Below are 56,248 nucleotides of genomic sequence, written 5' to 3'. Positions count from 1 at the left end.
ATGTCCTCGGGCCGGTCCATCTTGGTCGCGCCGACCTTGTCACCGGCGAGGCGCGTGAAGACGCAGACCTCCTCGGCGGTCATGCCCTCGACGTGCGAGACGGCACCCTTGGCGGTCGCGGTGACCAGCGGGATCCACTCGCCACTGCCGTCGAACTCGCCGTCGGCCGGGAGCTTGCCCGTGCCGTCGATCTCGATGGCGGGGGAGTCACCGGTGAGCTTGGCGACGTACAGCGTGCCCTCGTCGAGCAGGCTCAGGTTGTGCTCCCGCACGGCCCTGCTGTGCCCCTGCTTCATCCGCTTGCCGCCGACGAACTTGTACATGTAGTCGAACCGCTCGTCGTCACCGGAGTACACGACCGGCCGCCCGTCGTGGGTGAGCCGCACGGTCGCACCCTCGTGCTTGAACCGGCCGAGCGCGGTGTGCTTGCGGGGGGTGGAGGTGGGGTCGTACGGGTCGAGCTCGACGACGTACCCGAAGCGGTGCACCTCGTTCGGCTCCTGGGCGACGTCGAACCGCTTGTCGAACCGCTCCCACTTGCGCTCGCTCGCCCCGGTACCGATCCCGTACCGCTTGTCGGTGGCACGGCCGGCGTTGGCGAAGTACTGGTTGAAGTTCTCCTCGCCGTGGAGGGTCGTACCCCAGGGGGTCGTGCCGCCCGCGCAGTTGTTGAGGGTGCCGAGGACCTTGCGCCCGGAAGGGTCGGCGGAGGTCTTCAGCAGCTCGGACCCGGCGGCGGGCCCGGTGAGCCGGAACTCGGTGGTGGCGGTGACGCGACGGTTGAGCGGATGCCGGGACACGGCGGTGAGCTTCCCGCTCTTCCGGTCCCCTTCCACCACGACGGCGGACAGCCCATGAGCGGCCCAGGCGATCTCGACCTGTTCACGGGTGGGGTTGGCGCTGTCGTACCCCCGGAACATGAGCACCTCATCGGTGTACTCGTGATTGGCGACGAGCAGCTGCCGATTCCGCTCCCCCGGAAGGGGCAGCAGGGCGAGGAAGTCGTTGTTGTACCCGAACTGACCGGCCTGGGCGGCGGCGGTCTGCTTGTCCGGGTCGAAGGCGGGCGCGCCGCGCAGGATGGGCTCGCCCCAGCGGATGACGACGTTCTGCTGGTACCCGTCCGGCACGGTCACGACATCGGCGGTGTTGGGCGCGACGGCGGCGAACCGCAGCCCACGGGCCCCCTTGGAGCTGCCCGGCTTGTACGTCGTCGTCCCGCTCCCGGCGCTGTTTTCGGCCGCGGCGACGGGCTGGGCCACGGCGGCACCGGCGGCGGTGGCCACGGTGACGACGGCGGCGGCCCGCATCATCGAACGGCGGCTGAGCGCGCCGGCGATGACGTCGCCGACGTACGTGTTGGCGGAGGTGTTGGGCGCCTCGTGGAAACAGGCGTCACCACACCGGAAACGGCAGGTCAGGGCGGATCGTCCGCCAGAATGCGGCTCGTTCGAGGTGCTGATCAACGGCAACTGCATGCGCACTTTTGCTCTCCCCATTTGCTTCCCCTTTAATCCGGCGTGACGGACGGTAGGGGTGCGTTTGTGCGGGAGCGGGGCGCGACGGTGAACTGAGAGTGAACCCGGGGTGGATGTAACCCAGTTGGCGGTCCTGCCAAGCTGTCGGCCGACGGCGTCCTGATGTAGGCCTTGACGTCAGGGGCGGTCGGTGCCCGCCCCTGCCCAAGATCGCCATCTGGGGCCGCTAACCTTACGTGTCCGTCCTGGCCAGCGATTGACGGGCTTCAACTCACGCGAAGGGTTGCGCACATGGGCATTCTCACTCTCTTGCGGAACGCATTCAGCCGGTCACGCAAGGTGACTGCGTCCGAGGCGGTTCCTTCGCAGGAGGCCGAGCGGACTGTTTCGCCGGAGGCGGAGCAGGTTGCCGCGCAGGAGGCGGAGCCGAAGGTCCCGTCCCCGTCGACGGAGCCCACCCCCGAGCCGAAGCCGACGGCACCGGCCACGGCACAGGTGCCCGAGCCCCGGACCTCCACCCTGTCCACGCAGGAGGAGCACGACCTGGTCGCGGCCGCCTTCGACAAGGTGACGGTCCCGTCCCCGACGAAGCCGACGGAGAAGGCGAAGGCGGCAAAGGCGGAGGAGGCAAAGGCGGAGGAGCCCGAGCCGACGCCGGAGCCGGCCGCGGAGGAACCGGCCGTCGAGGAACCGGCCGTCGAGGCGCCGGTAGAGAAGGAAGCGGTGGCCGAGGAGCCGCTGGAGGCTGCGGCGGCCGTTCCTGAGCCGGAGCCCAGCCCCGAGCCGGTGGCCGCCGAGGATGTGGAGCCGGAGCCGGAGCCGATCGCAGAGACCACGCCGGAACCCGAACCGGAGAAGAAGCCCGAGCCGATCGCAGAGACCACGCCGGAACCCGAACCGGAGGAGAAGCCCGAGCCGGTCGCAGAGACCACGCCGGAACCCGAACCGGAGGAGAAGCCCGAGCCGGTCGCAGAGGTCGTCGCCCCCGAGCCCGAGCCGGTCACCGAACCGGAACCGCAGCCGGAGCCGGAGCCGACCGCCGAGGTCACCCCCGAGCCGGCCCCCACCCCCGAACCGTCGGCCGCCGACGGCGAGGCCGCCCCACAGGGGCCACCCGCACCCGACGACGAAGGCAGCACGGGTGGTGCGGGTGGGAACGACAAGGCCGAAGGCGAAGCCGAGGCCGTAGACGACGCCCCGCAGCCGGGGCCCGCACCGACCCCCACCTCCGAACCGCTGGCCGCCGAAGGCGGGGCCGAAGGCGAAGCCGAGGCCGTCACCGGAAAGCCCGCCACCACCCCCACCCGCCTCAAGTCCCGCGCCCCCGGCCTGGTCACCGCCTACAAGGCCGCCGCCACCACCCTCAAGACCAAGAACCTCACCGGCACCCGAGCCAAGGTCTACCTCGTCCTCGACCGCTCCGCCTCCATGCGCTCGTACTACAAGGACGGCTCAGCCCAGGCCCTCGCCGAGCAGACCCTCGCCCTCGCCGCCCACCTGGACCCCGAGGCCACGGTCCACGTCACCTTCTTCTCCACGGAAGTGGACGGCACCGCCGACCTCACCCTCACCGACCACGAGAACAAGATCGACGACGTACACGCCACCCTCGGCCGCATGGGCCGTACCAGCTACCACGCGGCGGTGGAGGACGTCCTCACGCACCACACCAAGGCGGACCCCACCACCCCCGCCCTGGTCGTCTTCCAGACGGACGGCGCCCCCGACGCCAAGACCCCGGCCACCCAATCCCTCACGGACGCCGCCAAGAGCCACCCCTCCGTCTTCTTCTCCTTCGTCGCCTTCGGCGAGCCCGACAACAAGGCCTTCGACTACCTCCGCAAACTGAAGACCGACAACACGTCCTTCTTCCACGCGGGCCCGACCCCCCGCGAGCTCACGGACACCGAGCTGTACGAAGGCGTACTGGCCACCTGGCGCCCGTAACCGCCGCCCAATCGTCGGATGACCCGCCGCCCGCCTCCCACCCCGCAAAACGGGAGGCGGGCGGCCCACCCATGTCGGCTACGATTTCAAGGTTCGTACGCAAGCCTCGTAAAACCACCCGACCTGGGAGCAGCCCCCGATGGCTCGACACCTCATCACCAGCGCCCTTCCGTACATCAACGGGATCAAGCACCTGGGCAACATGGTGGGGTCCATGCTCCCGGCGGACGTGTACTCCCGGTACCTCCGCCAGCGCGGCCACGACGTCCTCTACATCTGCGCGACCGACGAGCACGGCACCCCGGCCGAGCTGGCCGCGAAGGAGCAGGGCATCCCGGTCGACGAGTTCTGCGCGCAGGCCCACGACGCCCAGAAGGCCGTATACGACGGCTTCGACCTGGCCTTCGACTACTTCGGCCGCAGCTCTTCCCCGCAGAACCGCGAGATCACGCAGGAGATCGCCCGCGAGCTGAAGGCGAACGGCTTCATCGAGGAGCGGGCGATCCGCCAGGTGTACTCCAACGCCGACGGCCGCTTCCTCCCCGACCGCTACATCATCGGCACCTGCCCCCACTGCGGCTACGACAAGGCCCGCGGCGACCAGTGCGAGAACTGCACCCGCGTCCTGGACCCCACCGACCTGATCGACGCCCGCTCGGCGATCAGCGGCAGCAGTGACCTGGAGGTCCGCGAGACCAAGCACCTGTTCCTGCTCCAGTCCGCCCTCGCCGGCGAGGTCGAGACCTGGGTCGACGAGCGCGCCGACAACTGGCCGGTCCTCGCCTCCTCCATCGCCCGCAAGTGGCTGACGGAGGGCCTGCACGACCGCGCGATCACCCGTGACCTGGACTGGGGTGTCCCGGTCCCGGCCGACACCTGGCCGGACCTGGCGGCGGAGGGCAAGGTCTTCTACGTCTGGTTCGACGCGCCGATCGAGTACATCGGCTCGACGAAGGAGTGGGCGGACCAGGACCCGACCGGCACCCGCGACTGGCGCTCCTGGTGGTGGGAGTCCGAGGCGGACGTCCACTACACGCAGTTCATGGGCAAGGACAACGTCCCCTTCCACAGCGTGATGTTCCCGGCGACCCTGCTGGGCACCCGCGCGCCGTGGAAGAAGGTCGACGTCATCAAGGCCTTCAACTGGCTGAACTACTACGGCGGCAAGTTCTCCACCTCGCAGCGGCGCGGCGTCTTCACACACGACGCGCTGGAGATCCTGCCCGCCGACTTCTGGCGCTACTTCATGATGGCGAACGCCCCCGAGTCGGACGACGCGTCGTTCACCTGGGAGCACTTCACAGCCACGGTGAACAAGGACCTCGCCGACACCCTCGGCAACTTCGTCAACCGCGTCCTGTCCTTCTCCCGCAAGCGCTTCGGCGACGACGTCCCCGCGGGCGGCGAGCCCGGCGAGGCGGAGGCCAAGCTGGGCGAGGAGATCGTCCGCCTGCTCGCGGAGTACGAGGAGCAGATGGAGGCCATCCAGTTCCGCAAGGCGGCCGCCGCCCTGCGCGCCCTGTGGTCGGCCGGCAACTCCTACCTGGAGGAGAAGGCCCCCTGGCTGGAGATCAAGACCAATCCCGAGGGCGCGGCCCTGACCCTCCGCACGGCGATGAACCTCATCCACCTCTACGCGGTGGTATCGGAGCCCTTCATCCCGGCCTCGGCGAAGGCCATGCGCTCGGCGTTCTCCCTGCCCGACGACACGGCCCAGTGGGTCACGGCCGACGAGGCCCGCACCCTGTCCTCCGTCCCGGCCGGCACGCCCTTCACGGTCCCCCCGGTCCTCTTCACCAAGATCACGGACGAGGACCTGGAGACGTACAAGGAGCGCTTCGGCGGCGCCACGGAGTGACCTGCCCTCTGCGGGCCGCGTCCTTGCCGTGCCTGGTGAGAGGGGCCCGGGACGTCAAGTCCCGAGCCCTTCCCCTGTCTTCAGGACGCGGTCAGGAGAGAACCCCGGCGCCCGTCGTGGTCACCAGCGCCGTCGGCAGGCTCTTCGCCGACTTCTCCAGGCCCGCCGTGAGCGTCGGCGTCCAGTTCACCGTCGTCTTCAGCTTCTTCGAGTTCGCGGCGTTGTACGCGGCGACGATGTCGGTGGCCGTGCCGTTGACGAGGTTGCCGCCGCCCGCGACCGACCCCGTGCCGTCGCCGCTGAGCAGCTTGGCGGCCTTCGCGCCGGAGGGCAGCTTCCAGGCGTTGTGCTCGGCCACGACCTGGGCCTTGGCCCGCGAGTCGAGGCTGTACTTGGCCGCGTAGCCGTTGAGCGTGGTCGTGTCGTAGAAGTTGTTGTAGAGGTGGATCTGGCCGATACGGGCCAGCGGCGCCCTCTGCACGATGCCCTTCCACACGTTGTGGTGGATGGAGACGCGCAGCTTGCCGGTGCTGTCGGTGTCGCTGCTGCCGATCAGCATCGTCTTGTCGTGATTGGTGAACTGGTTGCGCTCCACGGTCACCAGGTCGGAGCCGTTGGTGATGTCGAGGGCGCCGTCGTGGATCTGGTACTTGCGGCCGAAGTACGTCTTCTCCGCGCTGTCGAAGAAGGGGGCGTCGGTGAACGTGTTGTGGTCCGCCCACACATGGGTCGCCCCGCGCAGGGTGACGGAGTCGTAGTTGGAGTTCCACTCGCCCGCCGAACCGTCCGTCGGGTCCCACTGCGGGAAGCAGTCCTCGGTGGCGGCGAAGGTGAGGTTGCGGACGATGACGTTGTCCACGTTCTGCACCTGGAGGCTGCCGCCCTTGATCCCGGCGTTCGTACCGGGGACGCCCACGATGGTGGTGTTGGCGGGCACCCTGAAGACGATGTTCTTCTTCTGCTTGGCCTCGGCGGCCTCGCGGGCGTTCTCCTGCGTGCCGGACGGCGCCTTCTTGCCCCAGGTGGCGGGGTCGTAGGCCTTCAGGTACGAGGCCAGCGAATACCCGGTACCGGCGGCGTAGTCGGCGCAGCTCAGCTTCTTGCCCGAGTCGTCGGTGTTGGCGTCGATGGTGCCCTTGACCTTGATGATCCGCGGGGTGGTGTCGGAGACCGACCCCAGCGCCTTCACGAGCTGCGCGCGGGTGGACACGGTGTACGTGTGCGCGGAGTCGGCCTTGGCGCCACCGGTCGTACCGGACCCGGAGGCCGCCCAGCCGTCCTTGGCGGGCAGCGCCTGGTGGTACAGGTCGACGGCGTCGGCGTTCGCGTTCATCACGAATAAGCCGGCGCCGACACCTGCGGCCGCGACGGCGGCGGTCACGACGACGGTGCGCCGCTTGCGGAGAGACCGGCGGTGAGAGGCAGATGCCACAGGGAGTCCTTACATGATGGTGGAGCATGTGCGGGAGGTGAAGCTCCGGTGAACGGGGCTTACGGCTCCTCAGTGGCCGCCGGGCACTCAAGGGTTGCCGGGGTCGCGGAAATTGATCGCACCTCTATCCGCAGCCTCACCCAAGGCGCTATAAATTGCGAAGATCACGTGAAGCAAGTGACTTACTCGGACAAGTGGGGGGATCCACTCATGGCACTGTTCGGCAACGCGCACACCGTCGATCCGGGTCAGGCACAGCAGGACTACGCGCGGCTGCTGGGCGCCGGTGAGCAGGTGCAGGCGGCGTATCAGCTGGTCCGTGACGTCATCCTGTTCACCGACCGGCGCCTGATCCTGGTCGACAAGCAGGGCATCACCGGCAAGAAGGTGGAGTACCACTCCATCCCGTACCGCAGCATCACCCACTTCGCGGTGGAGACGGCCGGCACCTTCGACCTCGACGCCGAGCTGAAGATCTGGATCTCGGGCAACTCGGTGCCGGTGGAGAAGACGTTCACCAAGGGGGTCGACATCTACGAGGTGCAGGCGATCCTGACGCAGTTCGTGGCGCGGTAGCTCGCCGCCGGCATCTCCGTCACGCGGGACGCCCGGGACTTCAGCTCGACGTTGCCTGTCTCTGCGCACCGGGCCGGAGGATGCGGCGATGTTCGCCGTGGCGGCGGCGACCTGCCCGTCGGTGGGCTGGGACTTCACGCGAGTGGGGACGCCGGATGCGATGCTGATGGCGAACGTGCGGTGGCTGGCCGGCTACCGGCCTCCGCGGGTGCACCGCCCGGAGTTCGCTGCCCGCCTGGTGGAGGTGTTCGCCGACGGCTGCGGGCTGCTGGCCGGGGCCCGGAAGGTGGGTGATCAGATCGCATCTGGCCCGAAGCAGGCACTCCTGCGAGGCACCAGCCGCACGACCATCACGGCCATCACGGCCACAGCCAGACAGATCGAAGCCCTCCTGAATCCCCCAGTCAGCCTCTGACGATGCAGAAGGGGTGCCCAGCCGGATCGGTGAGAACCCGCGCCTTGGCCCCATGAGGCTGGTGATCCGGCTTGCCCGCGCCCAGCTCCAGCAGCCGGGCCTCGGCCTCCTCCAAGTCCTCCCCGACCTTGAAGCAGATGTGGAGCTGCTGGGGAACGGTCTGGTCAGGCCAGCGCGGAGCCCGGTAATCGTCGACCCGTTGGAAGCCGATAAGGAGTCCATCCTCACGGTTGAGACCGGCGAAGTCGGCATTCGACTTCGGGTGGGGTTCGAGGCCGGTGGCCTGCTGATAGAACCCCGCCAGAGCCAGCGGATCAGGGCAGTCGAGTGTTATCGCGCTCAACTTCATCTGCAGGGACATGGCGCCTCCGGGCCGACCAGTGGACTTCCGCGATGAACACCCCAGAGACGGCTGTTCCGAAACTCGCTCACGGCGTCGGCGTTCCATCCGTCGTGATCGAGCGGACTTGCACGGAGATGGACGGGGAATCATAGCGAGGTGCCGCATCCCCCTGTCCCCCCGCTCGCAGTCGATGATCGAGGCAACGCCTTGGTCTCCTTCGCACGCGGGGCCGAAGGCGCGCCACCGTCTGACGCGCCACTGCCGGCGGCATTGGTCGCCATCTGGCACGCCGACCGTGTCCTCATGGTCTTCGATCGGTTCCGCCAGGGCTGGGAACTGCCCGGTGGGCGGGTGGAGAAAGGCGAATCCCCTCGCCAGGCGGCCGCACGCGAGTTGCTGGAAGAGAGCGGTCAAGAGCCCGACGGACCGTTACGGTTCATCGGCTACGCGGGCTTCGTACTCGCGCCCGACCAGCGAGCTGAGTACGCGGCGTTGTTCGCAGGCCGTACCACCGATATTCGGGAGTTCCAGGCCAACGAGGAGATCGCGGCCATCCGCTGGTGGAACCTCCGGGAAGCCGTCCCGGGGCGTGTCCAACGCCTGGACTCCTATCTCGCCCGGCTCACGCGCGAGTCGGGCTCTGGTCTCTCCCACCATCCACGGCGAGGTTAGAAGGCGGTGTGGCACGGGTGCTCGTCACGGCGGCTGCACGCGACGTGCCAACTTGCGGCCCCATGTCTGGCTCGGCACCTCGATGTAGCGGTAGGTCAGCACGCACAGCGGCAGCAGCACGGCGAAGAACGCCACTTCGAGAACGAGATTGTCTTGCCGCCACCGGCCGACCGTGCCGTCGGTCACCGCCAGCAGCACCGGATGCACCAGGTAGACCGAGTAGCTGATGGTTCCCAGTCGAATCAGCGGGCGTGGTATGTGCCGGCGGCGCAGCGTCAGTCCGACACCGAAGGTGAGTACGGCCAGCAGGAATGCCACGATCCAGCCGCGCCGGGTGAAATGGGACCCGTCGCCGTACCGGTACGCACTCCCCACGGCGCAGGCAACCACGACGACGACTGTGAAGGCCGTGTACCGCCAGGTGTTCTGACCGTGCTCGGCCCGGTGGACGGCGGTGCCGAGGAACATCACGGCGAGGATCACCAGGCTCTCCCACAGGGGGACCGTGCCGTTGAGAGGAACCAGGACGAGCGCCAGCACCCCGCCCAACACGCCCCCGAACACCCGAAGCACGGGTGACCTGGCGCTCGCACAGCAGATGGCGGTCACCATGGCGATCGAGGCAAGCGCGACCAGCGGGCCGGTGCCGACCACGCCCGAGAGGGCGGAGGCCGGCAGCACGACCCCTGCCGCCGCGCTCACGGTGGCCAGCACGGCCAGGGTGATGGCCACCGCCGACGACCGCTGGTGCAGGCGGACCGTAAAGAGAGCGACGACCAGTAGGTAGAAGGCCATCTCGTACGAGAGCGTCCACAGGATGAGCAGGAGATTGGGGGTCCCCAGCAACTCCTGGAGCATGGTGACGTGCGCGGCAGCCACCGTGGCAGCGCTCTGCTGACCGAAGGCACGCATCTCCGCGATGCCTACGAGGTTGAGGGCAAGGACTACCGTGACGACGCTCGCCCACAGTGGGTACACACGGAAGATCCGTCCGATCCAGAACGTCCGGACACAGCCCCGGCGCTCCAGCGACGCTGGGATGATGTAGCCGCTCACCAGGAAGAACACCATGATGCCGTACCGGCTGGTGTTGAATTCGGGCATCAACTCCCCCCGGAACTCCGCCATGAAGGAGTACGACGAGTGGTCGAACACCACGACGAGTGCCGCGATGCCACGCAACGCGTCCAGCCAGCCCAACCGCGACAGGCCGACCGGCACGGCGGAGACGGGTGACCGTGATGTTACGGACGGTGACTTACGCGGCGAAGGAGGGACGAGGGGCGGGGGTTCCATACGTAGGCCGAGTCCTCTTTGGTCAGGCGTTCGTTGGCTGGTCATGGGGCGGTGCGGCCGTGTTCCGCACGGGGCCGGGGAGATCGCCGAGCGTTTGATCCGGCCGTCGAAGATGCGGCCGCAGGGTGGCGGCGGACAGGACACGCCTGATGAGGCGTTTTACGCCGCGATCACCCGTGTGATGTTCAGTGGCTGCGCCTGGTTCAAGCCGGGGCGAAAGAGGGGGCGAGCTGCTCGCCATGCCCGTCGCCCGCGCTGCGGGCTGACCGTGCGCCATGTGACTGTTCGGCCCGGTTTGTCTTGCGGCCCGCGGAGCCTCGGCTCCGCGGGCGTCGACGCGCTTCGGTCAATCCGTCGGCTGGTCGTCCGGCAGGGCGACCTTCATCGGAACGCAGGGCTCGGCCTCGCTCTTGGTCTTGTAGAACTCGACCGCGCGCGGCCGGGAGCCGCCCCTGGTGTTCTCGAAGGCCAGTACGTTGCCCTGGCGCAGGATGACGTCCCAGCCGGCCTGAAAGGGAATGACCGGTACCCGGTTGCCGTGTTCATCAACCGCCGCGACCGGGGAGGTGACTTTGCTGCGCTCGCATACGTAGCCGGGAGCGAGCACGTCAACGGTCACGTCAATGCCCCACGGGCGCACTCTCCTCGCGAGTTCGCGCTGGGCCTCGATGCCGATGTCCTGGTCCTTGACGGTGAGCGTCACCCTGCCGTCGCCGTGGCGCTCCACCGCGTATGCCGTCGAGTCGGCCGGCGAGCCGGGCACGACCACCGTGGCGAGCCAGGCCGCCGCGCAGGCCGCCGCAACGACGGCGATGCGGCGCGGGGCGAACAGACGGCGCACGGAAGCCTTCGGCTTGCCGTCGCCCGTTCCGACCTCAGCCGGGCCGGTCCGGCACACTCCGGCCTCGCGCAGCTCGATCTCCCTCTGCAGTTCATCCAGGAGCCGGTCCTCGAACGTCGTCCTTGTGCTCACGCTTCTCCCCCTGCGACGTTCAACAGCGATGCGTCCGGCGTCCCCGCTCCCGGGGAACTTGCCTGTACGGTCGCGGAATTCGTCGCCGCGGCCTTGGAATCCGCCTCCTCCCGCAGCGCCTTGCGTGCCCGGTGCAGCCGGACCCGGGCCGTGACCTGGCGGATGCCCAGCGCGGCCGCCGCCTCCGTGACCGTGAGCTGGTCCACCGCGATCAGCTCCATGACGGCCCGCTCGCCCTCGGGAAGCCTCGCCAGCGCGGCCAGGACGCGCCGCCCGGGGCTCTCCGCGTCGAGTCTGTCCTCGATGCGGAGAATGTCATCGGCCTCCAGCAACCGCCGCCCGGAGAAGCGCAGATCGCGTTCCGCCTCCCGGGCGACCCGGCGGCGCTCCGACGACACGACGTTGCGCGCGATGCCGTACAGCCAGGCCGTCTCGCTGCCGAGGCGGGGCCGGTAGGAGTGGGCCGAGTCGAGGACGGCGAGGAAGATCTCGGCCGTCAGGTCGGCTGCGGTGTGCGGGTCGTCGACACGCCGGGCCACGAAACGCATCACCGCGTCCACGTGGCGCCGATAGAACTCCTCGAAGAGCTGCGGATCACGTACCACCGCGGCGGGCCCACCCCGTAACCGTTCCGCGCCATCCACAGGCGTCTCCTTCTCGTCGGAGGCACCCCGGTCCTCATCCTCGGAGGTACACCGGAGTCTTCAAAGGCACTTCACTTGTTCTTGGACCGAGGCGCGAAAAGCGTTACAGAGCGAACCCGAGGACCCCGGCACACGACGGGCCCCTGGCCGGGCGGAAGCGTCCGGCACCAGGATTTCGCAACACGACATACGTCAACATCTGTCATCGCATCACCCTAAAGGCGTCAACTGGCCCCATTCTCGGGGGATTTGTCCCCTAGGATGTCGGCCCTGCACTGCGTCATGAGAGAGGGGTGGAGCGTGGATGCCGAACTGATGGCACTCGCCTCGACAGCCGGTACCGCGGTCGTGACCGCGCTCACCACCGATGCCTGGGAGCGAACCGAGCTTCTGGAGGTAAGGGAACTGCTCGAGGGCCCCGGTGCGGATGCCCTCGCGGAAGCAATGGCCGACGACTGGCGGGCCGACTTCCTCCACCTGCTCGCCGCACGCCCGGACGTCGCCCAGGACGTACGGCGCGTGCCGGACGAGGTGCTCCTCCCGTCCCTGCCCTCGCAGCCGCACCCCGCACCGGTCGTCTTCAACGCCGGCCCCGCCGAACGATGACCGAACGACCGACGGGGCATGCGTCGACCTTCACATCGACACCGTCCGACAAAGGCCGGGCGTACCAGGCGAGCGGCGACCAGACCTTCCACGAGTACTACTACCGCGGGTCGGCTCCGCCGGTTCCGCCGAGCACAGCCAAGCCCAACCGGCGGAAGCCCGCCCTGTACGCGCTGACCGGATCCTTGACGGCGATGGCTGCCGTCCTGGTTCTCCTTGCAGGAGCCGGCGGAACATGGCTGCTGCTGCGATCGGTCTCGTCCGAGGACGCCAAGGCCACGACCGACGCGCCGCGCCCGGACGCACCGGCCATGCGGACCGCGTCGGTCGCGTCGTCGTCGTCCGCCTCGCCCTCCGCCTCCCGCTCGACCACCTCGCGGCCGTCCGCCCCCGCCACGCCTGCGGCCCCGCCGGCCAAGGCCGTGGCACACCCCGAACCGTCACCGACACCAGCCACCCGGACCCCGAGTGCCTCCGTACGCTCCCCGTCCCGGGAGAACCCGGCGCCCGAGCACCAGTGCCGCCGATCCTGGAAGCCGACCATCGTGCCCAAGGTGGAGGCCCGCCCCTGCTGGAGGCGCGAGGGTGACCGGGTCTACATGATCGCGGAGTGGCGCGCCACTGAGGGCACCGCGCAGGTTGACGTCCACGTCTGGCTGAAGGACAGGGCTGGAGAGCACGCCGTCTACCCGACGAACAGGACCCTGGGATCCGACGACCAGGTCGCCCACCCGCGAGGCGCTCATGTGAAGCAGTGGGGGGAGTGGGAAGTCCCGGCCGCCGAGCTGGTACGGGGAACCGAGTATCAGGTCACCGTGAAGGTGGTGCCGAAGGACTCTGCCCAGCCCGATGTGAAGGATCCGCTGGACGAAAGCCCCATGGTCGCGTTCGTCTACTGACCTCGGAGGCGGTCGAGGAGGGCGGTGAGAGCGGTGGGGGTGACGGGGAGCATTCGGGTGGGGTCGTCGCTTTCGCGGAGCAGGTTGCCTTCGGCGGCGGCCAGTTCCACGCAGGACGACCCGTCCGAGCCGCTTGAGAAGGACGACTTCTGCCACTGGACCACGTCTACAACTCCTTCGCGAGGCGATGAATGAAGTCCCGCGACCGGGCGGGCGAGGTGGTGGAAGTCGGTCTGGAGGACACTCCGGCCAAGGAGAAATGGAGAAAGCTGATGAAGGGCTACACCACCCACTTCCCGGGCCACAGGACGCTGTTTGAGGAGACGTACCTGGAAGGCAGGGCTGAGGGCGAGGCCCGGGGTGAAGCCAACGCGCTCCTGCTCGTATTGGAAGGACGCGGTCTTCCGATCACCGACGACGTTCGCGAGCGCATCACCACATGCACCGACCTCGATCGCCTCAACGACTGGCTCGTACGAGTCGGCACGGTCTCACGCGCGGAGGACCTGTTCGTCGAGGCCCCGGAGGGTGTCTCGGACCAGGACTGACCCACGGCCCAGCTGAGCGTTGGGGCATCCACGGCCGTGCCCAAGCGCACCGGCATCCGCACCCCGCGATAATCGCCCCTATGAACACCCCCCGCACACGGGCGGCTACGTGAACGACACCGCCTCCAGCCGCCTCCTCCACGACCTCCTGACCATCGGCGCCGCCTACCCCCTCGTCCTGGCCGGCGACCACGCGGTCCGCGCGCACGGTCTGGTCGACCGGCGGGTGCAGGACCTGGAGCTGGCGACCGAATCCGCCGAGCCCATGGAGCGCATCGCGGCCACGGTCCTCACCGGCCTGGCGGAACGCGGCTGGCCCGTGCGCTCCCTGGAGACCGACCCGCTCTCCGCCCGCCTGCTCGTCACCGACCCCGACACGGGCGAGGAACAGACGGTCGACCTGCTGAAGGAGACCCTCTGGCACCCGCCGGTCGACACCGACCTCGGCCCCGCCCTCTCCCTCGAGGACGTCATCGGGACCAGGGTCCGCGCACTGGCCGACCGTGGCGCCGCCCGCGACCTCGTCGACGTCCACGCCGCCGCGGCCCACCGGAGTCCGACCGAACTGGAGGAACTGGGCCGTCGCCACGCCCACGACGCCTTCGACCTCACCGACCTCCAGTCCCGTCTGGAGGGCATCGAGTGGCTCGACGACCGCGACTTCACCGTCCACGGCCTCGACGAGCAGTCCGTCCAGGCCCTCCGTCAGTGGGCCCAGAGCTGGGCGAACGACATCGCGGAACGCCTCCTCGAGGAGGAGGCGTCGGAGCCGCCGGCCGACTAGGGCCTGTCCGGCCCTGGCCCTCGCGGGTCACGCGCGCTTCGCGCTCTCCCGCGCCACCGGCGCGGTCTCCGGCAGCGGAGCGGCGGCCGCCCTGGTCCGGCGGACGAAGGTGACCCCGACCACCGCGAGCAGCGACGCCGCGGACAGCGTGTACAGGCCGCCGTTCGTGCTGCCGGTCGTGTCCTTGAGGTAGCCGAAGAGGGTGGGGGAGACGAAGCCGCCCAGGTTTCCGATGGAGTTGACCAGGGCCAGGCCCGGCGCGGCGATCCTCAGGTCGAGGCCGGCCTGGGACATCGGCCAGAACATGCTGGCCGAGCACTTGCTGCCGACCGCGGCGAGCGTGATGGCCGCGAGGCCGAACCAGGGGGAGCCCAGCGTGGCGAGGAAGGTGCCCACGGCCGACACGACCAGGGCGATCGCCAGGTACGGGCGGCGGTCCGGGGCGCCGTCGGTGAAGTGGCTCAGCGTGTACATCGCGATCACGGCGCAGATCCACGGTACGGCGGTGAGCAGCCCGATCTGGAAGGACGACAGCCCGCCGATGTCGTCGACCAGGCTGGGCAGCCAGAAGGTGATGGCGTATCCGGTCAGGGTCATCGCGAAGAAGACGCCGGTCAGCAGGGCGACCTGGGGGTGGAACAGCAGCCGGAGCCGCGAGACCTCGGGCTCTCGGCTGCGGGCCTTCTTGTCGCGGGCGATCGCCGCGCCCAGCGCGTCCTTCTCCTCCCGCGTGAGCCAGCGGGCGTCGTCGATGCGGGAGACCAGGAAGAAGCCGGCGACGAATCCGACGAGGATCGAGATGGCGCCCTCCAGCCCGAACATCCAGCGCCAGCCGGCGATGCCGCCCATGCCGTGCAGTTCCAGCAGCGCGCCCGTGATCGGACCGGTCACGATGTACGCGGTCGCCGAGCCGCCGAGGAAGATCGCGCTGCCCCGGCCCCGCGCGGAGTCGGGCAGCCACTGGGTCAGGTAGAGCATCACGCCGGGGAAGAAGCCTGCCTCCGCGACGCCGAGAAGGAAACGAAGGCCGTAGAACATCCACACGTTGTGGATGAAGCACATCGCCACGACCACCAGGCCCCAGGTGATCATGATGCGGGTCAGCCACACCCGGGCGCCGAAGCGCTCCAGCATCATGTTGCTCGGGATCTCGAACAGGGCGTATCCGATGAAGAACAGGCCCGCCCCGAGCCCGTAGGCCGTGGCGCTGACGCCGACGTCGGCCCGCAGCTCGTCCTGGATGAAGCCGACGTTCGTCCGGTCCATCTGGTTGACCAGCAGCATCAGGACCAGCAGCGGCATCATGCGGCGCAGGAACTTGCCGACCGCGCGACGCTCGGCGTCGGGCATTTCGGCGTCGGGCATCACGGCCTCTGACATCGTTGTCTCCCCTCGATGGACACATACGTGAACAGCAATCACGTACGCGGGCACCAGGGCACGCTACGGAGGGGTTGCTTCCGGGTCAATGGGTTGAGCAGATGTCCATACATATGAACGGGGCGAGCGTGTACGCACACGCCCGCCCCACACAGCGACTACGTCCGTCAGCTCTCCTGGTAACAGCCCGCATACGGCGAATGGCTCGGAACCGACCTCGGTTCCGAGCCATTCACAGACGTACCAGGTGTGCCTTACTTCGGCTGCGGCTTGCGCACCGACAGGTGCAGCTCCCTCAGCCGCGCCTCCTCCAGCTCCGTCGGCGCGCCCATCATCAGGTCCTGGGCGTTGCCGTTGAGCGGGAAGGCGATGGTCTCGCGGATGTTCGGTTCGTCGGCCAGCAGCATCACGATGCGGTCGACGCCGGGCGCGATGCCACCGTGCGGCGGGGCACCGAAGCGGAAGGCGCGGAGCATGCCCGCGAACTGCTCCTCGACGGTCTCACGGTCGTAGCCCGCGATCTCGAAGGCCTTGAGCATGATGTCGGGCTCGTGGTTCCGGATCGCGCCGGAGGACAGCTCGACGCCGTTGCAGACGATGTCGTACTGCCAGCCGAGGATGTCCAGCGGGTCCTGGGTCTCCAGGGCCTCAAGGCCGCCCTGCGGCATGGAGAACGGGTTGTGCGAGAAGTCGATCGCGCCGGTCTCCTCGTCCTTCTCGTACATCGGGAAGTCGACGATCCAGCAGAAGCGGAAGACGTTCTCCTCGAAGTGCCCGGCACGCTTGGCGGCCTCGACCCGCACCGCGCCCATGATCTTCGATACCTCGTCGAACTCGCCCGCGCCGAAGAACACCGCGTGGCCGGCCGACAGGGACAGGCGCTTCGTCAGCTCCGCGACGTTCTCCTCGGTCAGGAACTTCGCGATCGGGCCCGTCAGCGAGCCGTCCTCGGTCACTCGCACCCAGGCCAGCCCCTTCGCGCCCTGCGAGACCGCGAAGTCACCGAGCTGATCGAAGAACTTCCGGGGCTGCGCGGACACGTCCGGTACCGGCAGGGCGCGTACGTGCTTGCCCGCGAAGGCCTTGAACTCCGAGCCCTCGAAGACATCCGTGATGTCGACGAGCTCCAGCTGGGCCCGCAGGTCCGGCTTGTCGGAGCCGTACTTCAGCATGGCCTCGCGGAACGGGATGCGCGGGAAGGGGGACGTGACGTGACGGCCGTTGCCGAACTCCTCGAACAGCTCCGTCATCAGCTTCTCGATCGGCTGGAAGACGTCCTCCTGCTCGACGAAGGACATCTCCACGTCGAGCTGGTAGAACTCGCCCGGCGAACGGTCCGCGCGGGCGTCCTCGTCACGGAAGCAGGGCGCGATCTGGAAGTACCGGTCGAAGCCCGAGATCATCAGCAGCTGCTTGAACTGCTGCGGGGCCTGGGGGAGGGCGTAGAACTTGCCCGGGTGCAGGCGGGACGGGACCACGAAGTCGCGCGCGCCCTCCGGGGAGGTGGCGCTGAGGATCGGCGTCGCCATCTCGTTGAAGCCCAGCGCCGTCATCTTGTGCCGGATGGCCGAGATGACGGCCGTACGCAGCATGATGTTGCGGTGCATGCGCTCGCGGCGCAGGTCCAGGAAGCGGTACTCCAGGCGCCGCTCCTCGTTGACCCCGTCCTCGGTGTTGATCGTGAAGGGCAGCGGCTGGGCGGCGCCGAGCAGCTCGACCTCGCCGACCTCGACCTCGACCTCGCCGGTGGGCAGGTCGGGGTTGACGTTCTCGGTGCCTCGGGAGACGACCTTGCCGTCGACGCGGACCGTGGACTCCTTGGTCAGCTTGTCGAGGGCCTCGTACGCCGGCGTGCCGGGGCGGGCCACGAGCTGCGTGATGCCGTAGTGGTCGCGCAGATCGATGAAGAGGATGCCGCCCAGGTCGCGCCGATTGTGCAGCCAGCCACTCAGCCGGACGTCGGTGCCGACGTCAGAGGCGCGGAGCTCGCCGCAGGTGTGGGACCTGTACCGATGCATCGTCGTTTCATCCAGTCTTCGCGGATCGGAGGGCTCGTTTCACGTGAAGGCTCGTTTCACGTGAAACTCCCCCAAGCGTACCGGGCACCCCAAGATCGGCTCCCCACCATTAAGGGCCGCGCCCGTGAGAGTCCAGGGAGGGTCCCAGGAGAGTGCCATCGCCATGAACAGTGGCACTCTCCGACCGCCTCTTCTTAAGGTGGGGCAATGCGCACTGGTGAGCCCCTGCCCGCCGTGGGGCAGGTTCTCGCCGCCCTCGCGACCGGCCTGTGGCGTTGGGACAACACCGCGGGCCTCGTCATGCTGGACGCCGAGGCCGCGCGGCTGGTCGGGCTGCCCGCCGAGCCGGTCACCCTCACGGAGGCCGGAATCCGCTCCCGCTTCCACCCCGTCGACTGGAACGAGATCGACGGCATCGTGCAGCTCGCCGCCGCCGAGGGCACCCTCGCCGAGGCCCGGCTGCGGATCATGGACGAGCAGGGCCACGTGACCCGTACGGTCCGCAGCCGCTCCAAGCCGGTCATCGACCCGGCCACCGGGGACTACGAGCTGATCGGCACCCTCCAGGAGGTCACCGAGCCCCCGCCGGGCGCGGCCGCACGCACCCCGGTCACCGGCGACTGGCGCCGCTCCCGCGAGGCGTTCCTGCTGGACGCGGGCCGCGCCCTGGCCGAGGCCCGCTCGACGGCCGAGGTCCTGAGGGTGGCGGCAGGCCTCGCCATGCCCGGCTTCTCCCCGGACGGCCTGACCGTCTTCGGTGTCGAGGGCGACCGCCTGACGATCATCGGCCACCAGGGACACCAGCCCGGCGACGAGAACCCCTTCTCCCACATGTCGCTGTCCACGGACTACCCGGCCGCCGAGGTCGTCCGCACCGGCCGCGCGGTCTACCTCTCCTCCCCCGAGGACTACAAGTCCCGCTACCCGGTCACCTGGCCGCTCGCCCAGCACTTCGGCCGCCAGTCCTGGGCGTTCCTGCCGCTGACGGTCGCCGGCCGCACGATGGGCGCCTGGATGGCGGCCTTCACCTACCCGGTGGCGTTCACGCCGGACGAGCGGTCCGTCCTGACGACGGTGGCGCGGATGCTCGCGCAGGCGCTGTCCCGGGCGGGGATCGCCGAGTCGGAGCGGGAACTGACGGACGGCCTGCAACGCAGCATGCTCCCCACGCTGGGCCCCCGGATTCCCGGCATGAGCGTGGCCGCCCGCTACGTCCCCACCGGCGGCGGCCTCCAGGTCGGCGGCGACTGGTACGACATGATCCCGCTGCCGAACGATCGCTTCGCCCTGGTCATGGGTGACGTGCAGGGCCACGACGTCAGGGCGGCGGGCCTGATGGGCCAGCTCCGCATCGCACTGCGCGCCTACGCCTCGGAGGGCCACCGCCCGGACGCGGTCCTCTCCCGGGCGTCCCGCTTCCTGCACGGGATGACGTACGGCGACGAGGACCCCTCGGATCTCCGCTTCGCGACCTGCCTGTACGTGGAGGTCGACCCCACGACCGGCATCCTGGACGTCGCCCGCGCCGGCCATCCGGACCCGGCGATCCGCATGGCGGACGGCACGATCCTGACCCGCCCCACGGCCGGCGGCCTGCCCCTCGGCATCGACCCGGACGCCGACTATCCCACCACCCGGATCACCCTGGAACCCGGCGAGACCCTGCTGCTGTGCACCGACGGCCTGATCGAGACCGGCGGCCACGACATGGAGAGCGGCTGGAAACGGATCCGCGCGATCCTCGAGGAACACGAGGGCGACCTGGAGGAACTCGCCGACGCCCTGGTCCAGGCGGTGCACGGCCCGTCCTCCCACCACACCACCGGCCCCCTGGCCGACCGCCGCGAGGACGACATAGCCGTCCTGCTGCTGTGCCGGGAGGGCGAGGGCTGCGGCTGCGGCGGCTCGATCGCCCTACGGCCCAGGATCCGCCGCACGATGCTGTCGGTGGCCCAGGCGGAACCGGAGCGGGTGGCGGTGGCCCGCCAGCATCTGAGGGAGCTGCTGCACGACTGGCCCTGCCAGGACCAGATCGACTCCGCGGTCCTGCTGCTCTCCGAAATGCTGACCAACGTCCTGGTCCACACGGACGCCGACGCACTGCTGCTGGCCGAGGTGAGGGGCGAGCCGGGCGCGCGCCGGATGCGCGTCGAGGTGACGGACACCAGCGACGACCTCCCGCACAAACGCAGGCCCGGCGAGCTGGCCTCGTCGGGCCGCGGGCTGATGCTGATCGAGTTGCTGGCGGAGGTGTGGGGGGTGGATCCGCGGGGCGAGGGGAAGAGCATCTGGTTCGAGCTCTATGAGTCGGCGGACGCGGAGTCGGCCGACGGGGTCGTAGGGGCGGCCTCCTCCGCTGCTCCGTAACGCATCCTCAGTTCGTGGACGACCCCGAAGGCGGCGGCGGTGAGCGGCACGGCGAGCAGCATCCCGAGAACGCCGGCGACGGAGGCCCCCGCCGTGATGGCCACCATGACGACGGCGGGATGCATCTGCACGGTGCGGCTCTGGATCATGGGCTGCAGCACATGCCCCTCCAGGACCTGAACCGCCAGGACCACCCCCAGCGCCCACAAGGCGATCACGAACCCCCGGTCGGCCAGCGCCACGAGCACGGCGACCGCACCCGAGATGAAGGCCCCGAGGTAGGGGATGTAAGCCCCCACGAAGACGAGCGCTCCCAACCCCACGGCCCCCGGAACATCGAGAACCAGCAGCCCGACCGTGATGCACAGGGCGTCGATGAGCGCGATGAGGGTCGTCCCGCGCATGAACCCCTCGACAGCCTGGTAGGCCCGCCTGGCGATGGCCTCCAGGAGGTCGCCGCTGTGGTGCGGCGTGAGGGCCCGCAAGGTGTCGGCGGCTTTGTCGGAGTCCCGCAGAAAGAAGAAGACGAGGAGCAGAGCGAGTACGGCCATGGCGATGGTCTCGCCGACGACGCTCACGCCGCTGATGACCCCGGAGGCGGCGGTCCCGCCGAACTTGGTCAGCAGCTCCTTGGCGTTGGAGGCGAGGTCGTCGAGCGAGGTCCCGGCGGCCCCGAAGTGGTCGCTGAGCCCCTGCGCCGCGTTCTTGAGCGAGGCGACGATCTCGTCCCCGGTGTCGATGAGGGCGGCGACGACGATGTACACGGCCCCACCGACGACGCCCATGACGGCGACACAGGTGACGCCGGCGGCGACGGACCGGTTGACCTTGGCCTTGACGAGCCGCCGGTGGAAGGGCCCGAGCAGAGCGGTCCCGAGGAGCGCGAGCAGCACGGGGACGACGGCGGTACGGAACTCCACGGCCAACCGGATCCCGACATAGACGACTCCGGCGACGAGCAGGGCTACGGCACACCAGGCGGCGAGGCGGCGGACGGGTTCCGGGAGTGGAGAAGGTTGCGGTGCCTGCACCTTCCCATCTGGCCATACGTCAGCTGGGGACGTCGCGCTGAGGGGGCCGAACGCCGTATGGGCGGTGAGGAACGGGGTTGCAGGGGAGTGCACGGCACGGCCGAGTGAGTTTGCACAAGGGCGTCTGTACAGCGCACACTTTGCGCAAACTTGCAGGTCACGGGCGCGGTAAGAGTGGAGCGACCGGGTTGTCGATCTCTCTGGAACCGTCCCCTGTACAACCCACCCCCACCGGCACCACCGCATACGTCATGCCCCACCAAGTCGCCGACGCCCTCAAACGCCCCACCGACCGCTCCCACTCCACCCCGAAGCTGACACCCCAAGAACTCCTCGCCACCTGGAAGGCGAAGAACCTCGTCGTCACCGAGGACGTCCACGCCGTGGCGGCCTACCTCGCCCCGGCCCTGCCGCACGGCGGCGCCCGTTACCGCGTCGAAGAGATCGCCAACCACACCGGACTCCCGCACGACCGCGTCCACGACTGCCTGCGCATGCTGCTCAAGCGCGGATGCGTACGGCAGGCCGGCTGCGCTCCGGACGGGGTGCCGGTCTACGTGCTGCCGTAGCCACGCCAAGAGACGAGACAGGCCCGAAGTCGCAAAGCGAAGTTGCGGCTTCGGGCCTCGTCGTACCGTGCCGGAGATCTACAGCTCACCGAGGGCGTTCCGCAGCATGTGCTGGTCCTCCTCCGGCAGCCACCCCGCCGCATGGACCATGTGCAACGCCGTGACCAGCCGCGTCCGGTCGTCCTCTGTTCCGAGATCGGTGAGGTAGGCCGGCCCCAGTGCCTTCAACCGGCATCACCAACGTCGTGAAACTGCCCTGGTCGGCCGAGCGGACCACCACCGGCTGCACCGGCGACGAGATCTCCAGCAGCACGTCGGGACCGACGCCGGCGTCCAGGGCCGGAACCAGCACCGCCGGGTCGAAGGCGACGCGCACCGGCGGCCCGGTGCAGATCGCGGCCAACCCGGACGTTCCCGAGCCATGGGACGTGAGTTCGAGCCGTTGCTCCTCGGCATGCAGCGTCACCGGGCCCTCGTACCCCGCATCGGCGATCACCGTACGAAGAGCCGCCCGGTCCGCGATGACCCGGTGCCGGGGCGTCGGCAGGTCATCCAGGATCATCCGGTACTCGGGGAACGTCCCGTCGACGGTCGGGAGATCGCGCGCGGCGCCGTCACCTCGAAGCCTCACCCCCTGCTCGTCCACTTCCATGTCGACGTTCGGGAGACGCATGGCCCAGGATGCGGCGTCCTTCAACTCGCGGACATCGACCAGGACGTGACACGGATCGGACCGAATCCCCTCGGTGGAGGTCGGCCGAAGCGCACGGACCGCCAAGCGGTAGCGGTCCGTGGCCACCAGGCGTACCTCCTCGCGATGGACCTCCAGGAGGACACAGCCGAGCACCGGGTAGTCCGCCTGCCCGGCACCGCTCACCACCGCCGGCGCGACCTGCCGTACGGCGCTGGCCAGCTCCGCCCCGCCCAGCCGCACCTTGGTCCCGGCCGCCCCGCCCGGCAGTTCGCGAAGGATCTGCTCGATCGCCACCCGCGCCGACTCCGCGGTCTCCCGCGCCCGGTGCGCGTGCTCCGCCAGCACGGCACGGGCCTCCTCGCGCGTGCCGTCGAGCACTGCCGAGGCGTCGGTCAGCGGCATGCCGGCTTCCCGCAGGCGCCGTACCAGAATCGCGCGGTTCTCCTGGTCCGGGGCGTAGTACCGGTAGCCGGTCGCCTCGTCCACGTGGGCAGGAGGCAGCACGCCGCAGTCGTCGTAGAACCGCAGAGCACTCGGCGCCAGTCCCACCTGGCGTGCGAAGGCGCCGATGCTCATCAATCCGTCGGTGTCGTCCATGCTGGCGAGTGTCGACTTTCAAGCGACTTGAAGGTCAAGTACGGACGTCAAGCCGGACGATCATCGCTCGAAGCACGGACCAGATTCCGCCCGCAGTCCGCCTACAGTCCGCCCTCGGACATCCCGTGCACCGCCGGGATCGTCCCCAGCCGCCCCTTCTGGAAGTCCTCGAACGCCTGCTGGAGCTCGTCCTTGGTGTTCATGACGAACGGGCCGTAGTGCGCCATCGGCTCACGGATCGGCTGTCCGCCCAGCAACACGACCTCCATGTCCGGCGTGTTCGCGTCCTGCTTCTCGTCCGCGCGGACCGTCAGCGAGGAGCCCGCGCCGAAGACCGCGGTCTGGCCCAGGTGGATCGGGCGGCGCTCCGCGCCGACCGCGCCCTTGCCCGCGAGGACGTACGCCAGGCCGTTGAAGTCCTCCCGCCACGGAAGAGTGAGCTCCGCGCCGGGCGCGAGGGTCGCGTGAACCATGGTGATCGGGGTGTGGGTGATGCCCGGCCCCGCGTGCCCGTCCAGCTCGCCGGCGATGACCCGCAGCAGCGCGCCGCCGTCGGGGGTGGTGAGGAGCTGTACGTGCCCGCCGCGGATGTCCTGGTAGCGCGGCGCCATCATCTTGTCCTTGGCCGGCAGGTTCACCCACAGCTGCAGGCCGTGGAAGAGACCGCCGGACATGACCAGCGACTCCGGCGGCGCCTCGATGTGGAGCAGGCCCGAGCCGGCCGTCATCCACTGGGTGTCGCCGTTGGTGATGGTGCCGCCGCCGCCCTGGCTGTCCTGGTGGTCGAAGATGCCGTCGATGATGTAGGTGACGGTCTCGAAGCCGCGGTGCGGGTGCCACGGGGTCCCTTTCGGCTCCCCAGGCTGATACTCAACCTCACCCATCTGATCCATCATGATGAACGGGTCCAGATGGCGGTAGTTGATCCCGGCGAACGCACGGCGCACCGGGAAGCCCTCGCCCTCGAAACCGCTGGGCGCGGTCGTGACGGCGAGTACGGGACGGGCCACGGCATCGGCCGAAGCGGCGACGCGCGGCAGCGTCAGCGGGTTCTCGACGGTCACTGCAGGCATGTCGGTACCTCCTTGTGCTCAGAGTTTAGTTGAGCGTTGAACTTTCTGCCAGCCCCAACCGAGAATGGCGGCAGAGCATTCCCACAACGCCGGAGGCCGGTACCCCGCGCAGGGCACCGGCCTCCCGGACAACTCAACCAGGGTCAGGCGACCAACTCCGCCTCCTTCGCCGAGTCCGAGTCCGAGTCGGAGTGGGAGTGGGAGTCGGAGTCCGCTCCCGACTCCACCCCGGCCTCCGAAGGCTTCCCGTCCCGCATCACCAGCGTCGCCAGCACCGCCGCCGCCAGGCCGCCGATCGCGCTCACCGTGAAGGTCGTCGACATCGAGGCCGTGAAGGCCTCCCGCGCCGCCCGCACCAGAGCGCTGTCGCCGTTCGCGACCGCCAGCGTCTCCGCGATCGAGCGCTTGGCCCGCTCCGGCGCGTCCGCCGGCATCTCCGCCTTGAAGCCGCTCGACAGCAGCGAGCCCAGGATCGCGATGCCCGGCGCCGTACCGGCCTGCTGGATGGTGTCGTTCAGGGCCGAGCCGACGCCCGCCTTGTCCGCGGGGATGGCGCTCATCAGCGCACCGACCGCGGCCGGCATCGCCAGACCCGCGCCGAGACCGAGCAGACCGAGGGCCACCGCCGGGACCGCGAAGCCGGAGTCGGCCGAGACCGTGGTCATCAGGGCGAAGCAGGCGACCATGATCAGCATGCCGGCCGGGATCACGAAGCGGTTGCCGATCTTCGCCGCCGGCTTCACACCCACCCCGTTGCCGACCAGCGCCGTCACCGCCAGCGGCACGAAGGCCAGGCCCGCCTCGATCGCCGAGTAGCCGAGCACGAACTGCGGGTACTGGGTGAGAACCAGCAGCAGACCGCCGTTGCCGATCTGGACCAGGGCGAGGGAGAGCGAACCGCCGGTCAACTACCCGTCGCCAAAGCGACGGGCTTGCACGACGGGCATCACTGGCGGTGATGCTGCGTCTGCGTCCAGCCCCGCCCCACTGGCGCGATGGTGGGGCAGGGGCCGTTGACTGGGCCCCGCGTCGCCACAACTCCCACGCACGAGCGCGGACGTTGCGGGAGCCTCCCCCACTCTCGACTTCGCTCGGGAGGTGGCCCCATCGGTCTGCGTGATCAACGAATCCGCAGTTCCGGCACGCGAACCAGGCCTGGGAGACCCGGTTCGCCCGGTCGAGGTGCCCGCACTCGGCGCAGGTGCGCGAGGTGTGTGCCGGATCGACGTGCACCACCGGCACCCCGGCCTTGCGGGCCTTGTACGCGATGAACTGCCCGAGCTGCTGGAACGCCCAGGAGTGCAGGGTGGCCCGTTGGGGCTTGTTCAGCCGTACCCGCTCGCGGATGCCCGTGAGGTCTTCCAGGGCGATTCCGCGACCGGTGCGTTCAGCCTCGGCCACTACATGCTCAGCGATCTTGTGAAGGGCGACGTACGCGTCGCGCCGCCGCACACGAGCACCTGGCCGAGGGCTACGCCGCGACCGAGGCGGCCGCCACCACGGATCCCGCGCCATGCGCGACGCCAAGTTCGCCAAGCCTGGAGGGCGTGCTCGACGGGCTGGCCCTGCGACTCCCGCAGCGCTGGAGGCCCCCGGAAGAGCTGATGAAATCCGCTGCGGTTCGGCAGCGTCCGAAGGGGCGCGGGAACTGCGCGACCAGCCACGACGGCGCCGCAGCGGAACGACGGTACATCGCGGCACCTCCAGCGGAGCGCTTAGCCGCCATACATCCGGCGCATCGCGAACTCGACCATCTGCTCCACGGCCTTCGCGTCGAAGACCATCCGGTGCTCGCCCTCCATGTCGAGGACGAAGCCGTACCCGGTCGGGAGCAGGTCGATCACCTCGGCGCCGGTGATCACGAAGTACTTGGACTCCTTGCCCGCGTACCTGCGCAGTTCCTTCAGCGAGGTGAACATCGGGATCACCGGCTGCTGGGTGTTGTGCAGGGCGAGGAAGCCCGGGTTGTCACCGCGCGGGCAGTAGACCTTCGAGGTCGCGAAGACCTGCTGGAAGTCCTCGGCGGCCATCTGCCCGGTGGTGAAGGCCCGCACCGCGTCCGCGAGCGAGGGCGGGGACGGCTCGGGGTAGAGCGGCGGCTGCTGGCCGTAGCCGCCGGACATGGGCTGCTGCGGCGGGGCGTACTGCTGCTGCGCGCCGCCGCCCACGTTCTGGTCGTAGCCGTACATGGGCGTAAGCGTACCGAGAGGACCGGGGCGGGCGAGGCGGTACGGGCGCACGCACGTTCCACAGGGAGTTGACAGGTGCGGACCCTGGTTTCGCACGGCTGGTACCCATAGCGTCCGACGTATCAAGAACGCACCACGGAACGGCGCAGCACGAGCGAGCACCGGCAAGGGGACACGGGCATGAGCGGACACCACCACGGCGACGACGTCCACGAGCACGACAGAGGTCTCTCCTACGACCTCCCCGTCCTCGCCCGCCGCCGGATGATCCGGCTGCTCGCGGGGGCGAGCCTGGTGCCGCTGGTGGGCTGCACCTCGGATGAGGAGACCTCGGCGTCCTCCCCTTCGTCCTCCCCTTCGTCCTCCTCGGCCGGGAGCTCCTCCTCTTCCTCCTCGTCCACCGAGTGCGCGACGATCCCGGACGAGACGGCCGGCCCCTTCCCCGGCGACGGCTCGAACGGCGTGAACGTGCTGAAGGAGAGCGGTGTCGTCCGCAGCGACATCACCTCCAGCTTCGGCGACTCCGCGGGCGGCACCGCCGAGGGCGTGCCCCTGACCGTCACGCTCACGGTGGTGGACGCCGCCTCCGGCTGCGGGGCCCCGAAGAAGGGGGCCGCCGTCTACGCCTGGCACTGCGACCGGGACGGCAACTACTCCCTGTACTCCGACGGCGTCACGGAGGAGAACTACCTGCGGGGTGTCCAGGAGGCGGACGACAAGGGCCAGGTCACCTTCAAGAGCATCTTCCCCGGCTGCTACCAGGGCCGCTGGCCGCACATCCACTTCGAGGTCTACGGCAGCCTGGAGGACGCCACGGCGGCCACGTCCATCACGAACACCTCCCAGCTCGCGCTGCCGAAGGACGTCTGCGACACGGTGTACGCGACGGACGGCTACAGCGAGAGCGTCAGCAACATGGGCGGGCTGTCCCTGGAGTCGGACAACATCTTCAGCGACGGCTACGAGCAGCAGCTGGCGACGGTGACGGGCAGTGTCGAGAAGGGCTACACGGCGACGCTCACGGTGCCGGTCTGACGCGTCACACCTGTCCGTTTGGGGTTGCTTCTTATTACCGACGGGTAGCATCATCGGAGCTACTTGTTGGTACGTGAACCAGGAGCGAGGAGTCAGTGCCTCGCCGAATCCCTCAACGGAGCCGTCGCCATGGGGCACTACAAGTCGAATCTCCGCGACATCGAGTTCAACCTCTTCGAGGTGCTCGGGCGCGACAAGCTGTACGGCACCGGCCCGTTCGCGGAGATGGACACGGACACCGCGAAATCCATCCTGGAGGAGCTGACGCGCCTCTCGGAGAACGAGCTCGCGGAGTCATTCGCGGACGCCGACCGCAACCCGCCGGTCTTCGACCCCGAGACGAACACCGCTCCGGTACCGGAGTCCTTCAAGAAGAGCTACCAGGCCTTCATGGACTCCGAGTACTGGCGCCTGGGCCTGCCCGAGGAGATCGGCGGCACGACGGCTCCCCCGTCGTTGATCTGGTCGTACGCCGAGCTGATCCTGGGCGCGAACCCGGCCGTGTGGATGTACTCCTCCGGCCCGGCCTTCGCCGGGATCCTCTTCGACGAGGGCAACGACGTCCAGAAGAAGATCGCCCAGATCGCCGTCGACAAGCAGTGGGGCTCGACCATGGTCCTCACCGAGCCGGACGCCGGCTCGGACGTGGGCGCCGGCCGCACCAAGGCGGTCCAGCAGGAGGACGGCTCCTGGCACATCGAGGGCGTCAAGCGGTTCATCACGTCCGGTGAGCACGACATGTCGGAGAACATCCTCCACTACGTGCTCGCGCGTCCCGAGGGTGCCGGCCCCGGCACCAAGGGCCTGTCCCTCTTCCTCGTGCCGAAGTACCTCTTCGACTTCGAGACCGGCGAGCTGGGCGAGCGCAACGGCGCCTACGCCACGAACGTCGAGCACAAGATGGGCCTGAAGGCCTCCAACACCTGCGAGATGACCTTCGGCGACCGCCACCCGGCCAAGGGCTGGCTGATCGGTGACAAGCACGACGGCATCCGCCAGATGTTCCGGATCATCGAGTTCGCCCGGATGATGGTCGGCACGAAGGCCATCTCGACCCTGTCGACCGGCTACCTGAGCGCCCTGGAGTACGCCAAGGAGCGCGTCCAGGGTCCGGACCTCGCGAACTTCATGGACAAGACCGCGCCCAAGGTCACCATCACCCACCACCCGGACGTCCGCCGCGCGCTGATCACGCAGAAGGCGTACGCGGAGGGCATGCGGGCGCTGGTCCTCTACACCGCCTCGGTCCAGGACGCGATCGCGGTCAAGGAGGCGAACGGCGAGGACGCCTCCACCGAGCACGCGCTCAACGACCTCCTCCTGCCGATCGTCAAGGGCTACGGCTCCGAGAAGGGCTACGAGCAGCTCGCCCAGTCGCTGCAGACCTTCGGCGGCTCCGGCTTCCTGCAGGAGTACCCGATCGAGCAGTACATCCGCGACGCCAAGATCGACACCCTGTACGAGGGCACGACCGCGATCCAGGGCCAGGACTTCTTCTTCCGGAAGATCGTCCGCAACCAGGGCGCGGCGCTGAACTCCCTCGCCGAGGACATCAAGAAGTTCCTGGCGCTGGGCACGGGCGGCGAGGAGCTCTCCTCGGCCCGCGAGCACCTGGCAAAGGCGGCCGTCGAGCTGGAGGCCATCGTCGGCCTGATGCTCACCGACCTCGCGGCCACCGAGCAGGACGTCAAGAACATCTACAAGGTGGGCCTCAACACCACCCGCCTGCTCATGGCCTCCGGTGACGTGGTCGTCGGCTACCTGCTGCTGAAGGGCGCGGCGGTGGCGGCGGAGAAGCTGGAGACGGCTTCCGCCAAGGACAAGGCGTTCTACACCGGCAAGATCACGGCGGCGAAGTTCTTCGCGGCCAACGTCCTGCCCGGCGTGACCCTGGCCCGCAAGGTGGCCGAGGGCGTCGAGCTGGACCTGATGGAGCTGGACGAGGCGGCGTTCTAGGCCCGGTCCCCATCGGCCTCACGAGGGCCCGCTCCCGTCGGACGGGAGCGGGCTCTCGTACGTCGTCGAGGCGAACCGCATCGTCGTTCAGGTGAACCCCATCGTCGTTAAGGTGAACCCATGAGCGCACCCTCCCGCTTCGACCGCGGCCACACCGACGACCTCATGTCCTTCCTGACGGCGAGCCCGTCGCCGTACCACGCGGTGGCGAACGCCGCCGAGCGGCTGGAGAAGGCCGGCTTCCGCCAGGTCGCGGAGACGGACGCGTGGGACGGGTCGACCGGCGGCAAGTACGTGTTGCGCGGCGGGGCGATCATCGCGTGGTACGTCCCCGAGGGCGCCGCGGCTCACACCCCCTTCCGGATCGTCGGCGCGCACACCGACTCCCCCAACCTGCGGGTCAAGCCGCTGCCCGACTCGGGGGCGCACGGCTGGCGGCAGGTCGCCGTGGAGATCTACGGCGGGCCGCTGATGAACTCCTGGCTCGACCGCGATCTGGGCCTCGCGGGCCGGCTCACCCTGCGGGACGGTTCGACGCGGCTGGTGAACGTGGACCGCCCGCTGCTACGCGTCCCGCAACTCGCCATCCACCTGGACCGTTCCGTGTCCTCGGAGGGCCTCAAGCTCGACAAGCAGCGGCACCTGCAGCCCATCTGGGGGCTGGGCAACGACGTGCGCGACGGCGATCTGATCGCCTTCCTGGAGGAGGAGACCGGGATCGGCGCGGGCGAGGTCACCGGCTGGGACCTGATGGTCCACTCCGTGGAGCCCCCCGCCTACCTCGGCCGCGACAGGGAGCTGGTCGCCGGTCCGCGCATGGACAACCTGCTGTCGGTGCACGCCGGCGCGGCCGCGCTGGCGGCGGTGGCGGCGGCTGACTCGGGCCTTCCTTACATCCCGGTGCTGGCCGCCTTCGACCACGAGGAGAACGGCTCGCAGTCGGACACGGGCGCGGACGGCCCGCTGCTCGGCAGCGTGCTGGAGCGTTCGGTGTTCGCGCGCGGAGGGTCGTACGAGGACCGGGCGAGAGCCTTCGCCGGGACCGTCTGTCTCTCCTCCGACACGGGCCACGCGATCCACCCCAACTACGCGGAGCGGCACGACCCGACACACCACCCGCGCGTCAACCGTGGGCCGATCCTGAAGGTCAACGTCAACAACCGCTACGCCACGGACGGTTCGGGCCGGGCCGTCTTCGCCGCCGCCTGTGAGAAGGCGGACGTGCCCTTCCAGCACTTCGTCTCCAACAACTCCATGCCCTGCGGCACGACGATCGGCCCGATCACCGCGGCCCGCCACGGCATCCGGACCGTCGACATCGGCGTGGCGATCCTGTCGATGCACAGCGCCCGTGAGCTGTGCGGCGCCGACGACCCGCACCTGCTGGCCAACGCGCTGGTGGCGTTCCTCGAGGGGTAGCACCACCTGCCCAGGAACTGGCCGCTGCCGCATGGGCGTTGCCGCCCTGGGTACCCGGGGCGCGGACCGGAACGACCGGACCGTACAGGGAGGCGACACTCATGGGCCTCGGCGGATGCATCATCCTCATCGCTGCGGGAGCCATCCTCACGTTCGCGACCGACTGGGACATGCAGGGGGTCAACCTCGACCTGGTCGGCATCATCCTGATGATCGTCGGATTGATCGGCGTCAGCACCTTCAGCAGCATCGCGCGACGTCGGCGGGTCGTGATGCCACCCAACACACCGGTCGTCGAGGAGCAGCGGCCCCACAGCCGTCGGGACGGATACAGCGACGGTTACGGCGTCTGAACCCGATCTGAGCTGCCGTCACGAACAGGGCTCACAGGGCAAAAAGAGACAACCGTGAGCAGTCCGTTACTCGGGACGACTTGTCGGGTTGTAGGGAAATCGTGAAGAGTGGGGAGGTCTCAGGGGCCCGGGGGGTGAGCGGTACCGGGTCCTGCTCGTGGCGCAAGGTTCTCAGGGGGGTCCCGCCATGCTCGACCTCGCGGTACCCGGCGGCCCGCGACCGCGCGGCGCGCCTCGGCACGCCGCCCGCCGTGCCCACGCCGCCCCCGAGGAACCGGTCGGCAGACCGCGCCTCGCGGTCCTGATACCGGCCCACAACGAAGCGGACCGCATCGCCGCCGCCATCGACGGCCTGTGGCAGCAGACCCGGCGCCCCGACCTGATCGTGGTGGTCGCCGACAACTGCACGGACGACACCGCCGCCGTCGCCATGGCCCACGGCGCCCAGGTCTTCCAGACGCAGGGCAACACCCGCAAGAAGGCCGGCGCCCTCAACCAGGCCATCGCCTGGATATTGCCGCACCTGGACGACCGCGACCTGCTGCTGGTGCAGGACGCCGACACCGTTCTCAACCCCTGGTTCGCCGAGACCGCCCTCGCCACCTTCAACCGCAAGGTCGGCGCCGTCGGCGGCATCTTCTACGGCGAGCAGGGCGGCGGCTTCCTCGGCTTCCTCCAGCGCATGGAGTTCCACCGCTACGCCTGGGAACTGGAGCGCACCGGCGGCAAGGCGCAGGTGCTGACCGGCACCGGCACGATGTTCCGCGCCCGCGTCCTGCGCGAGGTGCGCGCCGCCCGCCGCGCCGGGGTGATCGGCGGCGGCACCGGCTACTACAGCCTCGCCTCGCTCACCGAGGACGACGAGATGACCAAGGCGGTCAAGACCCTCGGCTACCGGGCCATGTCCCCGGTCGGCTGCGAGGTCACCACCGAGGTCATGCCCACACTCGGCAAACTGTGGCACCAGCGCCTGCGCTGGCAGCGCGGCGCCCTGGAGAACCTGCGCGACTACGGCTGGACACGGGTCACCGCCCGCTACTTCCTCCAGCAGTTCCTGATGGGATTCGGCGCGCTGTCGTTCCTGATCTACCTCGTCTACATGACGACCTACACGACGCTGTACGGCTGGCCCGGCTTCTCGCCGTTCTGGACCGCGATCGGCCTGATCTTCATGGTCGAGAAGACCGTCTCCGTGCGCCGCGCCGGCCCCAGGGCCGTCCTGATCGCGGCGCTGATGATCCCGGAGATGCTCTACGACCTCTTCCAGCACGCCGTCTACTTCTCCTCGCTGTGGGGGCTGTTGCGCCGCAGCGAGGAGAAGTGGGTGGCCACCTGAGGCCCGCCCCCCACGCACCAACCCGCTAGGAGAGACACGATGTACGGAAGAGTGATCGGCGCCGGCACCACCGGCACCGGGGGTGCCACCCTGGCCGCCACCGGCCTGTGGTTGAACAGCATGGCGCTGGTGGTCATGGCCACCACGATGCTGGCCGCGGGCATGGCCCTGTACAAGCTGGCACCGCGCCCGCGGCGCCGCTAGGGCCTGTCCATCGGCGACGGGTCAGGCCAGTGCGTGCCCCGTGGTCGCGTCCACATGGTCCGGTACCTCGTCGTGGCGGTCGCCGACGGTGGAGGTGCCGGACGGTTCGAGGACGAGGATCTCTGTGGGGACGGGAGCGTACGGCTTGTGCTCGGTGCCGCGCGGGACCGTGAAGACGGCGCCCCGGGGCAGGACGACCGTGCGCTCGCCGTCCGTCTCCCGCAGGGCGATGTGCAGCTCGCCGTCCAGGACCAGGAAGAACTCGTCGGTGTGGTCGTGGACATGCCAGAGGTGCTCGCCCTCGACCTTGGCCACGCGGACGTCGTAGTCGTTGACGGTGGTGACGATGCGGGGGCTCCAGTGGTCGGTGAAGGAGGCGAGGGCCTGGGCGAGGGAGATGGGTTCGCTGCTCATGTCCGTCATCGTCGGGGTGGTCCGGTGCGCGCACGAGTGCTAGGAATCGCACATGCCGCAAGGATCCTCGCACCGCCCGCACAAGGTCGCCGTGATCGTGGACGAGGGCACCAACCCCTTCGAGGTGGGGGTCGCCACCGAGCTGTTCGGGCTGCCCCGGCCCGAACTCGGGCCGCCCGGGCCGCTGTACGAGGTCATGCTGTGCACGCCCGCGCCCGAGGTGCGGATGAACCACGGCTTCTTCACCGTGACCGGTGTGCACGGCCTGGACGCCGTGGACACGGCGGACACCCTCGTCGTACCGGGCCGGCCCGACAACGTCGTACCGCGCGGCCCCGCCGTCCTGGACGCCATCCGGCGCACCCACGCGCGCGGGGCGCGCGTCATGAGCTTCTGCACGGGCACCTTCGCGCTCGCCGAGGCCGGTCTGCTCGACGGCCGCCGGGCCACCACCCTCCCCCACTGCCTTAAGGGCGTGGGGGGACCCCCAGGATGTGGGCCGAGGCCTTCCAGGAGCTGCACCCGAAAGTGCGGCTGGAGCCGGACGTGCTCTTCATCGACGAGGGCGACGTCCTGACCGCCGCGGGCAGCGCGGCCGCGCTCGACCTCGGGCTGTACGTCATACGGCGCGACCACGGCGCCGAGATCGCCAACATGGTGTCCCGGCGCCTGGTCTTCGCCGCGCACCGGGACGGCGGACAGCGGCAGTTCGTGGAGCGCCCGGTGCCGGACGTGCCCGACGAGTCGCTGGGGCCTGTGCTGGCGTGGGCGCAGGAGCGCTGGGGGAGCCGTTGACGGTGGCGGATCTGGCGGCGCGTGCGGCGGTCAGCCCCGCGACACTGCACCGCCGCTTCCGCGCCCAGCTCGGCACGACCCCGCTGGCCTGGCTGACGGGGGAGAGGGTGGCGCTGGCCTGCCGGCTGATCGAGCGGGGGGAGGAGCGGCTGGACATGGTGGCCGCCCGGAGCGGGCTGGGGACGGCCGGGAACCTACGCGCGCGCGTGCGGCGCGAAACCGGGCTCAGCCCGTCGGCCTACAGGCGGCGTTTCGGACCGGGTGGCGGGGAAGCCCTCGTGTCATGAGATTCCTCGTACGCGACCGGCTCCTCGGCATCGGTGACGACTACTGGATCGAGGACGACCGCGGCAACAAGGTCTTCCTCGTCGACGGCAAGGCCATGCGGCTGCGGGACACCTTCGAGCTGAAGGACACGCACGGGCGCGTCCTCATCGACATCCACCAGAAGATGTTCGCCCTGCGGGACACGATGCTCATCGAGCGGGCCGGCCGGCCGCTTGCGCGGATCAGGCGGAAACGGCTGTCACTGCTGCGCAACCACTACCGGGTGTCCCTGGCGGACGGCAGCACCGAGCTGGACGTCAGCGGCAAGATCCTCGACCGCGAATTCGCCATCGAGTACGACGGTGAGCTGCTCGCCGTCGTCTCCCGGCGGTGGCTGCTCGCACGAGAGACGTACGGCGTGGACGTCGTACGGGAGGACGCGGATCCGGCGCTGCTGATCGCGGTGACGGTGTGCGTGATCCACCTGGCGGAGAAGGAACGGGAGGACTGAGAACTAACGGCTGGGGGGCTGCAGCCCCAGCACCCGGTCCTTCAGCGCAGGGAACTGCTCCCTCGTCGTCGTGACCTTCCCCGGGTCGAACTCCACCGTGAGGACCTCCTCGTCGGCGCCCGCCTCCGCCAGCACCTCACCCCACGGATCCACCACGATCGAGTGACCGGCCTGCGGAACTCCCGCATGCGTCCCGGCCGTTCCACACGCGAGCACGAACGCCTGGTTCTCCACCGCCCGCGCCTGAGCCAGCAGCGTCCAGTGCGCCCGGCGGCGCTCCGGCCAGCCCGCGGGCACGACCAGGGTCTCGGCGCCGGCGTCGACGAGACCGCGGAAGAGTTCGGGGAAACGGAGGTCGTAGCAGGTGGCCATGCCGAGCGTGGTCCCGGGCAGGCGGACCGTCACCAGGTCCCGCCCCGCGCCCATCAGCACGGCCTCGCCCTTGTCGAAGCCGAAGCGGTGGATCTTGCGGTAGGCGGCGGCCAGGTCGCCGGAGGGTGAGAAGAGCAGGGAGGTGTTGTAGAGGGGTCCGTCAGGGTCCCGCTCGGGAATCGAGCCCGCGTGCAGCCATACGCCCGCGTCGCTCGCCGCCTTCGCCATGACTTCGTACGTCGGCCCTTCGAGCGGCTCGGCCTCGCGCCCGAACTCCTCGAACGCGAACGCCCCCGTGGTCCACAGCTCCGGCAGGACGACGAGATCGGCATCGGCCTGATCCCGTACCAGCGAGGCCACGCGCCGCCGACGCGATTCGACCGATTCACCCTCATTCACGGCGATCTGCATCAAAGAGGCGCGCACACTACCACCGTCCTGGCATTCGAGTCGTCCACACGGGCCTACGATCGTCACACGAAAGCACTGCCGGGGTGCCTCACAGCAGCGTAACTTAGCGTTCCAAGACACCCGCCGACAGCCACCCTCCCGCTGGCAACGCCGCCGCCACAACCGCCCGAGTACCGACCGCCGAGGGGTCCCGTTCCGTGAGTCTGCATCCCACTCTCCAGCCCTACGCCGACGCCTGGACCCACTCCATCGAAGCGATATCCGAGCTGGTGCTGCCGCTTGCGGAGGGCGAGTGGAACCGGCGCACGCCCTGCCCCGGCTGGTCGGTGCGCGACGTCGTCTCCCATGTCATCGGCCTGGACTGCGAGATGCTCGGCGATCCGCGCCCCATCCACTCACTCCCGCGCGACCTGTTCCACGTCACCAACGACCACCAGCGGTACATGGAGATGCAGGTCGACGTCCGCCGCCACCACACGGCGCCGGAGATGACGTCCGAGCTGGAGTACGTGATCATCCGCCGCAACCGCCAGCTGCGCAACGAGTCCCGCGACCCCGGCACGAAGGTGCGCGGACCGCTGAGCACGGAGATAACCCTCGAGGAGTCCATGCGCAGCCACGCGTTCAACGTGTGGGTGCACGAGCAGGATCTCCGCACCGCCCTCGGCCGCCCGGGCAACCTCGACTCGCCCGGCGCGCACATCGCCCGTGACGTGCTGCTCGGCGAACTCCCGCGCATCGTCGCCGAGGACGCGAGCGCACCGCGCAGTTCGGCGATCGTCTTCGACGTGCACGGGCCCATCGAGTTCCTGCGCACGATCCGCGTCGACATCCAGGGCCGCGGCACCCTGGAAACGGTCCCGGCCCTCGGCCCCGCCGCCACACTCACCCTCGACTGGGAGACCTACGTCCGCCTGGCCTGCGGCCGCGCGACGCCGGAGGCCGTGGCGGACCGGGTGAAGGCGGAGGGAGACCTGGAGCTCACGGCGCAGATCCTGCGGAACTTCGCGGTGACGCCGTAGGGCCGGGCCACCGCACAGCCGAATAACGGTTGTCGTTCATCGGTCACGCCGCACTACCGTGCGCCCCATGCCCGACACCGATACAGACACCGACACCGCACCCGAGACCGTCCCGGCGCCGCACCGCCCTGACGGACCGCCCCGCCTCACCCGCCTCACCTTCCACGGCCCGCTGTCCGAGGCCCGCGCGGCCGGGCTGGTCCGGCGACTCGCGGCGACCGCGCCCGCCACCGTGCTCGACCTCGGCTGCGGCTGGGGCGAGTTGATGCTGCGCGTGCTCGATGCCGTCCCGGGCGCCCGCGGTACCGGCGTGGATCTCAACGCCGAGGACCTGAGCCGGGGCCGCCGCAACGCCACGGCGAGGGGGCTCGCCCACCGGGTCGAGTTCGTCGAGGAGTCGGCCGTAGGCACGACCCGCGGCCCCGCCGACCTCGTCCTGTGCCTCGGCGCCAGTCAGGCCCTCAGCGCGGCCGAGCCGCCCCGCCACACCGACGAGGCCCTGAGCGCGCTGCGCCGGCTGGTGACCGACGACGGCCGCGTCCTGCTCGGCGAGGGCTTCTGGCAGCGCGCGCCGAGCCCGGCGGAGCTGTCCGGGATGTGGCCCGAGGCCTCGGCCGACGAGCACTACGATCTCGCGGGCCTCGTGGACACGGCCGTACGCGCCGGTTTCCGGCCGGAGTGGGTCGAGACGGCCGGACTGGACGAGTGGGAGGAGTTCGAGTCGGGGTACCAGGCCGACGCCGAGGTGTGGCTCGCCGGGCACGGCGACCACCCGTCGGCCGCCGAGACCCGCGAGCGGCTCGACCGACACCGCGCCCAGTGGATGAACTACCGCGGGGTGCTGGGGTACGCCCACCTCACCCTCGTACCGGTCCGGTGAAGGGCCCGGCTCACGCCGGCACGTGCACCGTCTCCACCCGGCTGGCCACCAACCGCTCCCGCTCCCTGCGCGCCGCCCGCTTCCGCAGTCGCAGAATCTGGCTGACGCCGAGGGCCTGGAGCACGAACACCGCCGAGAACGCGACCGTGTAGTCGTCCCCGGTGGCGTCCAGCAGCACGCCGATCGCGAACAGCGTCGTCATCGAGGCGACGAAGCCGCCCATGTTGGTGATGCCGGAGGCGGTCCCCTGCCGCTCCGGCGGGTTGGCCGGCCGGGCGAAGTCGAACCCGAGCATCGACGCCGGGCCACAGGCGCCCAGCACCGTGCACAGCACCACCAACAGCCACATCGGCGCCCGCTCACCGGGATACGCCAGCGTCGTCGCCCACAGCAGCGCCGTCGCCGCCACGGTCCCCAGCGCCAGCGGCAGCCGCGCCTCGTGGTGCCGGGCGACGACCTGGCCGTACACCAGTCCGACCATCATGTTCGACAGCACGACGAGAGTGAGCAGTTCGCCGGCCGTGGCCCGCGACAGGCCCTGTGCCTCCACCAGGAACGGCATCCCCCACAGCAGCAGGAACACCATCGCCGGGAACTGGGTCGTGAAGTGCACCCAAAGGCCCAGCCGCGTTCCCGGCTCCCGCCAGGAGGCGGCGATCTGCCGTCGTACGTACGCGGCTCCCTGGTGCGGGAACGGCTCCGGCTCGTGTCCGTCGGGGTGGTCCTTCAGGAACAGCAGCACCAGTGCGAGTACGACGACCCCGGCGAGCGCGCTGCCCGCGAACGCCGCCGTCCAGCCGACGCCGTGCAGCAGCCGCGCCAGGACGAGGGTGGAGACCAGGTTGCCGGCCATGCCGGCCAGCCCCGCGAGCTGCGCGACCAGCGGTCCGCGTCGGGCCGGGAACCAGCGGCTACCGAGCCGCAGCACGCTGATGAAGGTCATCGCGTCACCGCACCCGAGCAGGGCGCGCGAGGCGAGGGCCATGCCGTACGACGGCGAGAAGGCGAAGGCGAGTTGGCCCGCCGTGAACAGCACGACCCCCAGGCCGAGCACCTTCTTGGTGCCGAGCCGGTCGACCAGGAGGCCGACGGGTATCTGCATGCCCGCGTAGACCAGCAGCTGGAGGATCGAGAAGGTCGACAGCGCGGAGGCGCCCACGTGGAAGCGGTCGGCCGCGTCGAGGCCGGCCACGCCCAGGGACGTACGGAAGATGACCGCGACGAAGTAGACGGAGACGCCGATGCCCCAGACGGCCATGGCGCGTCGGCCGCCCGGCGGATCACCGGGCAATGCGGCGTTCCTCATCGGACCTCACCCCTCGCCAGATGGGAGACCCAGCTCACGTGCCGGTGGACGAGGTCGACGGCGGCCTCGGCGTCCCCGGAGCGCAGCGCCTCGAGGATCTCCTCGTGCTCGACGAGGGCCTTGGCGATCCGGCCGGGGTGGGAGTGCAGGACGGCCACGCCCATGCGCAACTGGCGGTCGCGGAGCTGGTCGTAGAGGCGGGAGAGGATCTCGTTCCCCCCGCTGCGGACGATCTCGGCGTGGAAGCAGCGGTCGGTGACGGCGACCGCGGCGAGGTCGCCGGCGGCGGCCTGCGCCTTCTGCTTCGCCAGCAGTTCCTCGAGCCGCTCGATCAGCCCGGCCGGTGCGGGTACGGCCTTCCGGGCCGCGTGCTCCTCGACCAGCAGCCGGGTCTCCACCACGTCAGCGATCTCCTGGGCGGAGACCGGCAGGACGAGGGCTCCCTTTTTCGGGTAAAGCTTGATCAGCCCCTCGACCTCCAGCCGGAGCAGCGCCTCGCGCACCGGTGTGCGCGAGACCCCGACGGCCTCGGCGAGCTCGCCCTCGGTGAGGAGGGCCCCGCCCTCGTAACGGCGGTCCAGGACACCCTGCTTGACGTGGGCGTAGACGCGGTCGGCGGCGGGGGGCCGCTTGACGGGGGCGGGCGGGGCGGAAGGCATGGGCACATCTTAGATACAACACGTACGCATGAGGACGGCCGTCCATCATGCGGACCTCGCACCCGCGTCCCACCCCCCAACGGCCCCACGGCACAACCTTCTGTGCTAGTTACGTGTCACACACGTGCGGCCCCACCTTCTCTGCAACACCTCAACCCGGCCGCGCTTCAGGGGCATTCGAGACAATCGGGGTATCTTCAGTTGATAACCGGCATCAAGGGCGGCATTCAGGGCGTCCGAATCCGCAGAGCCGCGGCCGTCACCGTGACCGCCGGCGCCATGCTCGTGACCGGAGCCCTCACCGCCGCGCCCGCGCAGGCCGTCACCGCGCCCACGATCGTCGCCAAGGGCGGCTACGTGATGAACAACGCGAACGGCAAGACGCTGTACACCAAGGCCGCGGACACCAAGCGTTCCACCGGCTCCACGACGAAGATCATGACCGCGAAGGTGGTGCTCTCCCAGGCGAACCTCAACCTCAACGCCAAGGTGACGATCCAGAAGGCGTACAGCGACTACATCGTCTCCAAGGGCGCCTCGTCGGCCCGTCTGATCGTCGGTGACAAGGTCACGGTGCGTCAGCTGCTGTACGGGCTGATGCTGCCGTCCGGCTGCGACGCCGCGTACGCGCTCGCCGACAAGTTCGGCACGGGCACGACGCGTGCGGCGCGCGTGAAGTCGTTCATCGGCAAGATGAACGCCAGCGCCAGGAGCCTCGGCCTGAAGAACACGCACTTCGACTCGTTCGACGGCATCGGCAACGGCGCGAACTACTCGACGCCGCGCGATCTGACGAAGCTCGCGAGCAGTGCGATGAAGAACTCCTCGTTCCGCACCATCGTGAAGACGAAGAAGTACACCGCGAAGACCATCACGAAGACGGGCAGCACCCGCACGATGGCCACGTGGAACAACACGAACACGCTGCTGAGCAGCTACAGCGGGACCATCGGCGTGAAGACCGGCTCCGGTACGGAGGCCAAGTACTGCCTCGTCTTCGCCGCCACCCGCAACGGAAAGACGGTCATCGGCACGGTCCTCGCCTCCACGAACGCCACCCAGCGGACGACGGACGCGAAGAAGCTCCTCAACTACGGCTTCGCGAAGCTGGGCTGACGGAGACACACGTGCAGAAGGGTCCGTCGCCGTCGGCGACGGACCCTTCATCACATCTCCACACAACCCGCGGGTCGGCCACCGCCCGCCACCCGACCGTGACGCAGGGCATTGATCCGGGGTCCACACAGGCGAAAAAGAGAAGAATCCTCATCCTCCAAAAGGCTGCCAATTCACAACTGCATTCATCCAGGGATTTGTTACCTGTGAGTCGCATGTGGCCGGTGGTACGGTGCGCACGAATTCACCCTTGCAACGCCCTTGCAACACCCTCCCCCCGCACCAGAACAGCCTTGGAACCCCCATGAGTGAAATAAAGACGGAAGTCCCCGAGCGTTCTTTCGTCCCTGGCGGACGGCGCCGCCACCGCAAGCCCAAGGAGTCCGGCACAGGCAGCCGGCGGGCCCTCGTGCTCGCCGTGACCGTGCCCGTCGCCTCGGCGGCTCTCGCCGGTCCCTCGGCCTTCGCCGCCGACAACAACACCGCCGCGACGGCCACGGACCAGCCCGACAGCCTCGACGCGAGCGACCAGCAGATGGCCGCCAACCTCGACACCCGCGTCCTCGACAAGCGGCTGGGCAGTGATGTCAGCGGTGTGGTGATCGACGCGGAGTCGAACCGCACCCTTTGGGGCCACAACGCCTCCACCGCGCTGATGCCGGCCTCCAATCTCAAGCTCGCCACCTCGACCGCCGCCCTGACCGTGCTCGGCGCCGACCACCGGTTCACCACGAAGGTCGTCTACGGCAACGGCACCCTCAAGCTCGTCGGCGGCGGCGACCGTACGCTGACCAGCGACGACCTCGCCGAGATGGCGAAGACGGCGGTCGCCGGACTGAAGTCCGCGGGCCTGACCACCGTGAAGGTCGCCGTGGACGACAGCCTCTTCCCCGAACCGACCCTGGCCAACGGCTGGAACACCGGCTACTACCCCAGCGACGTCGCCCCGGTGCGCGCCCTCGTCGTCGACGGACACGGCGTCATGGACACCTCCGTCGACGCCGGACAGGTCTTCGCCAAGCAGCTCGCCGCGGACGGCATCACCGTCGACGGCGACATCACCCACGCCACGGCGAGCCGCAGCGACGTACCGGTCGCGCAGCACAAGTCGGGGAAGCTGTCGGAGATCGTGCACACGATGCTCAAGACCAGCGACAGCAACATCGCCGAGACGCTGCTGCGGACGACCGCCCTGGGCGCGGACCGCCCCGCCACCTTCGAGGGCGGCACGGAGGTCGTACGTGAAGTGCTGAGCCGGCAGTACGGCGTGTCGCTCGACGGTTTCGAGATGTACGACGGCAGCGGCATGTCCCGGGCCGACCGCATGCCGGCCGCCACACTCGCGCAGATCCTCGACCTGCTGACGGACCCCCGCTACGAGGACACCCTCGGCTCCATGCTCGACGGCCTGCCCGTCTCCGGTGAGGCCGGCGGCACCCTCGGCCCGGAGTGGGGCCGCTTCGACGACGCGAACTCCAAGTGCGCCGTCGGCAAGGTCCACGCGAAGACCGGCACCCTCACCGGCGCGATCGCCCTGAGCGGCCTGACGCAGGGCAAGGACGGCAAGTGGAAGGTGTTCTCCTTCATCGAGAACGGCTCCACGGCGAACACGAATGACATCAGGGACGCCATCGACGGCCTGGCCGCGACCGTGAACGGCTGCTGGGCGTAGGACGGCATGCGGGTTACCCGCGCCCGGCCCCGGACGCCGGTTCCAGGCCGGGCCGGGCCGCGGGCAACCCGTGATCAGGGCTACTCCTGCCAGGCGCCCGTGATCCCGGCGCGCTCCTCCCACTGCCGGACCCCCGGACCGCTCGGGTCCCACCGCTGACAGAACTCCCTGTACCAGGCGCACTTGGCCAGCATGGCGGCCCGACGGGTCGACCAGGTCGGCGCTGTCCCGCCGTACGCGTCGTAGAAGTCACCGAGAGCGTCCACATGCTCCGGGTGGTGCATCCGTATGATCCATTCGCACCAGGCCAGATCCTCCACCGGGTCGCCGAGGTGGGCGAACTCCCAGTCGACCACGGCGGTGACCTGGAAGGACGAGGGGTCGAAGAGGGCGTTGTGCGGCCCGAAGTCACCGTGCACGAGCACGTGGTCGGTACGCCCCGCTCCGCCGCCCGCGTGATCCGCTTCGGCCTCCAGCACGTCCGCCGGCGTCGCGTGGACGCGCCTCAGCACCTCCCCGCAGGACCGCAGCACCTCCTCCGCGTGGCCGGCGTCGAGGAGTTCCTGGCCCGGGACACCGGGGGCGAAGCCGAGCGTGAGGGTGTGGTCGTCGGCCCGGAGTAGCGGAGGCACCGGGACGCGGCCCCGCAGCCGGGGCAGCAGCGCCCGCTCGCACCTGAGCCTCGCGGCGGCGTCAGGGCCGTCGTAGGTCTTCTCCACGACCGCACCGTCGCCGACCGTACGGTTGGTGTAGCCGTGTCTCAGTGCACGCACGACGTGCGCCGCTCGGTGGCTTCGATGTAGGCGTGGAGGGCCTGGCGGGACCGGCTGAGCGTGTCGATGCGGGCGTCGAGTCCGTCCAGGCGGGCCCGCAGGGTGTCCACGAGTTCGACGCAGGGTTCCAGATCGGGGGCCGTGCCGGTGGCGCACGGCAGGAGGTAGCGGATGTCCTGGGTGGAGAGTCCCGCTTCGAGCAGTCTCCTGATCTGGGTGACGGTCACGACGGCGTCGTCGGCGTACTCACGGTAGCCACTGGAATGGCGGCGAGGCGTGAGCAGGCCCTGGGCCTCGTAGTAGCGCAGTTGGTGGGCGTGGACTCCGGTCCGTCGGCTCAGTTCTCCGATCAGCATGGGCGATCCCCCTTGACCTTCATACCGATGTGAAGGTTGACGATTCTGCCATGACCACCAACTCTCCCCGGGGGAAAGCATGATGGAGAACCACGACGTCGGCCACGCTCCCGTGACCGTCCTCGGCCTGGGTCTGATGGGACAGGCGCTGGCCGGGGCGTTCCTGCGGGACGGACACCCGACGACCGTGTGGAACCGTACCAAGGCCAAGGCCGAGCCGCTGGTCGCCCAGGGCGCCCGGCTCGCCGACTCGGCGCGGGACGCCGTCGCGGCGAGTCCGCTCGTGGTCGTCTGCGTCTCGGACTACGCGGCCTTGCACGAACTCCTCGACCCGCTCGGGGACGTCCTCGACGGCCGGGTCCTCGTCAACCTGACCTCGGGCACCACACGGCAGGCCCGCGAGACCGCCGCATGGGCGGCCCAGCGCGGCATCGCCTATCTGGACGGCGCGATCATGGCCGTTCCCCAGGGCATAGGTACGGCGGACGCCGTCGTCCTCCACTGCGGGCCGCGGTCGGCCTTCGACGCGCACGAGTCAACACTGAGGAGCCTCGGCGCCGGAACGAGGTACATCGGCGCCGACCCCAGCCTGTCGTCGCTGTACGAGCTGGCCGTGCTGGGCCTCATGTGGAGCATCGGGAACGGCTTTCTGCAAGCTGCCGCCCTGCTCGGCGCGGCGGGGGTGGACGCCTCGGCCTTCGCCCCGCTCGCGAAGCAGAGCACCGAGACCGTGGCCGGCTGGCTGTCCGGCTACGCCCAGCAGATCGACGACGGCACCCACTCGGTCCTCGACGCCACTCTCGACACCCACCTGGCCTCGATGGAACACCTCGTCCACGAGAGCGAGTCCCTCGGCGTCAGCGCCGAACTTCCGGCCTTCATCAAGGCCCTCACCGAACGGGCCGTGGCCGACGGGCACGGCGGCGCCGGCTATACGGTCATGATCGAGCAGTTCCGCAAACCCTCGGAGGCACTGTCATGACCGCCACACCCTTCGATCCCCGCGCCCTGCTCACGGAGAGCCGGCTCGGGGTCCTCGCGACGATCAAGTCGGACGGCCGCCCCCAGCTCTCCCCTGTCATGCCCTTCTACGACCGGGAGGCCGACGTCCTCTACGTGTCGATGACCGAGGGCCGGGCCAAGACGGCCAATCTGCGCCGGGATCCACGGGCCGCGTTGGAAGTGACCCGCCCCGACGGCTGGGCGTGGGCCACCGCCGAGGGCACGGTGACCCTCACCGGGCCGGGGACCGACCCCCACGGGCCCGAGGTCGAGGCCCTGGTGGACTACTACCGCCTCGCCGCCGGGGAGCACCCGGACTGGGACGAGTACCGGGCGGTGATGGTGTCCGACCGCCGGGTGCTCATGACCATGACGGTCGACCACGTGTACGGCGAGAGGATCCGCTGACCGCGCCGCGAGAGCGCTCGGCCCTCGTCTCGGCCCCCGTCCTCGAAGTCCTCGAACGGGGGCCGAGTCCGGCTCACGCCCAGGTGATCAGCCGCTTCGGCTGCTCCAGGATCGCCGCCACGTCCGCCAGCACCTTGGAGCCCAGTTCCCCGTCCACCAGCCGGTGGTCGAAGGACAACGCCAGCGTCGTCACCTGGCGCGGCTTCACCTTGCCCTTGTGGACCCACGGCTGGAGCTTGATCGCGCCGACCGCGAGGATCGCGGACTCGCCGGGCGGGAGGATCGGTGTGCCGGTGTCGACGCCGAAGACGCCGACGTTGGTGATCGTCACCGTGCCGCCCTGCATGGCGGCGGGGGACGTCTTGCCCTCGCGTGCCGTCGACACCAGCTCGCCCAGTGCCTGAGCCAGTTGCGGGAGCGGCTTGGCCTGGGCGTCCTTGATGTTCGGGACGATCAGACCGCGCGGGGTCGCCGCCGCGATGCCCAGGTTCACGTAGTGCTTGACCACGATCTCCTGGTTCGCCTCGTCCCAGGACGCGTTGATGTCCGGGTTGCGCCTGATCGCGACCAGCAGGGCCTTGGCGACGAGCAGGAGGGGGTTCACGCGCAGGCCCGTGAACTCCTTGTCCTGCTTGAGCTCCTCGACCAGCTTCATCGTGCGGGTGACGTCGACCGTCACGAACTCCGTGACATGCGGCGCCGTGAACGCCGAGCCGACCATCGCCGCGGCCGTCGCCTTGCGGACTCCCCTGACCGGGATGCGGGTCTCCCGGGCCGCGTCGTACGACGCGGCAGGGGCGGGGGCGACAGGAGCCGGAGCCTCTGTGGGAGCCTGCGTCGCCGGCTCGGGTGCCTTCGGCGTCGCCACCGCCGCGTGCACGTCCTCGCGCGTGATGATGCCGTCCGGGCCCGACGGGGTGACCGTCGCCAGGTCCACGCCGAGGTCCTTGGCCAGCTTGCGCACCGGGGGTTTGGCGAGGGGGCGCGACTTCGCGGCCGGGGCGGAACCATGGCCGTTCAGCTCCGTCTGGAGCGCCTTGGACGCCTCCTGGACCGGGATCTCCGGGCCCTTGCGGGGGCGGCGCTTGGTGGAGGAGGTCGCCACGCCGTAGCCGACGAGGACCGGCTGACGGCCGGAGCCCGCCGGTTTCGGCTCCTCCTTGAGGGCCTTCCCTGGGGCCTCCTTCTTCGCGACGGGGCTGTCGGCGGGCGCCTCCGCCGGCGCCCCGCCCGCCACGTCCACCGCGATGATCGGCGTGCCCACGTCCACCGTGGTGCCCTCGGCGAAGTGCAGCTCGCGGACCACACCGTCGTACGGGATGGGGAGTTCGACAGCGGCCTTGGCCGTCTCGACCTCGCACACCACCTGGCCGTCCGTCACCGTGTCGCCGGGCTGGACGTACCACTTGAGGATCTCGGCCTCGGTGAGCCCCTCGCCCACGTCCGGCATCTTGAACTCGCGTACGGACGCTTCCGTCATCGTCGTCACGACCCTCTCCTCAGTACGCCAGGGCACGGTCGACGGCGTCGAGCACCCGGTCCAGGCCCGGCAGGTACTCCTCCTCCAGGCGCGCCGGCGGGTACGGGGCGTGGTAGCCGCCGACCCTGAGCACCGGGGCCTCCAGGTGGTAGAAGCAGCGCTCGGTGATCCGGGCGGCGATCTCCGCGCCCGAGCCGAAGAACACCGGGGCCTCGTGGACCACCACCAGTCGGCGGGTCTTCTCCACCGAGGCCTGGATCGAGTCGAAGTCCAGCGGGGACACCGAGCGCAGGTCCAGGACCTCCAGGGACTTGCCCTCCTCGGCGGCCGCGTCGGCGACCTCCTGGCAGAGCTTCACCATCGGGCCGTAGGCGGCGAGAGTGAGGTCGGCGCCCTCGCGCACCACGCGCGCCTTGTGCAGCGGGCCGGGGATCGCCTCGGTGTTGACCTCGGCCTTGTCCCAGTACCGCCGCTTGGGCTCGAAGAAGATCACCGGGTCGTCGCTCTGGATGGCCTGCTGCATCATCCAGTACGCGTCCGACGCGTTGGAGGGGCTGACGATCTTCAGGCCCGCCACGTGCGCGAACAGTGCCTCGGGGGACTCGGAGTGGTGCTCGACCGCGCCGATGCCGCCGCCGTAGGGGATCCGGACGACGACCGGGAGCTTGACCTTGCCCAGCGAGCGCGCGTGCATCTTCGCCAGCTGCGTGACGATCTGGTCGTACGCCGGGAAGACGAAGCCGTCGAACTGGATCTCCACGACCGGGCGGTAGCCGCGCAGCGCGAGACCGATCGCCGTGCCGACGATGCCCGACTCCGCGAGCGGCGTGTCGATGACCCGGCTGTCGCCGAAGTCCTTCTGCAGACCGTCCGTCACGCGGAAGACGCCGCCGAGTTTGCCCACGTCCTCGCCCATGATGACGACCTTGGGGTCGGTCTCCAGGGCGCGGCGCAGGGACTCGTTGATCGCCTTCGCGAGAGCCATGCTTTTGGATGTGATCGTCTCGGCCATGTCAGTTACCCCCCTCTGCGTCCGCGAACGACGCCTGGTAGGCGGCGAACTGCGCTCGCTCCTCGTCGACCAGCGCGTGCCCGTCCGCATACACGTTCTCGAAGATCGCGAAGTGGTCCGGGTCCGGCATGGCGCGGACCGCTTCGCGCACTCGCCTGCCCAACGCCTCGCTCTCGGCCTCCAGTTCCGCGAAGAATCCCTCGTCCGTGTGGTTTGAGGCCTCGAGGTACCGGCGAAGGCGCAGGATCGGGTCCTTCGCCTCCCAGGCGGCCCGCTCGTCGTCGTGCCGGTAGCGGGTGGGGTCGTCGGAGGTGGTATGGGCGCCCATGCGGTACGTGTACGCCTCGACCAGCGTCGGGCCCTCGCCGCCGCGGGCGCGCTCCAGCGCCCACTTCGTCACCGCCAGGCAGGCCAGCACGTCGTTGCCGTCGACGCGGACGCCCGGGAAGCCGTAGCCCTGCGCGCGCTGGTAGAGCGGGACGCGGGTCTGCTTCTCGGTCGGCTCGGAGATCGCCCACTGGTTGTTCTGGCAGAAGAACACCACGGGGGCGTTGTAGACCGCGGAGAAGGTGAACGATTCGGCGACATCGCCCTGGCTGGAGGCGCCGTCGCCGAAGTAGGCGATGACCGCCGAGTCCGCGCCGTCCTTGGCCACGCCCATCGCGTAGCCCGTGGCGTGCAGCGTCTGGGAGCCGATGACGATCGTGTAGAGGTGGAAGTTGTTGCCGTTCGGGTCCCAGCCGCCGTTGTTCACGCCGCGGAACATGCCGAGCAGGTTGGACGGGTCGACGCCGCGGCACCAGGCGACGCCGTGCTCGCGGTAGGTCGGGAAGACGTAGTCGTCCTCGCGGGTGGCCCGGCCGGAGCCGATCTGGGCGGCCTCCTGGCCGAGCAGCGAGGCCCACAGACCGAGTTCGCCCTGGCGCTGCAGGGAGGTCGCCTCGGCGTCGAAGCGTCGGGTGAGCACCATGTCGCGGTACAGGCCGCGGAGCTCTTCGGGGGTGATGCCGGCGACGTACTTGTCGTACTCGGCGCTCTTGACGCGCTTGCCCTCGGGCGTCAGCAGCTGGATGAGTTCGGGCTCGCCGCTCGGCGATTTCCTGGCGCTCGCCGACGCCTTCTTGGCGGTCGTACGCTTGCCGGCCGTGCTCTTCGAACCGGTCGTACCTGCGCTGCGTCGCGGTGTGCGCGCGGCAGTGCTCTCCACGGTCACGTGTGCTCCTCCGTCGGTCCGGCTACCCGGGTTCGCCGGGTGCCAGTGCGGCTCACCTGTGGCCTCACGGACGCACGGGGTGGGTGCGGCTCGTTCGGGAACAGGCGTGACAGGTGCCCCGGCGAGCGCCCTGCAGAAGGCACGTTACCCAGTGCTCCACATTTCTGTGAAACCCCTCCTGACCTGCGTTTTTGCTTGGATTTCCAAGTAAAACCGCAAAATCGGGAACAGTTCCTGGTCACAGCCTTGCAGGGGGCCGGAACAACGGCACGTTATCCCGGTGACCCAGGTCACGGGAAGAGTTCTCCTGGAGCGGGGTCGGCGGTTCGGCATCTTGCACTCGTCCGGCAGAGTCCTGGCGAGCCACTTCGAGCGCATTCTGTGATCGAAAGCGACTGTCTGTGACAACGCCCAGTTCACGGCCGCTTTCTGTGCCCTAGCATCGGGCGCGTGCCGCGCTCTTGTGTACCACCCCTCGTGCCTCACGCGCCCCCACTGGGCGCTCTCCTTCGCCAGTACGCCGCCGGTTCCGCCCTCGCCTGCGAGCCCGTCGACCAGGGGCTGCTCAACCGCGGCTACCGGCTCTGTACGACCCGCGGCCGCTACTTCCTCAAGCACCACTTCGACCCCGAGACGGCCGACCCGGCCGCGATCGCCCGCCAGCACCGGGCCACCCAGCGCCTGGCCGGCCTCGGCGTCCCGGTGGCGCCCCCGCTGACCGGCCGCGACGGGCGCACGGTCGCCGTCGTCGGCGGCCACGCCTACGCCCTGCACCCCTGGATCGAGGGCCGGCACCGCCACGGCGGCCAGCTCAGCTCCGCCCAGTGCGAACGGCTGGGGGCGCTTCTGGGGGTCGTGCACGCGAGCCTGGAGAGCGTGATGCCGACCCACTCGCGGGCGCGCGCCGAACCGGCGGACGGTGGCCCTCGCGCCGCCGACAGCCCCGACCCCGCCGACACCCGCACCCTCATCGACGACCTGCTCGCCCGCGTACGCCGCCACCGCCCCGCCGACTCCTTCGACGAACTGGCCCATCACCGGCTCCTGGAGCGGCGCGCACTGCTGGAGCGGCACGCCGACCGGCGGCCTCCGCGCGGAGGCTCGGTGGGCTGGGTGCACGGCGACTTCCACCCGTTCAACCTGCTCTACCAGGGGGACGCGCCCGCCGCGATCGTCGACTGGGACCGGCTCGGGGTGCAGCCCCGCGCGGAGGAGGCCGTGCGCGCCGCCGCGATCTTCTTCATCCTGCCCGCAGGCACCCTGGACCTGCCAAAGGCGCGGGCCTACGCGCGCGCGTACCGGCGTACGGCCGGGGCCACGCCCTCCGAGCTGGCGGCGGCCGTGCACCGCGTGTGGTGGGAGCGCCTCAACGACTTCTGGATGCTGCGCTGGCACTACGAGCGCGGCGACACCCGCGCGGACTCCCAGTTCCCGGCGGCCTCGGCACTCCCGGTGTGGTGGACGCGGGAGTACGACGCGGTGTGCGACGCGTTCGCCGACTGAGCGAGCCACAGGGGCCGTAGAAGCCGACTGAGCCGAGCCCAAGGTGCCGTAGAAACAGAGCACGCGCGCGTGGAGCCCGTTTCCGGGCCGCACGCGCGCGCGTGGCGGCTGGTTCGGGTCAGCCGAGGTCGCCCGCGCCCCCGACGTCGCCCCCGCCGGTTTCGTTGCCCGTCGGCCCTGAGGTCGTCGGCTGGCCCGTCGGCTCGCTGGTCGTCGGCTCGTCCGTCGGCTCGCTGGTCGTCGGCTGGTCCGTCGGCTCGTCCGTCGGCCCGCTCGTCGTCGGCTGGTCCGTCGGCTCGTACGAGGGCGTGTACGACGGCGTGAAGTCCGAACCGGAACCGGTGCCGCTGTCGTTCTCCGTGGCCGTGTCCGTGGGCTCCTCGGTCGCCTCGTCGGTCGGCGACTCGCTGGGCGACTCGTTCTTGGTGGTCTGCGAGGTGGTCGGCGACTGGGTGGTGCCGGGGCCGCCGTCGCCGGTGCCGGTGCCCCTCAGCGCCAGCGCCACACCGGCGGCAATCGCGATCACCGCGAACACGGCGAGGATCCACAGCTTGCCGCGGCCCCCGCCCCTGCTGCCGTTCCCCTCGAATCCGCCGTCGTCCCCGCCGCCGTAGCCGGCGGGCAGGATCGGCTGCGGGATCTGCGTGGTGCCGGAGGAGTCGCCGCCGGGGTGCGGCAGCACGGCCGTGCCGGCCATGCCCGCCGCCGGGGTGTGCCGGCCGTCGTGCATGTCGACGGGGCCGGTGTTCCAGGTGCCGGTGTGGCCGCCCTGCTCGTACAGCATCTGCAGGCCGTACTGGACCAGCCCGCGCATCTCCTCGGCCGTCTGGAAGCGGTCGTCCGGCTCCTTGGCCAGCGAGCGCATGACGAGGCCGTCGAGCTCCGGCGGGCAGGCGTCGGACGCCTCGGACGGGGGCGTCGGGATGTCCTGGACGTGCTGGTAGACCACCGACAGCGGGGTCTCGCCGGTGAACGGGGGCCTGAGCGCGAGGAGTTCGTAGAGCAGGCAGCCCGTGGCGTACAGGTCGGAGCGGTGGTCGACGGCCTTGCCGAGGGCCTGCTCGGGGGAGAGGTACTGCGGGGTGCCCATGACCATGCCGGTTTGAGTCATCGTCGTGGACGCCCCGTGCAGGGCGCGGGCGATGCCGAAGTCCATCACCTTCACCGCGCCGTTGTGCGTGATGATGACGTTGGCCGGCTTGATGTCGCGGTGCACGATGCCGTGCTGGTGCGAATAGGCGAGCGCCTCCAGCACACCGGAGACGATGATCAGGGCCTGCTCGGGGCCGGGCGCCTCGGCGTTCAGCAACAGGTCGCGGATGGTGCGGCCCTCGACCAGCTCCATCACGATGTACGGCACCGACTGGCCGCCCACGAAGTCCTCGCCGGAGTCGTACACGGCGACGATCGCATGGTGGTTGAGGCCGGCCACCGACTGGGCCTCGCGTGTGAAGCGGGCCTTGGAGACCGGGTCCTCGGCGAGGTCGGCGCGCAGCAGCTTGACCGCCACGGTGCGTCCGAGCCGCACGTCCTCGGCCGCGAACACCTCGGCCATGCCGCCCCGGCCGAGTCTGTGGGTCAGCCGATATCGGCCGTCCCCGACCAGGCCGCCATTACCCCACATTTCCGGCGCATCTGACATCCCGCCGCCAGTCGCCTCGGGGTCGGACGGGCCCTGAGCGCGCTGCTGCTGTGCCATCAGTCCTCGCCGTCGTTTCTGCCCGCGGTGCGCGCGGTGTTGTTACGGTCTCCGTCGGCCACGCTACAGCCTCCACGCAAGCCGCAGGTCCGGGAAGGCCCCGGGGATCGGCCCGAGACGGACCGGCCATGAAACCTGTAGTACGTGTCGACGTGCAAATTCTGTGTACCAGCCGCACACCCGCGGTAACGCTTCCGCGACGCTTCTTTCGCGTACGGTCACGGAACGGGCACCGCGCTTGACGTGTCAGTGCCCTCCGGCAGACTTGGCCGGGAATAGCACATTGGATCAACGACAGCCGGCGCCTGAAAGGCTATGGGGGACGCAGAGACATGAGCCAGGACGCCGCACACGGCCGGTATGCGGGGCGGGCGCTCGCCGGTGGCCGCTATCAGCTGCGCGACCTGCTGGGCGAGGGCGGCATGGCCTCGGTGCACCTCGCCTACGACGCCGTGCTGGACCGCCAGGTCGCGGTCAAGACACTCCACACCGAACTCGGCCGGGAACAGGCCTTCCGCGAGCGCTTCCGCCGCGAGGCCCAGGCCGTGGCCAAGCTCACGCACACCAACATCGTCTCGGTCTTCGACACCGGCGAGGACGATCTCGACGGCATGACGACGCCGTACATCGTCATGGAGTACATCGAGGGCCGCCCGCTCGGCTCGGTGCTCGACGAAGACGTACGGCAGCTCGGCGCGATGCCCGCCGACAAGGCGCTGAAGATCACCGCCGATGTGCTCGCCGCGCTGGAGATCAGCCACGAGATGGGCCTGGTCCACCGGGACATCAAGCCGGGCAACGTGATGATGACCAAACGCGGGGTCGTCAAGGTGATGGACTTCGGCATCGCGCGTGCCATGCAGTCCGGCGTCACCTCGATGACACAGACCGGCATGGTCGTCGGCACCCCGCAGTACCTGTCGCCGGAGCAGGCGCTGGGGCGCGGGGTGGACGCGCGCTCCGACCTCTACTCGGTCGGCATCATGCTGTTCCAGCTGGTCACCGGGCGGTTGCCGTTCGACGCGGACTCGCCGCTGGCCATAGCGTACGCACACGTCCAGGAGGAGCCGGTGGTTCCTTCTTCGATCAACCGTTCGCTTCCGCCGGCCGTGGACGCACTGGTCGCCCGCGCGCTGAAGAAGAACCCGAACGAGCGTTTCCCGAGCGCCGAGGCGATGCGCGACGAGTGCCTGCGCGTGGCGGCCTCCTTCCAGCCCGCCGCGCCCAGCATCGTCCCGGGCGCGCAGACCCCGAGCGGCGCCGGCGTCGGCTCCGCGGTGTTCCCGCCGGTCGACCAGGCCACCCCGGGGCCCACGGGCAACGTACAGGCGCCGTACCAGCCGGCCCCGCCGCCGAACCCGTACGGCACCCCGGCGCCGTCGGCGCCCTCCCCGGCGTACGGCTATCCGCAGCAGGGCGGCTACCAGACGCCGGGCCCGGCCGGGTACGCGCCGCAGCACACCCCGTCGACCCCGCCGCCGTACAACATCACGCCCCAGACCACCGTCCCGTCCCCCTCCGGCGGCGGCAAGGGCAACAAGCCGGTGGTCATCGGCTCGATCGTGGTGTCGATCGTCGCGATCGGCGGGCTGATCGCGGCCCTGCTCATGAACAGCGGCGGGGACAGTCCCGAGGCGGGCGGGGACAGCAGTGCCGGCGCCTCGGCATCGGCGACCCAGGCGGCCGACTACCGCGGGCCGGACAAGACACGGACGATCGAGAAGACCGAGTGCACCGAGCCGGAGGAGTCGTACAACGACCCCAAGATGGTGCAGATGCCCGACTTCACGTTCAAGAACTGGGACTCGGTCCTGTCCTGCCTCCAGGCCGCCGGATGGGGCTACGACAAGAACCCGGTGAACGAGAACACGTACGGCGACGGCACCGTGATGCGGCAGTCCCCCAAGGCGGGCACGGACTTCGACCCGGACAGCCCGCCGGACATCCAGTTCGACATCTCCACGGGCAACCCGTCCTGACACCGGCGATGTGAGGCGGTGTGAAGGGCCCGGCAGCGTCTGCTGCCGGGCCCGTGTCGTCCGGGGGTCGAGGACTTGAGGGAATCGGGGGACTTACAGGTAGGGCCTTACAGGTAGGGCCCCCCGGAACGGCCGCCCGTACGCGGATCGTCGCCGTCCTCGTGGCCGCCGACGCCCGGCGGGAGGGCGCGGCGCATCTGCTCCAGCTGGGCCCGCGCGGCCATCTGCTGGGCGAACAGGGTCGTCTGGATCCCGTGGAAGAGCCCCTCCAGCCAGCCGACCAGCTGGGCCTGCGCGATCCGCAGTTCCGCGTCGCTCGGGGTCGCCTCGTCGGTGAAGGGCAGAGAGAGCCGCTCCAGCTCCTCGACCAGCTCCGGGGCCAGGCCGTCCTCCAGCTCCTTCACCGAGCTGGCGTGGATGTCCTTGAGCCGGACTCGGCTGGCTTCGTCGAGAGGTGCCGCGCGCACCTCTTCGAGAAGTTGCTTGATCATGCTGCCGATCCGCATCACCTTGGCCGGCTGCTCGACCATCTCCGTCACCGGAACCTCGCGGGAGTCCTCGTCTCCTCCGCCGCCGAGCGCCATCCCGTCCTGGCCCACGACCAGGATCTGGGGGTTCTCCGGCGACCTTTCGCTCCTCGGCATCTCCATGCCGCCATTCTCTCGCACCCCTACACCTCACCATCGTGGTGCCCCCGGTGAAGGCTGATCCACCGTTTACACGGCACATCCACTCTCTGGCGGAACCCGGAATGCTGGGTTAGATCCCGAATGCCAGGATTGTTCCGTGACTCCAAAGCGGCGCACAAGGCGAGCACCGCGCGCGACGGGACTGCTGGTCGTGGTCCTGGCGGCGGGCGTGGTCCTGGGGGCTGGCGTGGTCGTTTCGCCGTTCGGCAGCGGGTGGTCGTACGGGGTTGAGCGGTCGTACGGCACCGGGCGGCCCTACGGCGTCGAGGCCGCGCCCGACAGGACCGCCTCCCCTTCCGCCACCGAGCCCTCGCGGGCCGGGAGCCGGGCGGGTGAGGGGCGGGAGCGTCCGGGGCGGCGGGTACCGCTGGAATCGGCGCCCGAGGACGCCGAGGGCACCGCGGCCCCCGAGGACGAGGGGGGCCAGGAGGCCGACGGCGGCCTCACCGCCGAACCGGAACCGCCGCGTGCGACCGGCGTCGTGCCGTCCGGGCACCCGCCGCGGCCCGCGGACCAGGGACAGGCCGCCGGGCGGGCCGAGCGGTCCGCCGAGCCCGGGCTGGAGATCCTGCCGCTCGGCAGCGGGCTCATCCTCGTCGGGCTCGGCCTGGGGCTCGCCTTCGTCGCGCTCCGGGTGCGGCGGGGACTTTCGTAGGGGGTTCTACGGTCGTGATGGTTCTACGGTCGTGAGGGTTCTAGGTCGTGAGGGTTCTACGAGGTGACGAGCAGCACCTTTCCGATGTGGCCGCTCTCCTCCACGACCTGGTGTGCGGTGGCCGCGTCGCTCATCGGGAGCTCGCGGTCGACGACCGGGCGTACGTGGCCACCGTCGACCAGGGGCCAGACGTGTTCCCGTACGGCCGCGACGATGGCCGCCTTCTCCTCGAGCGGCCGGGCGCGCAGGGTGGTCGCGCTGATGGCGGCGCGCTTGGCGAGGAGGGCGCCGATGTTCAGCTCGCCCTTGACGCCGCCCTGCATGCCGATGATCGCGAGGCGGCCGTTGACGGCGAGGGCACGGACGTTGGAGTCCAGGTATTTCGCGCCCATGATGTCGAGGATGACGTCGGCGCCCGCGCCGCCGGTGGCCTCCTTGACCTCGGCGACGAAGTCCTGCTCCCGGTAGTTGATCAGTACGTCGGCGCCCAGCTCGGCGCAGCGGTCGAGCTTCTCCTTGGTGCCCGCCGTGACGGCGACCTTGGCGCCGACGGCCTTGGCGAGCTGGATCGCCATGGTGCCGATGCCGCTGGAGCCGCCGTGCACGAGCAGCGTCTCGCCGGGGCGGAGGTGGGCGATCATGAAGACGTTCGACCAGACCGTGCAGACCACCTCGGGCAGCGCCGCGGCCTGTACGAGGTCGAGGCCCTTGGGAAGGGGCAGCAGCTGGCCGGCCGGTACGACGACCTTCTCGGCGTAGCCGCCGCCCACGAGCAGCGCGCACACCTCGTCGCCGACGGCCCAGCCGGAGACGCCGGTGCCGAGCGCGGCGATCCGTCCGGAGCACTCCAGGCCGGGGTGGGGGGAGGATCCGGGCGGCGGGTCGTAGAAGCCCTGCCGCTGCAGGAGGTCGGCGCGATTGACGGCACTCGCCACCACCTCGACCAGCACCTCACCCTCACCGGCCACGGGATCCGGGACCTCGTCCCACACCAGCGCCTCGGGCCCACCAGGTTCAGGAATAGTGATCGCATGCATGAGGGGGACGCTACTCCTCGCGTCCCGGAGACTCCCTGTCGGTCCCGGACGGCTCCCCACCAGCCTCCGGACGGCTCATCGCCCGCCGCGGGCGGCCCTCCACCGGCCACCGAACAGCTCATCGCCGGACCCGGACCACGCCCCACACCAACCGCAGGTCGACTCCTCGCCCGGCCCAGGCAGCCCTCCACCAGCCACCGATCAGCCCCGCCGGACCCAGACAACCCCCTCGGCCACCGAACAGCTCATCGCCGGACCCGGACCACGCCCCACACCAACCGCAGGTCGACTCCTCGCCCGGCCCAGGCAGCCCTCCACCAGCCAC

Annotated in this window: 52 protein-coding genes and 3 pseudogenes (1 of these 55 running past the window's edge); 28 read left to right on the top strand and 27 right to left on the bottom strand. The window is 69.9% G+C overall.

Annotated features, from left to right (window positions below; genetic code table 11):
• Positions 1-1,484, bottom strand: the 5' portion of a protein-coding gene (locus ABT063_RS26540) for a PhoX family protein (RefSeq protein ID WP_351061306.1). The gene continues 592 nt to the left of window position 1, outside the view; 1,484 of the gene's 2,076 nt are visible here — the first part of the coding sequence; its start codon is at positions 1,482-1,484; its stop codon lies off the left edge, out of view.
• A 285-nt stretch (positions 1,485-1,769) separates the two neighbouring features.
• Here ABT063_RS26540 and ABT063_RS26535 point away from each other — a divergent pair, with 285 nt between their 5' ends.
• Both ABT063_RS26535 and metG read left to right on the top strand, forming a co-directional pair.
• Entirely contained in the window at positions 1,770-3,425 is a 1,656-nt protein-coding gene (locus ABT063_RS26535) for a VWA domain-containing protein (protein WP_351061148.1), read from the top strand.
• 139 nt (positions 3,426-3,564) lie between these two features.
• A complete protein-coding gene (gene metG, locus ABT063_RS26530) occupies positions 3,565-5,283 on the top strand; it encodes a methionine--tRNA ligase (protein WP_351061145.1) in 1,719 nt (572 codons plus the stop codon).
• 91 nt (positions 5,284-5,374) lie between these two features.
• Here metG and ABT063_RS26525 read toward each other — a convergent pair whose 3' ends face one another.
• A complete protein-coding gene (locus ABT063_RS26525; RefSeq protein ID WP_351061143.1) occupies positions 5,375-6,715 on the bottom strand; it encodes a pectate lyase family protein in 1,341 nt (446 codons plus the stop codon).
• 210 nt (positions 6,716-6,925) lie between these two features.
• Here ABT063_RS26525 and ABT063_RS26520 point away from each other — a divergent pair, with 210 nt between their 5' ends.
• Together ABT063_RS26520 and ABT063_RS26515 are read left to right on the top strand one after the other, a co-directional pair.
• Positions 6,926-7,291, top strand: coding sequence for a PH domain-containing protein (locus tag ABT063_RS26520; RefSeq protein ID WP_351061140.1), 366 nt, complete (start codon positions 6,926-6,928; stop codon positions 7,289-7,291).
• An 88-nt stretch (positions 7,292-7,379) separates the two neighbouring features.
• Positions 7,380-7,706: a hypothetical protein gene (locus ABT063_RS26515; RefSeq protein ID WP_351061137.1), complete on the top strand. Its 327-nt coding sequence runs from the start codon at positions 7,380-7,382 to the stop codon at positions 7,704-7,706.
• On the opposite strand, the gene ABT063_RS26510 is transcribed toward ABT063_RS26515, so the two are convergent.
• A complete protein-coding gene (locus ABT063_RS26510; RefSeq protein ID WP_351061134.1) occupies positions 7,696-8,067 on the bottom strand; it encodes a VOC family protein in 372 nt (123 codons plus the stop codon). The two genes, ABT063_RS26515 and ABT063_RS26510, sit on opposite strands and share 11 nt — an antisense overlap.
• Positions 8,068-8,205: 138 nt before the next feature.
• Between ABT063_RS26510 and ABT063_RS26505 the strand changes: the two genes are divergently transcribed.
• Entirely contained in the window at positions 8,206-8,721 is a 516-nt protein-coding gene (locus tag ABT063_RS26505) for an NUDIX hydrolase (protein ID WP_351061132.1), read from the top strand.
• Positions 8,722-8,745: 24 nt separating this feature from the next.
• Here the strand turns inward: ABT063_RS26505 and ABT063_RS26500 are convergent, their stop codons facing one another.
• The 3 genes from ABT063_RS26500 to ABT063_RS26490 form a co-directional block, all read right to left on the bottom strand.
• Positions 8,746-9,942, bottom strand: coding sequence for an acyltransferase family protein (locus tag ABT063_RS26500; protein WP_502990892.1), 1,197 nt, complete (start codon positions 9,940-9,942; stop codon positions 8,746-8,748).
• A gap of 421 nt (positions 9,943-10,363) precedes the next feature.
• Entirely contained in the window at positions 10,364-10,990 is a 627-nt protein-coding gene (locus ABT063_RS26495; protein WP_351061127.1) for a hypothetical protein, read from the bottom strand.
• Complete coding sequence (locus tag ABT063_RS26490; protein ID WP_351061124.1) at positions 10,987-11,634, bottom strand: RNA polymerase sigma factor; 648 nt, start codon at positions 11,632-11,634, stop codon at positions 10,987-10,989. Before ABT063_RS26490 ends, ABT063_RS26495 begins: the two co-directional genes overlap by 4 nt.
• Before the next feature lie 300 nt (positions 11,635-11,934).
• Here ABT063_RS26490 and ABT063_RS26485 point away from each other — a divergent pair, with 300 nt between their 5' ends.
• Both ABT063_RS26485 and ABT063_RS26480 read left to right on the top strand, forming a co-directional pair.
• The gene (locus ABT063_RS26485) at positions 11,935-12,240 is read left to right on the top strand and encodes a hypothetical protein (protein ID WP_351061121.1); all 306 of its coding nucleotides are present in this window, start codon (positions 11,935-11,937) and stop codon (positions 12,238-12,240) included.
• Positions 12,237-13,139, top strand: coding sequence for a flagellar basal body-associated FliL family protein (locus tag ABT063_RS26480; RefSeq protein ID WP_351061118.1), 903 nt, complete (start codon positions 12,237-12,239; stop codon positions 13,137-13,139). Before ABT063_RS26485 ends, ABT063_RS26480 begins: the two co-directional genes overlap by 4 nt.
• On the opposite strand, the gene ABT063_RS26475 is transcribed toward ABT063_RS26480, so the two are convergent.
• Positions 13,133-13,303 (bottom strand): DUF397 domain-containing protein, encoded by a 171-nt coding sequence (locus ABT063_RS26475; RefSeq protein WP_351061115.1) that lies wholly within the window; start codon positions 13,301-13,303, stop codon positions 13,133-13,135. The two genes, ABT063_RS26480 and ABT063_RS26475, sit on opposite strands and share 7 nt — an antisense overlap.
• A gap of 27 nt (positions 13,304-13,330) precedes the next feature.
• Here ABT063_RS26475 and ABT063_RS26470 point away from each other — a divergent pair, with 27 nt between their 5' ends.
• Both ABT063_RS26470 and ABT063_RS26465 read left to right on the top strand, forming a co-directional pair.
• A complete protein-coding gene (locus ABT063_RS26470; protein WP_351061112.1) occupies positions 13,331-13,687 on the top strand; it encodes a hypothetical protein in 357 nt (118 codons plus the stop codon).
• Positions 13,688-13,796: 109 nt separating this feature from the next.
• Positions 13,797-14,471, top strand: coding sequence for a nucleotidyl transferase AbiEii/AbiGii toxin family protein (locus ABT063_RS26465; RefSeq protein WP_351061109.1), 675 nt, complete (start codon positions 13,797-13,799; stop codon positions 14,469-14,471).
• Between the two features lie 27 nt (positions 14,472-14,498).
• On the opposite strand, the gene ABT063_RS26460 is transcribed toward ABT063_RS26465, so the two are convergent.
• A complete protein-coding gene (locus ABT063_RS26460; protein WP_351061106.1) occupies positions 14,499-15,851 on the bottom strand; it encodes an MFS transporter in 1,353 nt (450 codons plus the stop codon).
• Between the two features lie 254 nt (positions 15,852-16,105).
• On the bottom strand, positions 16,106-17,869 hold the full coding sequence (gene aspS, locus ABT063_RS26455) for an aspartate--tRNA ligase (protein ID WP_351061103.1): 1,764 nt from the start codon (positions 17,867-17,869) through the stop codon (positions 16,106-16,108).
• A 207-nt stretch (positions 17,870-18,076) separates the two neighbouring features.
• Between aspS and ABT063_RS26450 the strand changes: the two genes are divergently transcribed.
• Positions 18,077-20,236, top strand: coding sequence for a SpoIIE family protein phosphatase (locus ABT063_RS26450; RefSeq protein WP_351061101.1), 2,160 nt, complete (start codon positions 18,077-18,079; stop codon positions 20,234-20,236).
• Here the strand turns inward: ABT063_RS26450 and ABT063_RS26445 are convergent.
• The gene (locus ABT063_RS26445) at positions 20,170-21,267 is read right to left on the bottom strand and encodes an AI-2E family transporter (protein ID WP_351061098.1); all 1,098 of its coding nucleotides are present in this window, start codon (positions 21,265-21,267) and stop codon (positions 20,170-20,172) included. The two genes, ABT063_RS26450 and ABT063_RS26445, sit on opposite strands and share 67 nt — an antisense overlap.
• 251 nt (positions 21,268-21,518) lie before the next feature.
• Between ABT063_RS26445 and ABT063_RS26440 the strand changes: the two genes are divergently transcribed.
• Complete coding sequence (locus ABT063_RS26440) at positions 21,519-21,836, top strand: helix-turn-helix domain-containing protein (protein WP_351061095.1); 318 nt, start codon at positions 21,519-21,521, stop codon at positions 21,834-21,836.
• An 85-nt stretch (positions 21,837-21,921) separates the two neighbouring features.
• Here ABT063_RS26440 and ABT063_RS26435 read toward each other — a convergent pair whose 3' ends face one another.
• From ABT063_RS26435 to ABT063_RS26415, 5 genes and pseudogenes are all read right to left on the bottom strand, one after another.
• Positions 21,922-23,127, bottom strand: coding sequence for a DNA polymerase III subunit beta family protein (locus ABT063_RS26435; RefSeq protein ID WP_351061093.1), 1,206 nt, complete (start codon positions 23,125-23,127; stop codon positions 21,922-21,924).
• A gap of 101 nt (positions 23,128-23,228) precedes the next feature.
• Entirely contained in the window at positions 23,229-24,200 is a 972-nt protein-coding gene (locus ABT063_RS26430; protein ID WP_351061090.1) for a pirin family protein, read from the bottom strand.
• 143 nt (positions 24,201-24,343) lie between these two features.
• Positions 24,344-25,105 (bottom strand): annotated as a pseudogene (locus ABT063_RS26425) (MFS transporter); the annotation flags it as partial.
• 19 nt (positions 25,106-25,124) lie between these two features.
• Positions 25,125-25,628 (bottom strand): annotated as a pseudogene (locus ABT063_RS26420) (IS200/IS605 family accessory protein TnpB-related protein); the annotation flags it as partial.
• Positions 25,629-25,915: 287 nt separating this feature from the next.
• Positions 25,916-26,389 (bottom strand): SseB family protein, encoded by a 474-nt coding sequence (locus ABT063_RS26415; protein ID WP_351061087.1) that lies wholly within the window; start codon positions 26,387-26,389, stop codon positions 25,916-25,918.
• A gap of 180 nt (positions 26,390-26,569) precedes the next feature.
• Here ABT063_RS26415 and ABT063_RS26410 point away from each other — a divergent pair, with 180 nt between their 5' ends.
• The 6 genes from ABT063_RS26410 to ABT063_RS26385 all read left to right on the top strand — a co-directional run bounded on the left by ABT063_RS26410 (position 26,570) and on the right by ABT063_RS26385 (position 32,692).
• Complete coding sequence (locus tag ABT063_RS26410; protein WP_351061084.1) at positions 26,570-27,424, top strand: intradiol ring-cleavage dioxygenase; 855 nt, start codon at positions 26,570-26,572, stop codon at positions 27,422-27,424.
• 129 nt (positions 27,425-27,553) lie between these two features.
• Positions 27,554-29,380: an acyl-CoA dehydrogenase gene (locus ABT063_RS26405; RefSeq protein WP_351061081.1), complete on the top strand. Its 1,827-nt coding sequence runs from the start codon at positions 27,554-27,556 to the stop codon at positions 29,378-29,380.
• A 120-nt stretch (positions 29,381-29,500) separates the two neighbouring features.
• Positions 29,501-30,799 (top strand): M18 family aminopeptidase, encoded by a 1,299-nt coding sequence (locus tag ABT063_RS26400; RefSeq protein ID WP_351061078.1) that lies wholly within the window; start codon positions 29,501-29,503, stop codon positions 30,797-30,799.
• 101 nt (positions 30,800-30,900) lie between these two features.
• On the top strand, positions 30,901-31,152 hold the full coding sequence (locus tag ABT063_RS26395; RefSeq protein WP_351061075.1) for a DUF6458 family protein: 252 nt from the start codon (positions 30,901-30,903) through the stop codon (positions 31,150-31,152).
• Between the two features lie 187 nt (positions 31,153-31,339).
• Positions 31,340-32,488, top strand: coding sequence for a glycosyltransferase family 2 protein (locus ABT063_RS26390; RefSeq protein WP_351061072.1), 1,149 nt, complete (start codon positions 31,340-31,342; stop codon positions 32,486-32,488).
• 39 nt (positions 32,489-32,527) lie between these two features.
• A complete protein-coding gene (locus tag ABT063_RS26385) occupies positions 32,528-32,692 on the top strand; it encodes a hypothetical protein (protein ID WP_351061069.1) in 165 nt (54 codons plus the stop codon).
• Between the two features lie 21 nt (positions 32,693-32,713).
• Here the strand turns inward: ABT063_RS26385 and ABT063_RS26380 are convergent, their stop codons facing one another.
• Positions 32,714-33,106, bottom strand: coding sequence for a cupin domain-containing protein (locus tag ABT063_RS26380; RefSeq protein ID WP_351061066.1), 393 nt, complete (start codon positions 33,104-33,106; stop codon positions 32,714-32,716).
• Between the two features lie 52 nt (positions 33,107-33,158).
• On the opposite strand from ABT063_RS26380, the pseudogene ABT063_RS26375 reads away from it, so the two are divergent.
• A pseudogene (locus ABT063_RS26375) lies at positions 33,159-34,188 on the top strand (GlxA family transcriptional regulator).
• Positions 34,185-34,679 carry an LURP-one-related/scramblase family protein gene (locus ABT063_RS26370; RefSeq protein WP_351061064.1) on the top strand — a complete coding sequence of 165 codons (495 nt, stop codon included), beginning with the start codon at positions 34,185-34,187 and terminating at the stop codon, positions 34,677-34,679. The pseudogene ABT063_RS26375 and the gene ABT063_RS26370 overlap by 4 nt, the downstream one beginning before the upstream one ends.
• Positions 34,680-34,682: 3 nt before the next feature.
• On the opposite strand, the gene ABT063_RS26365 is transcribed toward ABT063_RS26370, so the two are convergent.
• The gene (locus tag ABT063_RS26365; RefSeq protein ID WP_351061061.1) at positions 34,683-35,477 is read right to left on the bottom strand and encodes a carbon-nitrogen family hydrolase; all 795 of its coding nucleotides are present in this window, start codon (positions 35,475-35,477) and stop codon (positions 34,683-34,685) included.
• Between the two features lie 182 nt (positions 35,478-35,659).
• Here ABT063_RS26365 and ABT063_RS26360 point away from each other — a divergent pair, with 182 nt between their 5' ends.
• Complete coding sequence (locus tag ABT063_RS26360; RefSeq protein WP_351061058.1) at positions 35,660-36,484, top strand: maleylpyruvate isomerase family mycothiol-dependent enzyme; 825 nt, start codon at positions 35,660-35,662, stop codon at positions 36,482-36,484.
• 67 nt (positions 36,485-36,551) lie between these two features.
• Positions 36,552-37,364, top strand: coding sequence for an SAM-dependent methyltransferase (locus tag ABT063_RS26355; RefSeq protein ID WP_351061055.1), 813 nt, complete (start codon positions 36,552-36,554; stop codon positions 37,362-37,364).
• A 10-nt stretch (positions 37,365-37,374) separates the two neighbouring features.
• Here ABT063_RS26355 and ABT063_RS26350 read toward each other — a convergent pair whose 3' ends face one another.
• Entirely contained in the window at positions 37,375-38,670 is a 1,296-nt protein-coding gene (locus ABT063_RS26350; protein WP_351061052.1) for an MFS transporter, read from the bottom strand.
• Entirely contained in the window at positions 38,667-39,329 is a 663-nt protein-coding gene (locus ABT063_RS26345; protein WP_351061049.1) for a GntR family transcriptional regulator, read from the bottom strand. Before ABT063_RS26345 ends, ABT063_RS26350 begins: the two co-directional genes overlap by 4 nt.
• 201 nt (positions 39,330-39,530) lie before the next feature.
• On the opposite strand from ABT063_RS26345, the gene ABT063_RS26340 reads away from it, so the two are divergent.
• Both ABT063_RS26340 and dacB read left to right on the top strand, forming a co-directional pair.
• On the top strand, positions 39,531-40,445 hold the full coding sequence (locus tag ABT063_RS26340; RefSeq protein WP_351061046.1) for a D-alanyl-D-alanine carboxypeptidase family protein: 915 nt from the start codon (positions 39,531-39,533) through the stop codon (positions 40,443-40,445).
• Positions 40,446-40,749: 304 nt separating this feature from the next.
• A complete protein-coding gene (gene dacB / locus ABT063_RS26335; RefSeq protein WP_351061043.1) occupies positions 40,750-42,117 on the top strand; it encodes a D-alanyl-D-alanine carboxypeptidase/D-alanyl-D-alanine endopeptidase in 1,368 nt (455 codons plus the stop codon).
• Positions 42,118-42,197: 80 nt separating this feature from the next.
• Here dacB and ABT063_RS26330 read toward each other — a convergent pair whose 3' ends face one another.
• The gene (locus ABT063_RS26330; protein ID WP_351061040.1) at positions 42,198-42,890 is read right to left on the bottom strand and encodes a phosphotransferase family protein; all 693 of its coding nucleotides are present in this window, start codon (positions 42,888-42,890) and stop codon (positions 42,198-42,200) included.
• Positions 42,878-43,246, bottom strand: a complete 369-nt coding sequence (locus ABT063_RS26325; protein ID WP_351061037.1) for a MerR family transcriptional regulator — start codon at positions 43,244-43,246, stop codon at positions 42,878-42,880. Before ABT063_RS26325 ends, ABT063_RS26330 begins: the two co-directional genes overlap by 13 nt.
• A gap of 82 nt (positions 43,247-43,328) precedes the next feature.
• Here ABT063_RS26325 and ABT063_RS26320 point away from each other — a divergent pair, with 82 nt between their 5' ends.
• Positions 43,329-44,228, top strand: a complete 900-nt coding sequence (locus ABT063_RS26320; protein WP_351061034.1) for an NAD(P)-dependent oxidoreductase — start codon at positions 43,329-43,331, stop codon at positions 44,226-44,228.
• Positions 44,225-44,656: a PPOX class F420-dependent oxidoreductase gene (locus ABT063_RS26315; RefSeq protein WP_351061032.1), complete on the top strand. Its 432-nt coding sequence runs from the start codon at positions 44,225-44,227 to the stop codon at positions 44,654-44,656. The genes ABT063_RS26320 and ABT063_RS26315 overlap by 4 nt, the downstream gene beginning before the upstream one ends.
• A gap of 73 nt (positions 44,657-44,729) precedes the next feature.
• On the opposite strand, the gene ABT063_RS26310 is transcribed toward ABT063_RS26315, so the two are convergent.
• The 3 genes from ABT063_RS26310 to pdhA are packed head-to-tail and all read right to left on the bottom strand — an operon-like array spanning position 44,730 to position 48,361.
• Positions 44,730-46,145 (bottom strand): dihydrolipoamide acetyltransferase family protein, encoded by a 1,416-nt coding sequence (locus tag ABT063_RS26310; RefSeq protein WP_351061029.1) that lies wholly within the window; start codon positions 46,143-46,145, stop codon positions 44,730-44,732.
• 10 nt (positions 46,146-46,155) lie between these two features.
• Entirely contained in the window at positions 46,156-47,148 is a 993-nt protein-coding gene (locus ABT063_RS26305; RefSeq protein WP_351061026.1) for an alpha-ketoacid dehydrogenase subunit beta, read from the bottom strand.
• A gap of 1 nt (position 47,149) precedes the next feature.
• Complete coding sequence (gene pdhA, locus ABT063_RS26300; RefSeq protein WP_351061023.1) at positions 47,150-48,361, bottom strand: pyruvate dehydrogenase (acetyl-transferring) E1 component subunit alpha; 1,212 nt, start codon at positions 48,359-48,361, stop codon at positions 47,150-47,152.
• 477 nt (positions 48,362-48,838) lie between these two features.
• On the opposite strand from pdhA, the gene ABT063_RS26295 reads away from it, so the two are divergent.
• Positions 48,839-49,864: a phosphotransferase gene (locus ABT063_RS26295; protein ID WP_351061020.1), complete on the top strand. Its 1,026-nt coding sequence runs from the start codon at positions 48,839-48,841 to the stop codon at positions 49,862-49,864.
• 118 nt (positions 49,865-49,982) lie between these two features.
• Here the strand turns inward: ABT063_RS26295 and ABT063_RS26290 are convergent, their stop codons facing one another.
• On the bottom strand, positions 49,983-51,563 hold the full coding sequence (locus ABT063_RS26290; protein WP_351061017.1) for a protein kinase domain-containing protein: 1,581 nt from the start codon (positions 51,561-51,563) through the stop codon (positions 49,983-49,985).
• A gap of 332 nt (positions 51,564-51,895) precedes the next feature.
• Here ABT063_RS26290 and ABT063_RS26285 point away from each other — a divergent pair, with 332 nt between their 5' ends.
• On the top strand, positions 51,896-53,542 hold the full coding sequence (locus ABT063_RS26285) for a protein kinase domain-containing protein (RefSeq protein WP_351061014.1): 1,647 nt from the start codon (positions 51,896-51,898) through the stop codon (positions 53,540-53,542).
• Positions 53,543-53,649: 107 nt separating this feature from the next.
• Here ABT063_RS26285 and ABT063_RS26280 read toward each other — a convergent pair whose 3' ends face one another.
• The gene (locus ABT063_RS26280; RefSeq protein ID WP_351061011.1) at positions 53,650-54,192 is read right to left on the bottom strand and encodes a bacterial proteasome activator family protein; all 543 of its coding nucleotides are present in this window, start codon (positions 54,190-54,192) and stop codon (positions 53,650-53,652) included.
• 136 nt (positions 54,193-54,328) lie between these two features.
• Between ABT063_RS26280 and ABT063_RS26275 the strand changes: the two genes are divergently transcribed.
• Positions 54,329-54,886: a hypothetical protein gene (locus ABT063_RS26275; RefSeq protein ID WP_351061009.1), complete on the top strand. Its 558-nt coding sequence runs from the start codon at positions 54,329-54,331 to the stop codon at positions 54,884-54,886.
• 56 nt (positions 54,887-54,942) lie between these two features.
• Here ABT063_RS26275 and ABT063_RS26270 read toward each other — a convergent pair whose 3' ends face one another.
• Entirely contained in the window at positions 54,943-55,923 is a 981-nt protein-coding gene (locus tag ABT063_RS26270) for an NAD(P)H-quinone oxidoreductase (protein WP_351061006.1), read from the bottom strand.
• Positions 55,924-56,248: the final 325 nt, after the last annotated feature.

It is taken from the genome of Streptomyces sp. NPDC002838, from assembly GCF_040295365.1.
Lineage (GTDB): Bacteria > Actinomycetota > Actinomycetes > Streptomycetales > Streptomycetaceae > Streptomyces.
The sequence above is the reverse complement of the archived record's forward strand: the minus strand, read 5'-3'. Positions and strand labels throughout refer to the sequence as shown.

What these genes read in the sequence shown, in the direction of transcription:
- ABT063_RS26535 (WP_351061148.1), top strand. Translation starts at nt 1,770, where the DNA reads ATGGGCATTCTCACTCTCTTGCGGAACGCATTCAGCCGGTCACGCAAG.
- metG (WP_351061145.1), top strand. Translation starts at nt 3,565, where the DNA reads ATGGCTCGACACCTCATCACCAGCGCCCTTCCGTACATCAACGGGATC.
- ABT063_RS26520 (WP_351061140.1), top strand. Translation starts at nt 6,926, where the DNA reads ATGGCACTGTTCGGCAACGCGCACACCGTCGATCCGGGTCAGGCACAG.
- ABT063_RS26515 (WP_351061137.1), top strand. Translation starts at nt 7,380, where the DNA reads ATGTTCGCCGTGGCGGCGGCGACCTGCCCGTCGGTGGGCTGGGACTTC.
- ABT063_RS26510 (WP_351061134.1), bottom strand. Translation starts at nt 8,067, where the DNA reads ATGTCCCTGCAGATGAAGTTGAGCGCGATAACACTCGACTGCCCTGAT.
- ABT063_RS26480 (WP_351061118.1), top strand. Translation starts at nt 12,237, where the DNA reads ATGACCGAACGACCGACGGGGCATGCGTCGACCTTCACATCGACACCG.
- ABT063_RS26470 (WP_351061112.1), top strand. Translation starts at nt 13,331, where the DNA reads ATGAAGTCCCGCGACCGGGCGGGCGAGGTGGTGGAAGTCGGTCTGGAG.
- ABT063_RS26460 (WP_351061106.1), bottom strand. Translation starts at nt 15,851, where the DNA reads ATGTCAGAGGCCGTGATGCCCGACGCCGAAATGCCCGACGCCGAGCGT.
- aspS (WP_351061103.1), bottom strand. Translation starts at nt 17,869, where the DNA reads ATGCATCGGTACAGGTCCCACACCTGCGGCGAGCTCCGCGCCTCTGAC.
- ABT063_RS26450 (WP_351061101.1), top strand. Translation starts at nt 18,077, where the DNA reads ATGCGCACTGGTGAGCCCCTGCCCGCCGTGGGGCAGGTTCTCGCCGCC.
- ABT063_RS26440 (WP_351061095.1), top strand. Translation starts at nt 21,519, where the DNA reads ATGCCCCACCAAGTCGCCGACGCCCTCAAACGCCCCACCGACCGCTCC.
- ABT063_RS26435 (WP_351061093.1), bottom strand. Translation starts at nt 23,127, where the DNA reads ATGGACGACACCGACGGATTGATGAGCATCGGCGCCTTCGCACGCCAG.
- ABT063_RS26430 (WP_351061090.1), bottom strand. Translation starts at nt 24,200, where the DNA reads ATGCCTGCAGTGACCGTCGAGAACCCGCTGACGCTGCCGCGCGTCGCC.
- ABT063_RS26415 (WP_351061087.1), bottom strand. Translation starts at nt 26,389, where the DNA reads ATGTACGGCTACGACCAGAACGTGGGCGGCGGCGCGCAGCAGCAGTAC.
- ABT063_RS26410 (WP_351061084.1), top strand. Translation starts at nt 26,570, where the DNA reads ATGAGCGGACACCACCACGGCGACGACGTCCACGAGCACGACAGAGGT.
- ABT063_RS26405 (WP_351061081.1), top strand. Translation starts at nt 27,554, where the DNA reads ATGGGGCACTACAAGTCGAATCTCCGCGACATCGAGTTCAACCTCTTC.
- ABT063_RS26400 (WP_351061078.1), top strand. Translation starts at nt 29,501, where the DNA reads ATGAGCGCACCCTCCCGCTTCGACCGCGGCCACACCGACGACCTCATG.
- ABT063_RS26395 (WP_351061075.1), top strand. Translation starts at nt 30,901, where the DNA reads ATGGGCCTCGGCGGATGCATCATCCTCATCGCTGCGGGAGCCATCCTC.
- ABT063_RS26390 (WP_351061072.1), top strand. Translation starts at nt 31,340, where the DNA reads ATGCTCGACCTCGCGGTACCCGGCGGCCCGCGACCGCGCGGCGCGCCT.
- ABT063_RS26385 (WP_351061069.1), top strand. Translation starts at nt 32,528, where the DNA reads ATGTACGGAAGAGTGATCGGCGCCGGCACCACCGGCACCGGGGGTGCC.
- ABT063_RS26380 (WP_351061066.1), bottom strand. Translation starts at nt 33,106, where the DNA reads ATGAGCAGCGAACCCATCTCCCTCGCCCAGGCCCTCGCCTCCTTCACC.
- ABT063_RS26370 (WP_351061064.1), top strand. Translation starts at nt 34,185, where the DNA reads ATGAGATTCCTCGTACGCGACCGGCTCCTCGGCATCGGTGACGACTAC.
- ABT063_RS26355 (WP_351061055.1), top strand. Translation starts at nt 36,552, where the DNA reads ATGCCCGACACCGATACAGACACCGACACCGCACCCGAGACCGTCCCG.
- ABT063_RS26350 (WP_351061052.1), bottom strand. Translation starts at nt 38,670, where the DNA reads ATGAGGAACGCCGCATTGCCCGGTGATCCGCCGGGCGGCCGACGCGCC.
- ABT063_RS26345 (WP_351061049.1), bottom strand. Translation starts at nt 39,329, where the DNA reads ATGCCTTCCGCCCCGCCCGCCCCCGTCAAGCGGCCCCCCGCCGCCGAC.
- dacB (WP_351061043.1), top strand. Translation starts at nt 40,750, where the DNA reads ATGAGTGAAATAAAGACGGAAGTCCCCGAGCGTTCTTTCGTCCCTGGC.
- ABT063_RS26325 (WP_351061037.1), bottom strand. Translation starts at nt 43,246, where the DNA reads ATGCTGATCGGAGAACTGAGCCGACGGACCGGAGTCCACGCCCACCAA.
- ABT063_RS26320 (WP_351061034.1), top strand. Translation starts at nt 43,329, where the DNA reads ATGGAGAACCACGACGTCGGCCACGCTCCCGTGACCGTCCTCGGCCTG.
- ABT063_RS26315 (WP_351061032.1), top strand. Translation starts at nt 44,225, where the DNA reads ATGACCGCCACACCCTTCGATCCCCGCGCCCTGCTCACGGAGAGCCGG.
- ABT063_RS26305 (WP_351061026.1), bottom strand. Translation starts at nt 47,148, where the DNA reads ATGGCCGAGACGATCACATCCAAAAGCATGGCTCTCGCGAAGGCGATC.
- ABT063_RS26290 (WP_351061017.1), bottom strand. Translation starts at nt 51,563, where the DNA reads ATGGCACAGCAGCAGCGCGCTCAGGGCCCGTCCGACCCCGAGGCGACT.
- ABT063_RS26285 (WP_351061014.1), top strand. Translation starts at nt 51,896, where the DNA reads ATGAGCCAGGACGCCGCACACGGCCGGTATGCGGGGCGGGCGCTCGCC.
- ABT063_RS26280 (WP_351061011.1), bottom strand. Translation starts at nt 54,192, where the DNA reads ATGGAGATGCCGAGGAGCGAAAGGTCGCCGGAGAACCCCCAGATCCTG.
- ABT063_RS26270 (WP_351061006.1), bottom strand. Translation starts at nt 55,923, where the DNA reads ATGCATGCGATCACTATTCCTGAACCTGGTGGGCCCGAGGCGCTGGTG.